The sequence below is a fragment of the Jeotgalibacillus malaysiensis genome, from assembly GCF_044789845.1.
Taxonomy (GTDB): domain Bacteria; phylum Bacillota; class Bacilli; order Bacillales; family Jeotgalibacillaceae; genus Jeotgalibacillus; species Jeotgalibacillus malaysiensis_A.
The window spans coordinates 3,416,247-3,471,113 of the sequence record NZ_CP085252.1; the positions used below are offsets into that span (position 1 = coordinate 3,416,247).

General features: G+C 43.8%; 68 protein-coding genes, 1 pseudogene, 2 riboswitches and 1 other annotated feature (1 of these 72 cut by a window edge). Of the genes and pseudogenes, 29 read left to right on the forward strand and 40 right to left on the reverse strand.

All coding sequences use genetic code 11. The annotated features are described in order from the left end of the window. Positions 1-47: 47 nt before the first annotated feature. Complete coding sequence (locus LG330_RS17660) at positions 48-419, forward strand: alpha/beta hydrolase-fold protein (RefSeq protein WP_404406209.1); 372 nt, start codon at positions 48-50, stop codon at positions 417-419. A gap of 234 nt (positions 420-653) precedes the next feature. Here LG330_RS17660 and LG330_RS17665 read toward each other — a convergent pair whose 3' ends face one another. Then, a complete protein-coding gene (locus LG330_RS17665) occupies positions 654-1,040 on the reverse strand; it encodes a VOC family protein (protein WP_404406211.1) in 387 nt (128 codons plus the stop codon). 87 nt (positions 1,041-1,127) lie between these two features. Next, on the reverse strand, positions 1,128-1,604 hold the full coding sequence (locus LG330_RS17670) for a hypothetical protein (protein WP_404406213.1): 477 nt from the start codon (positions 1,602-1,604) through the stop codon (positions 1,128-1,130). Positions 1,605-1,725: 121 nt separating this feature from the next. On the opposite strand from LG330_RS17670, the gene LG330_RS17675 reads away from it, so the two are divergent. Next, the gene (locus LG330_RS17675) at positions 1,726-2,127 is read left to right on the forward strand and encodes a (deoxy)nucleoside triphosphate pyrophosphohydrolase (protein WP_404406215.1); all 402 of its coding nucleotides are present in this window, start codon (positions 1,726-1,728) and stop codon (positions 2,125-2,127) included. Between the two features lie 24 nt (positions 2,128-2,151). On the opposite strand, the gene LG330_RS17680 is transcribed toward LG330_RS17675, so the two are convergent. Next, positions 2,152-5,025 carry a DUF3427 domain-containing protein gene (locus LG330_RS17680; protein WP_404406217.1) on the reverse strand — a complete coding sequence of 958 codons (2,874 nt, stop codon included), beginning with the start codon at positions 5,023-5,025 and terminating at the stop codon, positions 2,152-2,154. 16 nt (positions 5,026-5,041) lie between these two features. Continuing rightward, entirely contained in the window at positions 5,042-6,952 is a 1,911-nt protein-coding gene (locus LG330_RS17685) for a 3'-5' exonuclease (RefSeq protein ID WP_404406219.1), read from the reverse strand. Positions 6,953-7,125: 173 nt separating this feature from the next. Between LG330_RS17685 and LG330_RS17690 the strand changes: the two genes are divergently transcribed. Further along, positions 7,126-7,320, forward strand: a complete 195-nt coding sequence (locus LG330_RS17690) for a helix-turn-helix transcriptional regulator (RefSeq protein WP_404406221.1) — start codon at positions 7,126-7,128, stop codon at positions 7,318-7,320. A gap of 2 nt (positions 7,321-7,322) precedes the next feature. Then, positions 7,323-7,778, forward strand: a complete 456-nt coding sequence (locus LG330_RS17695) for a hypothetical protein (RefSeq protein ID WP_404406223.1) — start codon at positions 7,323-7,325, stop codon at positions 7,776-7,778. Between the two features lie 36 nt (positions 7,779-7,814). Here LG330_RS17695 and LG330_RS17700 read toward each other — a convergent pair whose 3' ends face one another. Together LG330_RS17700 and LG330_RS17705 are read right to left on the reverse strand one after the other, a co-directional pair. Next, positions 7,815-8,852 carry a P1 family peptidase gene (locus tag LG330_RS17700; RefSeq protein WP_404406225.1) on the reverse strand — a complete coding sequence of 346 codons (1,038 nt, stop codon included), beginning with the start codon at positions 8,850-8,852 and terminating at the stop codon, positions 7,815-7,817. A 290-nt stretch (positions 8,853-9,142) separates the two neighbouring features. Continuing rightward, positions 9,143-9,601 (reverse strand): DIP1984 family protein, encoded by a 459-nt coding sequence (locus tag LG330_RS17705; RefSeq protein ID WP_404406227.1) that lies wholly within the window; start codon positions 9,599-9,601, stop codon positions 9,143-9,145. A gap of 140 nt (positions 9,602-9,741) precedes the next feature. On the opposite strand from LG330_RS17705, the gene LG330_RS17710 reads away from it, so the two are divergent. Continuing rightward, positions 9,742-10,557: a GNAT family N-acetyltransferase gene (locus tag LG330_RS17710; RefSeq protein ID WP_404406229.1), complete on the forward strand. Its 816-nt coding sequence runs from the start codon at positions 9,742-9,744 to the stop codon at positions 10,555-10,557. A gap of 119 nt (positions 10,558-10,676) precedes the next feature. Here LG330_RS17710 and argS read toward each other — a convergent pair whose 3' ends face one another. The 5 genes and pseudogenes from argS to rbsK form a co-directional block, all read right to left on the reverse strand. After that, the gene (argS, locus tag LG330_RS17715; protein WP_404406231.1) at positions 10,677-12,365 is read right to left on the reverse strand and encodes an arginine--tRNA ligase; all 1,689 of its coding nucleotides are present in this window, start codon (positions 12,363-12,365) and stop codon (positions 10,677-10,679) included. A 49-nt stretch (positions 12,366-12,414) separates the two neighbouring features. Next, positions 12,415-12,626 (reverse strand) — a binding site (T-box leader). 40 nt (positions 12,627-12,666) lie between these two features. Then, positions 12,667-13,245 (reverse strand): PIN domain-containing protein, encoded by a 579-nt coding sequence (locus tag LG330_RS17720; RefSeq protein ID WP_404406233.1) that lies wholly within the window; start codon positions 13,243-13,245, stop codon positions 12,667-12,669. Beyond that, positions 13,226-13,885 carry a helix-turn-helix domain-containing protein gene (locus LG330_RS17725; protein ID WP_404406235.1) on the reverse strand — a complete coding sequence of 220 codons (660 nt, stop codon included), beginning with the start codon at positions 13,883-13,885 and terminating at the stop codon, positions 13,226-13,228. Before LG330_RS17725 ends, LG330_RS17720 begins: the two co-directional genes overlap by 20 nt. An 89-nt stretch (positions 13,886-13,974) precedes the next feature. After that, positions 13,975-14,535 carry a hypothetical protein gene (locus tag LG330_RS17730; protein ID WP_404406237.1) on the reverse strand — a complete coding sequence of 187 codons (561 nt, stop codon included), beginning with the start codon at positions 14,533-14,535 and terminating at the stop codon, positions 13,975-13,977. Between the two features lie 18 nt (positions 14,536-14,553). After that, positions 14,554-15,405: pseudogene (gene rbsK / locus LG330_RS17735) on the reverse strand (ribokinase). A 108-nt stretch (positions 15,406-15,513) separates the two neighbouring features. Here rbsK and LG330_RS17740 point away from each other — a divergent pair. Further along, a complete protein-coding gene (locus LG330_RS17740) occupies positions 15,514-15,885 on the forward strand; it encodes a VOC family protein (protein WP_404406239.1) in 372 nt (123 codons plus the stop codon). Between the two features lie 43 nt (positions 15,886-15,928). Then, entirely contained in the window at positions 15,929-16,057 is a 129-nt protein-coding gene (locus LG330_RS17745; RefSeq protein ID WP_404406241.1) for a hypothetical protein, read from the forward strand. Positions 16,058-16,130: 73 nt separating this feature from the next. Here LG330_RS17745 and LG330_RS17750 read toward each other — a convergent pair whose 3' ends face one another. From LG330_RS17750 to LG330_RS17760, 3 genes are read right to left on the reverse strand one after another with little or no spacing between them, the layout of a single operon-like run. Next, a complete protein-coding gene (locus LG330_RS17750; protein WP_404406243.1) occupies positions 16,131-16,256 on the reverse strand; it encodes a hypothetical protein in 126 nt (41 codons plus the stop codon). Continuing rightward, positions 16,253-16,672, reverse strand: coding sequence for a VOC family protein (locus tag LG330_RS17755; RefSeq protein WP_404406245.1), 420 nt, complete (start codon positions 16,670-16,672; stop codon positions 16,253-16,255). The genes LG330_RS17750 and LG330_RS17755 overlap by 4 nt, the downstream gene beginning before the upstream one ends. Then, on the reverse strand, positions 16,672-17,037 hold the full coding sequence (locus tag LG330_RS17760) for a VOC family protein (protein WP_404406247.1): 366 nt from the start codon (positions 17,035-17,037) through the stop codon (positions 16,672-16,674). The genes LG330_RS17755 and LG330_RS17760 overlap by 1 nt, the downstream gene beginning before the upstream one ends. Before the next feature lie 103 nt (positions 17,038-17,140). On the opposite strand from LG330_RS17760, the gene LG330_RS17765 reads away from it, so the two are divergent. Continuing rightward, entirely contained in the window at positions 17,141-17,311 is a 171-nt protein-coding gene (locus LG330_RS17765; RefSeq protein WP_404406249.1) for a Fe3+ hydroxamate ABC transporter substrate-binding protein, read from the forward strand. A gap of 12 nt (positions 17,312-17,323) precedes the next feature. Here the strand turns inward: LG330_RS17765 and LG330_RS17770 are convergent, their stop codons facing one another. Further along, complete coding sequence (locus tag LG330_RS17770; protein ID WP_404406251.1) at positions 17,324-17,875, reverse strand: DUF488 family protein; 552 nt, start codon at positions 17,873-17,875, stop codon at positions 17,324-17,326. Positions 17,876-18,034: 159 nt separating this feature from the next. Between LG330_RS17770 and guaC the strand changes: the two genes are divergently transcribed. Further along, positions 18,035-19,018, forward strand: coding sequence for a GMP reductase (guaC, locus tag LG330_RS17775; protein WP_404406253.1), 984 nt, complete (start codon positions 18,035-18,037; stop codon positions 19,016-19,018). 331 nt (positions 19,019-19,349) lie between these two features. Here the strand turns inward: guaC and LG330_RS17780 are convergent, their stop codons facing one another. From LG330_RS17780 to LG330_RS17810, 7 genes are all read right to left on the reverse strand, one after another. Next, positions 19,350-20,108: a glycerophosphodiester phosphodiesterase gene (locus LG330_RS17780; RefSeq protein ID WP_404406255.1), complete on the reverse strand. Its 759-nt coding sequence runs from the start codon at positions 20,106-20,108 to the stop codon at positions 19,350-19,352. An 18-nt stretch (positions 20,109-20,126) separates the two neighbouring features. Continuing rightward, entirely contained in the window at positions 20,127-21,470 is a 1,344-nt protein-coding gene (locus LG330_RS17785) for an ABC transporter substrate-binding protein (protein ID WP_404406257.1), read from the reverse strand. Between the two features lie 14 nt (positions 21,471-21,484). Next, entirely contained in the window at positions 21,485-22,291 is an 807-nt protein-coding gene (locus tag LG330_RS17790) for a carbohydrate ABC transporter permease (protein ID WP_404409662.1), read from the reverse strand. A 2-nt stretch (positions 22,292-22,293) separates the two neighbouring features. Next, positions 22,294-23,217, reverse strand: coding sequence for a carbohydrate ABC transporter permease (locus tag LG330_RS17795; protein WP_404406259.1), 924 nt, complete (start codon positions 23,215-23,217; stop codon positions 22,294-22,296). Then, positions 23,214-24,320: an ABC transporter ATP-binding protein gene (locus LG330_RS17800; RefSeq protein WP_404406261.1), complete on the reverse strand. Its 1,107-nt coding sequence runs from the start codon at positions 24,318-24,320 to the stop codon at positions 23,214-23,216. The genes LG330_RS17795 and LG330_RS17800 overlap by 4 nt, the downstream gene beginning before the upstream one ends. Then, complete coding sequence (locus tag LG330_RS17805; RefSeq protein ID WP_404406263.1) at positions 24,317-24,901, reverse strand: glycerol-3-phosphate responsive antiterminator; 585 nt, start codon at positions 24,899-24,901, stop codon at positions 24,317-24,319. Before LG330_RS17805 ends, LG330_RS17800 begins: the two co-directional genes overlap by 4 nt. Before the next feature lie 447 nt (positions 24,902-25,348). Continuing rightward, the gene (locus LG330_RS17810; protein WP_404406265.1) at positions 25,349-25,765 is read right to left on the reverse strand and encodes an organic hydroperoxide resistance protein; all 417 of its coding nucleotides are present in this window, start codon (positions 25,763-25,765) and stop codon (positions 25,349-25,351) included. Positions 25,766-25,873: 108 nt separating this feature from the next. On the opposite strand from LG330_RS17810, the gene LG330_RS17815 reads away from it, so the two are divergent. Together LG330_RS17815 and LG330_RS17820 are read left to right on the forward strand one after the other, a co-directional pair. Beyond that, positions 25,874-26,320 carry a MarR family winged helix-turn-helix transcriptional regulator gene (locus tag LG330_RS17815; RefSeq protein ID WP_404406267.1) on the forward strand — a complete coding sequence of 149 codons (447 nt, stop codon included), beginning with the start codon at positions 25,874-25,876 and terminating at the stop codon, positions 26,318-26,320. A gap of 126 nt (positions 26,321-26,446) precedes the next feature. Further along, positions 26,447-26,986 (forward strand): tyrosine-type recombinase/integrase, encoded by a 540-nt coding sequence (locus LG330_RS17820; protein WP_404406269.1) that lies wholly within the window; start codon positions 26,447-26,449, stop codon positions 26,984-26,986. A gap of 31 nt (positions 26,987-27,017) precedes the next feature. Here LG330_RS17820 and LG330_RS17825 read toward each other — a convergent pair whose 3' ends face one another. Continuing rightward, positions 27,018-27,704 (reverse strand): universal stress protein, encoded by a 687-nt coding sequence (locus tag LG330_RS17825; protein ID WP_404406271.1) that lies wholly within the window; start codon positions 27,702-27,704, stop codon positions 27,018-27,020. A 203-nt stretch (positions 27,705-27,907) separates the two neighbouring features. Here LG330_RS17825 and LG330_RS17830 point away from each other — a divergent pair, with 203 nt between their 5' ends. The 10 genes from LG330_RS17830 to LG330_RS17875 all read left to right on the forward strand — a co-directional run bounded on the left by LG330_RS17830 (position 27,908) and on the right by LG330_RS17875 (position 36,325). After that, positions 27,908-30,322: a Na+/H+ antiporter subunit A gene (locus LG330_RS17830; RefSeq protein ID WP_404406273.1), complete on the forward strand. Its 2,415-nt coding sequence runs from the start codon at positions 27,908-27,910 to the stop codon at positions 30,320-30,322. After that, on the forward strand, positions 30,309-30,731 hold the full coding sequence (locus LG330_RS17835) for a Na(+)/H(+) antiporter subunit B (RefSeq protein WP_404406275.1): 423 nt from the start codon (positions 30,309-30,311) through the stop codon (positions 30,729-30,731). The genes LG330_RS17830 and LG330_RS17835 overlap by 14 nt, the downstream gene beginning before the upstream one ends. 1 nt (position 30,732) lies before the next feature. Then, positions 30,733-31,071 carry a Na(+)/H(+) antiporter subunit C gene (locus tag LG330_RS17840; RefSeq protein ID WP_404406277.1) on the forward strand — a complete coding sequence of 113 codons (339 nt, stop codon included), beginning with the start codon at positions 30,733-30,735 and terminating at the stop codon, positions 31,069-31,071. Further along, positions 31,064-32,545 (forward strand): Na+/H+ antiporter subunit D, encoded by a 1,482-nt coding sequence (locus LG330_RS17845; RefSeq protein ID WP_404406279.1) that lies wholly within the window; start codon positions 31,064-31,066, stop codon positions 32,543-32,545. The genes LG330_RS17840 and LG330_RS17845 overlap by 8 nt, the downstream gene beginning before the upstream one ends. Before the next feature lie 27 nt (positions 32,546-32,572). Beyond that, positions 32,573-33,058 carry a Na+/H+ antiporter subunit E gene (locus LG330_RS17850; RefSeq protein WP_404406281.1) on the forward strand — a complete coding sequence of 162 codons (486 nt, stop codon included), beginning with the start codon at positions 32,573-32,575 and terminating at the stop codon, positions 33,056-33,058. Then, positions 33,055-33,330: a Na(+)/H(+) antiporter subunit F1 gene (locus tag LG330_RS17855; RefSeq protein ID WP_404406283.1), complete on the forward strand. Its 276-nt coding sequence runs from the start codon at positions 33,055-33,057 to the stop codon at positions 33,328-33,330. The genes LG330_RS17850 and LG330_RS17855 overlap by 4 nt, the downstream gene beginning before the upstream one ends. Next, positions 33,317-33,649, forward strand: a complete 333-nt coding sequence (locus LG330_RS17860; protein WP_404406285.1) for a Na+/H+ antiporter subunit G — start codon at positions 33,317-33,319, stop codon at positions 33,647-33,649. Before LG330_RS17855 ends, LG330_RS17860 begins: the two co-directional genes overlap by 14 nt. A gap of 150 nt (positions 33,650-33,799) precedes the next feature. Continuing rightward, positions 33,800-34,267, forward strand: a complete 468-nt coding sequence (locus LG330_RS17865) for a prepilin-type N-terminal cleavage/methylation domain-containing protein (RefSeq protein ID WP_404406287.1) — start codon at positions 33,800-33,802, stop codon at positions 34,265-34,267. Beyond that, on the forward strand, positions 34,257-34,685 hold the full coding sequence (locus LG330_RS17870) for a prepilin-type N-terminal cleavage/methylation domain-containing protein (protein ID WP_404406289.1): 429 nt from the start codon (positions 34,257-34,259) through the stop codon (positions 34,683-34,685). Before LG330_RS17865 ends, LG330_RS17870 begins: the two co-directional genes overlap by 11 nt. Next, positions 34,682-36,325 carry a hypothetical protein gene (locus tag LG330_RS17875; protein ID WP_404406291.1) on the forward strand — a complete coding sequence of 548 codons (1,644 nt, stop codon included), beginning with the start codon at positions 34,682-34,684 and terminating at the stop codon, positions 36,323-36,325. Before LG330_RS17870 ends, LG330_RS17875 begins: the two co-directional genes overlap by 4 nt. Before the next feature lie 289 nt (positions 36,326-36,614). On the opposite strand, the gene LG330_RS17880 is transcribed toward LG330_RS17875, so the two are convergent. Together LG330_RS17880 and LG330_RS17885 are read right to left on the reverse strand one after the other, a co-directional pair. Next, positions 36,615-36,932, reverse strand: a complete 318-nt coding sequence (locus LG330_RS17880) for a DMT family transporter (protein ID WP_404406293.1) — start codon at positions 36,930-36,932, stop codon at positions 36,615-36,617. Further along, the gene (locus tag LG330_RS17885; protein WP_404406295.1) at positions 36,929-37,264 is read right to left on the reverse strand and encodes a DMT family transporter; all 336 of its coding nucleotides are present in this window, start codon (positions 37,262-37,264) and stop codon (positions 36,929-36,931) included. The genes LG330_RS17880 and LG330_RS17885 overlap by 4 nt, the downstream gene beginning before the upstream one ends. Before the next feature lie 62 nt (positions 37,265-37,326). Then, positions 37,327-37,421: riboswitch (guanidine-I (ykkC/yxkD leader) on the reverse strand. A 204-nt stretch (positions 37,422-37,625) separates the two neighbouring features. Here LG330_RS17885 and LG330_RS17890 point away from each other — a divergent pair. Continuing rightward, on the forward strand, positions 37,626-38,660 hold the full coding sequence (locus LG330_RS17890; RefSeq protein WP_404409664.1) for an NAD(P)-dependent alcohol dehydrogenase: 1,035 nt from the start codon (positions 37,626-37,628) through the stop codon (positions 38,658-38,660). 40 nt (positions 38,661-38,700) lie between these two features. Here the strand turns inward: LG330_RS17890 and LG330_RS17895 are convergent, their stop codons facing one another. Genes LG330_RS17895 through LG330_RS17905 form a run of 3 tightly spaced genes read right to left on the reverse strand, consistent with a single transcriptional unit; the run spans position 38,701 to position 40,467 of the window. Then, positions 38,701-39,447, reverse strand: a complete 747-nt coding sequence (locus tag LG330_RS17895; protein WP_404406297.1) for a class I SAM-dependent methyltransferase — start codon at positions 39,445-39,447, stop codon at positions 38,701-38,703. Between the two features lie 18 nt (positions 39,448-39,465). Then, positions 39,466-39,951: a GNAT family N-acetyltransferase gene (locus LG330_RS17900; protein ID WP_404409666.1), complete on the reverse strand. Its 486-nt coding sequence runs from the start codon at positions 39,949-39,951 to the stop codon at positions 39,466-39,468. Between the two features lie 12 nt (positions 39,952-39,963). Then, positions 39,964-40,467, reverse strand: a complete 504-nt coding sequence (locus LG330_RS17905) for a hypothetical protein (RefSeq protein ID WP_404406299.1) — start codon at positions 40,465-40,467, stop codon at positions 39,964-39,966. 107 nt (positions 40,468-40,574) lie between these two features. On the opposite strand from LG330_RS17905, the gene LG330_RS17910 reads away from it, so the two are divergent. Then, positions 40,575-40,856, forward strand: a complete 282-nt coding sequence (locus tag LG330_RS17910; protein ID WP_404406301.1) for a hypothetical protein — start codon at positions 40,575-40,577, stop codon at positions 40,854-40,856. 78 nt (positions 40,857-40,934) lie between these two features. Here the strand turns inward: LG330_RS17910 and LG330_RS17915 are convergent, their stop codons facing one another. The 10 genes from LG330_RS17915 to LG330_RS17960 all read right to left on the reverse strand — a co-directional run bounded on the left by LG330_RS17915 (position 40,935) and on the right by LG330_RS17960 (position 47,520). Next, positions 40,935-41,717: a class I SAM-dependent methyltransferase gene (locus LG330_RS17915; RefSeq protein WP_404406303.1), complete on the reverse strand. Its 783-nt coding sequence runs from the start codon at positions 41,715-41,717 to the stop codon at positions 40,935-40,937. A gap of 131 nt (positions 41,718-41,848) precedes the next feature. Next, the gene (locus LG330_RS17920; protein WP_404406305.1) at positions 41,849-42,454 is read right to left on the reverse strand and encodes an ABC-2 transporter permease; all 606 of its coding nucleotides are present in this window, start codon (positions 42,452-42,454) and stop codon (positions 41,849-41,851) included. After that, on the reverse strand, positions 42,447-43,313 hold the full coding sequence (locus tag LG330_RS17925) for an ABC transporter ATP-binding protein (protein WP_404406307.1): 867 nt from the start codon (positions 43,311-43,313) through the stop codon (positions 42,447-42,449). Before LG330_RS17925 ends, LG330_RS17920 begins: the two co-directional genes overlap by 8 nt. Before the next feature lie 7 nt (positions 43,314-43,320). Next, the gene (locus LG330_RS17930) at positions 43,321-43,692 is read right to left on the reverse strand and encodes a GntR family transcriptional regulator (protein WP_404406309.1); all 372 of its coding nucleotides are present in this window, start codon (positions 43,690-43,692) and stop codon (positions 43,321-43,323) included. A 136-nt stretch (positions 43,693-43,828) separates the two neighbouring features. Next, the gene (locus tag LG330_RS17935) at positions 43,829-45,409 is read right to left on the reverse strand and encodes a diguanylate cyclase (protein ID WP_404409668.1); all 1,581 of its coding nucleotides are present in this window, start codon (positions 45,407-45,409) and stop codon (positions 43,829-43,831) included. Between the two features lie 125 nt (positions 45,410-45,534). Continuing rightward, on the reverse strand, positions 45,535-46,014 hold the full coding sequence (locus LG330_RS17940) for a GNAT family N-acetyltransferase (protein ID WP_404406311.1): 480 nt from the start codon (positions 46,012-46,014) through the stop codon (positions 45,535-45,537). Beyond that, entirely contained in the window at positions 46,011-46,568 is a 558-nt protein-coding gene (locus tag LG330_RS17945; RefSeq protein WP_404406313.1) for a histidine phosphatase family protein, read from the reverse strand. Before LG330_RS17945 ends, LG330_RS17940 begins: the two co-directional genes overlap by 4 nt. A gap of 21 nt (positions 46,569-46,589) precedes the next feature. After that, on the reverse strand, positions 46,590-46,823 hold the full coding sequence (locus LG330_RS17950; protein ID WP_404406315.1) for a hypothetical protein: 234 nt from the start codon (positions 46,821-46,823) through the stop codon (positions 46,590-46,592). 140 nt (positions 46,824-46,963) lie between these two features. Then, entirely contained in the window at positions 46,964-47,185 is a 222-nt protein-coding gene (locus tag LG330_RS17955; protein WP_404406317.1) for a YcxB family protein, read from the reverse strand. Positions 47,186-47,208: 23 nt separating this feature from the next. Then, complete coding sequence (locus tag LG330_RS17960; RefSeq protein WP_404406319.1) at positions 47,209-47,520, reverse strand: hypothetical protein; 312 nt, start codon at positions 47,518-47,520, stop codon at positions 47,209-47,211. A 239-nt stretch (positions 47,521-47,759) separates the two neighbouring features. Between LG330_RS17960 and LG330_RS17965 the strand changes: the two genes are divergently transcribed. Beyond that, positions 47,760-48,386, forward strand: a complete 627-nt coding sequence (locus tag LG330_RS17965; protein WP_404406321.1) for a class I SAM-dependent methyltransferase — start codon at positions 47,760-47,762, stop codon at positions 48,384-48,386. A 43-nt stretch (positions 48,387-48,429) separates the two neighbouring features. Further along, positions 48,430-48,534: riboswitch (SAM riboswitch) on the forward strand. Between the two features lie 88 nt (positions 48,535-48,622). Then, a complete protein-coding gene (locus LG330_RS17970; RefSeq protein ID WP_404406323.1) occupies positions 48,623-48,964 on the forward strand; it encodes a hypothetical protein in 342 nt (113 codons plus the stop codon). A gap of 184 nt (positions 48,965-49,148) precedes the next feature. Here the strand turns inward: LG330_RS17970 and LG330_RS17975 are convergent, their stop codons facing one another. Beyond that, positions 49,149-49,463: a hypothetical protein gene (locus LG330_RS17975; protein ID WP_404406325.1), complete on the reverse strand. Its 315-nt coding sequence runs from the start codon at positions 49,461-49,463 to the stop codon at positions 49,149-49,151. Between the two features lie 403 nt (positions 49,464-49,866). On the opposite strand from LG330_RS17975, the gene LG330_RS17980 reads away from it, so the two are divergent. Next, positions 49,867-50,868: a tRNA dihydrouridine synthase gene (locus LG330_RS17980; RefSeq protein WP_404406327.1), complete on the forward strand. Its 1,002-nt coding sequence runs from the start codon at positions 49,867-49,869 to the stop codon at positions 50,866-50,868. A gap of 51 nt (positions 50,869-50,919) precedes the next feature. Here LG330_RS17980 and hpaB read toward each other — a convergent pair whose 3' ends face one another. Next, positions 50,920-52,350, reverse strand: coding sequence for a 4-hydroxyphenylacetate 3-monooxygenase, oxygenase component (gene hpaB / locus LG330_RS17985; protein ID WP_404406329.1), 1,431 nt, complete (start codon positions 52,348-52,350; stop codon positions 50,920-50,922). 259 nt (positions 52,351-52,609) lie between these two features. Between hpaB and LG330_RS17990 the strand changes: the two genes are divergently transcribed. The 3 genes in view from LG330_RS17990 to LG330_RS18000 are tightly spaced (at most 1 nt apart) and all read left to right on the forward strand, a layout consistent with a single transcriptional unit that may run on beyond the window. Beyond that, positions 52,610-53,680: an iron-siderophore ABC transporter substrate-binding protein gene (locus tag LG330_RS17990; protein ID WP_404406331.1), complete on the forward strand. Its 1,071-nt coding sequence runs from the start codon at positions 52,610-52,612 to the stop codon at positions 53,678-53,680. A gap of 1 nt (position 53,681) precedes the next feature. Beyond that, positions 53,682-54,716, forward strand: a complete 1,035-nt coding sequence (locus tag LG330_RS17995; protein WP_404406333.1) for a FecCD family ABC transporter permease — start codon at positions 53,682-53,684, stop codon at positions 54,714-54,716. Continuing rightward, a protein-coding gene (locus tag LG330_RS18000) for a FecCD family ABC transporter permease (RefSeq protein WP_404406335.1) crosses the window boundary here: on the forward strand, positions 54,713-54,867 show its 5' portion. It continues 877 nt past the right edge of the window; the window shows 155 of its 1,032 coding nt (coding positions 1-155); its start codon is at positions 54,713-54,715; its stop codon lies off the right edge, out of view. Before LG330_RS17995 ends, LG330_RS18000 begins: the two co-directional genes overlap by 4 nt.

Below are 54,867 nucleotides of genomic sequence, written 5' to 3' on the forward strand. Positions count from 1 at the left end.
TTTCCGTTTCTACTAAACGGGAGGATACTTTTGCAGCAGGCCTTTCAATGGGCGGATATGGTGCATTCAAGCTCGCACTCCGTAAGCCTGAAAAGTTTGCGGCAGCGGCTTCCCTGTCAGGTGCGCTTGATATGGCGGACCGCGTGCGAAAAGACAGAAAGTATGACAATGCCTTTGGCGATCATGCAGTGCTTGAAGGGACTGAAAATGATTTATTGCATTTAGTGAAGACGGCTGAAGGCGAGTTACCAAGATTATTTCAGGCGTGCGGGACTGAAGATTTTCTGTATGAGGATAATATTCGTTTTAAGAAGCTTGCTGAAGAGCGCGGATTAGACCTGACATATGAAGAGGGCCCGGGTGATCATAACTGGGCTTACTGGGATATGAAGATTCAGCGTGTGCTGGAGTGGCTCTAGCACGAGCTGAGCAGCGGCGTTCAATTAACTGGAGCGGTGATTCAATGATGCGCTCTGGTGAACCAATTAAATCCATTGATGATGCAATTATGCTCAGTGAGTGCTGCGATGAATCAATAATCCACGGTGCTGATGCTATTATTGCTCCTGCTGATCCAAATATGCAGCAGGCTGATTCAATTACACACCACGAAAGCCGCTGTCCACTCCAGACAGCGGCTTTCTTTGTTTGTTTCACCGAGGCGCCACAATCTCAACCTTCATCCGATCAGGGTCCTCCATGAACACTGCATAATAATCCTCTCCACCTGCAAAAGGATGCCTGTCTTCATATAAAATTCTCACGCCTCTACCTCTTAATTTCTCCGTCAGCTCATCCACGTGTTCACGCGAGTCTGCATGAAACGCCAGATGATTTAACCCTGTGCGCTTGCGATGGTAAGGAACGCCCAGGTATGCCTCTTCAGTCTGCACAAACACCAGATACGTCTCGCCATGCTTCCAGCTCCTGCCGCTCTCCCACTCCTGAAACAATTCGTAGCCAAGCTCCTCAAGCAGCCACCCCCAGAACTCGGTGGACTTTTTTAAGTTGGATACATACAGTTCAATATGATGAATCATTGTGTCACTCCTCTTATGTATTTACAGCTTAATGCACTAGTTATATATAAGCGAAGGGTATAAGGACGGTCAATCGCCTTATACCCTTTACTTATGATCAATTCTTTTATGCACCGTCATCCGTTCCCGCTGCGCTCTGAGTTCCCTGCTGATCATCATTTCTTCTCTCATACCCTCAGTCCGGAGCTCATAGAAATGGTCGACTGTCTTCTCAAACCCAATGGCAATTTCCTCAATCGATTCCTGAATCGTTTCATTTCTGATCGACAGCCCGTCTTTTTTAGCCTGTAGCACCTGCTTCATCAGAATAGTCTCAGAATACAGCAGATTCGCTAGCAGTTCTCCCCCATCCCTCGCTCCGGAGATTTTCTGCACCTTTGACGTAATGCGAGCTGCTCTGATCATCGTCAGATAATGAGGATCAATCGGCTTATTCTGCTTTTGCGCCTTTTTGATCTTTTTTTCATTTATATTCGATAGCAATAATCCGTGAAATTCATAGAGTGTGTTAATGAAATGGTTACGGAATCTTCTTTGTTTGAAATAGGAGATTAGACTTTTCATGTATTGGGCTCCTTTACTGGAGAAATCATTGTGTTTATTATAGCAGGAATTGACTGGTAGTTAATGTGGTGTTTGCTTATGTTAAGATGAATTTATACTAACCAGATCAGGAGTTGTCGATATGAAAAAGAAAGTCAAAGTTGTAGCTGCTGTGATTGAAAATGAAAAGAATGAAATCTTATGCGCTTTGCGCGCTCAAGATATGGCAATCCCAAATATGTGGGAGTTTCCGGGTGGAAAGGTTGAAGAAGGAGAAAACCTGCAGGAGGCACTTGAAAGAGAAATCGCTGAAGAGCTTGAATGTGAGATCAAAGCTTATCATGTAATTAATGAAAATATACATGAATACGATTCATTTATTATTGAACTGATTTCTTTAAAAGCAGAATTAGTTAAAGGAACACCCATCGCAACAGAGCATGCTAAGTTGATCTGGATGCCTCGCGAGAATCTCGAATCATTAGTTTGGGCACCTGCTGACATTCCCGCTGTTAAAGATGTAATGAACCGAATAAAAGTATAAAAGCAAAGGGCAGCCCCTTTGCTTTTATACTTGCTCATGCAGATAATCATAGATTTGACGGTCTATGCTTTCTTCTAGCATCAGATTCATCGTTACAACCGGCAAGCTTTCATCGCCACTTTGCATCACAGTTTCTTCCACTGAATCAGAATCAGGCGTCACTTCACCAGCGTAATAAAAGTCTCCACCCTCATCATCGTCTTTTTTCACAAATAGATGAAGTGTATTTCCTCTTTGCTGAGACTCCGTAATCTCTAAAACTTCGCTTGATGTCATTCTTCTTCGACTTCTTGTATACCAGTGAAAAACTTCCGGATTAATAAATGTATCTCCGTAATTAACACTTGCTTCAACATCATCCTGCTTATGATAGGTTACAAAGATTGGGCACGTTTTATGCTTGGTTTTATATCCATAAATCGTTGACTGCTCATCCTTATCCCAATTCAGCAGCCAGCATGCATCTTTACGCGAGTATTTCTGAAGTCTGGTTAAAGGAACGCTCTGATCATAAAGTTTTCCTCTTTTTAATGAAACTGCGAGAACATCTTTTACAAGTTTTGCAAACCACTGATTTTCTAATAGTTCTTTTAATTTTCCAGAAAGAGTATACTGATCGTCTTTTAATACGATCAATGGCTCGCTACCGTATTTCATTTGGTCAGCAGTCTTAAAGAAAGTAAGATTCAATACCCGATCCATTGATTTTAACGTGTTAATATCAGACCTCGCACCTTCATGTTCTAAGATCTCTTTGAAGCTCGCAACGTTCATTTTATCTGATTCTATCAAATTCCATAATAACAATGCCTCATGAATTCTTTTACCAGATAGTATTTCTTTTGATAGAAAAGTCAGCACCTGATGATGATGTTGTGATAACTCAGGGGTTTCTTCCTTCATTGCCTTTAAAAACGCTCCGTAATGATCTTTTTTATCAGCAATTACCACGGGATCAATTGAATGATGGTCATAAAAGTCCTCCATCATCGGGATCCGGCCAATTCTATTTTTCAGCTCCTGATAAGCATCCTTCATAACAGAAATATGAGTCAATTTAGCCTGCTGAATAGAAGCATAGACTCTTTCTTTCGCAATTGCTTCAAAATTTATGGTTGATGTTCCTTTAATGTAACTTCGATCAATCATTTTTCTTCTGACAGCATCTTTATTTTGAGAGCGGTCACCGGAAAGCGCAATTGGAATCAGGTAATTATTTTGATAATTGCCGATAAAGTCAATAACTGTTACAAAATCCTTTGTATCGTGTTTTCTTAACCCCCGCCCAAGCTGCTGAATGAAAATAATGCTGGATTCCGTTTGCCTTAACATCACTACCTGATTCACACTCGGGATATCAATCCCCTCATTGAAAATATCAACTGTCAGAATGTAATCCAGCTGTCCCTCTTCAAGTTTGGTCACTTCTTCAGAACGCTTCTCTTGTGAATCATCTCCTGTAAGTGCAATCGTTCTGTAACCTCTCTTATTCAGTTCAAGTGATAACGCATACGCTTCTCGCTTTGAACTGCAGAACATCAACCCGCATACCCTTTCACCTGAATGGCCATAGTAATCTGTTTTTTCTATAATCTGATTGACCCGTTCTTCTGATAACAGATGACGAAACACCTCTGCCTCGCGCTCTGTTCCATCAATCTCTAAGTCAGTTACCCCAAAATAATGAAACGGACAAAGCATATCTTCTTCAAGCGCTTCCTGAAGCCTGATCTCGTAAGCAATATTGTAATGAAAAAGTTTGAACAGGTCATATCCATCTGTTCTTTCAGGGGTGGCCGTCATGCCAAGCATAAAATCAGGCTCAAAGTAATCAATCATTCGCTGATAGGTTTGTGATCCTGCTCTATGACTCTCGTCAATTAATATGTAATCAAACGCACCAGGATCAAATTGCGCCATTGTTTCAGGCTTTGACATGGTTTGTACGGTAGCAAATAAATATTTTGCATTCGTATCGCGGCTTGTACCTGACAGAATGCCAAATTCCGCTTCATTTCCACCAAGTACCTGCTGAAAATCCGCTTTTGCTTTTTTCAGAATCTGCTCTCTGTGAACTACAAAAAGCATTCGTTTCGGCCGTACCCTCCTGACGTCAAATGCAGCCAAATACGTCTTCCCCGTTCCCGTTGCTGAGACAATCAGCGCCCGCTTCTCCTCTGCCTTCCTGATTTCCACAATTCCCTGGAGCGCTGCATCCTGCATTTTGTTAGGCTCAATCTCAAGAGAATCTTTTAATCTATTGACTGTATAAGTGCCAGGAAAATCCGCAACACGGTCAGGCAGATTTTCCCGGAAAGCTTTTTCATACCTGTCAATCCACTGATCATTTAAGGAAACTGCCTGATCCCACATGTCTTGAAACTGATCTCTGAAATGGTGAACAATATCTCCATTCTCATGAGAAGTCATTTTCACATTCCACTCATAGTTTACTTTTAGGGCATTAGCTGTGAGGTTAGAGCTCCCGACAATTAATGAATAATACTCATCATGCTGAAAGATATAACCTTTTGAATGAAAGCCCTCTACCTCAGCTATTCTCACTTCTACATTTTTCAGTTTCAGTAGCTCTCTAAAAACTTTTGGCTGATTAAAATATTGATAAGTGGATGTAAGGATTTTTCCCTTTATGCCTTTTTCGTGGAGATCCAGCAGATAAGACTTTAAAGTTGCCAGCCCACTTTCTGTTATAAATGCAACAGAGAACAAAAACGACTGGCAGGCCTTGAGCTCATCAGTCAAAGAAGTCAAAACATCCTGACGCTTTCCTGGCTGATTCACAAGAAGCTCAGGTTTAAAACGGCTGAACTGCGTATGGTTTCTATTAATAAACCCTTTTTCAAGTGAATGTTGTAATTGCTTAATCATCTCATTCATACTAGCTCAACCCTCCTTAATTTATGACATCATTTCTCTCAGCTTTCTCAAAGGATACTCGCTCAGCCAATACCGCATCAAAATACTCCGTAAACACCGACTCCCCGGAGTAAGACAAACACAAATACTCTTTCGCTCTGGTCATCCCAATATAGAGAAGTGAAGCCTCCCGCTCAACGTCATCTTGCAGCACAAATGGCATGTTATCAACATTTACAATAAATACTGCCTGAAAATCGAGTCCTTTACTGCTTTCAATTGTGCTGATCTTAACCATTTGATCATCTTTTAGAAAGTTGCGTTTGGATTCGCTATTTTCAGTAAGCCAGTAGTAGCTGATACCTGCTTTTTTCAGTTCGCGTTTTAGAACATCAATATAGTTCATCTCATACGTTTTCTTTACGCGGTATAACACCAGCATTTCAGAATAAGGAATCTTCTTTTGTTCATGCAGCTTCTTCATCTGTCTAGCTACAATATTTGCTTCTTTTTGGAAAGAATCAGTTTTTAAAATGGCAGGCTCAAAGCCTTTTCGTTTCGTGCTTTGCGGCGCTATAATTTCACCATCGAGCTCCTTCGCCACGACTTTATTTTTTAAGGCTGACTGCGACTGATAAAAATCCCAGGCGAACTTTACGATCTGAGCAGTATTGCGATAGTTGATACTCAGAATTTTTGAACGACCACGAAAGTCCAGTCCGGTATCCTGGACATAACTGCGCTTCCTTTTATAGATGGACTGGGCACGATCTTCCACTAGCAGAAGTGATTTGGTTTCAGGATTCAACAGTTCACTGACAAGCTCAAACCACTCAGATTCAAAGTCCTGACCTTCATCAATCAAAATCGCATCGTACTTTGGTAAGATTGCTTCTTTGTTTCGTAACTTTTTAATTAACTCAGGAATATCCTGCTCTTTACACTTCACGTCATGCTTCAGCCAGGCATGAAAATTCCTCACTTCAATCTGATGCTTTGTCAGACCTGCTTCTTCATCAAAATCAAACAAGTTATCCGGCTCAGTCATCATCTGAGAGACCATTTGTTCAATAAAGCGTGACAGAGAAATGTTGTAGCACAGGATGAGAATCTTCCAGTCAGGATGATCCTTCGTCAGCAGCTTGGCACGACTTGCGAGCACCAGCGTTTTACCGCTTCCCGCTACACCGCGGATTAATCTGTTCTGATCCCCGATCTGCTTTGCCATATTTTCCTGATGCAGATCCATCGCTTTCACATTATGTAAAGATAACAGCAGCTGGTCCTGATACGGCGAAGCTGGCTTAAACTCAGCACTGATCCGAACCTCAGGAAACAAATGATAGCGAATCGCATCAATATCTTCTTTGGATAAAGGCTCACGCAGACGATAAGGAACTGTAAACATATTTAAAATCTTTTCTATCAGATTTTCTTCTGAAAATGACTCATCATCTGGATTGATTTCATCTCTAGTTAACGAAAGAGATGGATCTACAATGCGATACAGATCATTTTGAATAAAATCTTTTTGGGTTAGACGTGTAAATACAGCACCGGATCCATATGGAAACTTTAAATAAGATGCAAATTTCCCTTCAAGCTGAAGCAGATTTTTGTCTTTTTTCAACGCATTAACCAGGTGAAACATATTCTCCCGTGCCTGCAGCAATGGGCTTTTTGTTTTAACCTGTTCTCCTGAAGAAGAAACAATGATCCACTCATCCTGATTCAGCTGAAACAGCGTGCCTTTTGTGTAATCTTTTACTTCAAGTACGACCAGACCCAGATCTGGACCAACAATTACAAAATCAGGCCGGCGTCCAAGCACGTTCGGTTCGTAGTACACAATATAATCATCAGGCAGGTATTCTTTTAACGTTCTAAACAGAAGCCGTTCTCCTGCAGTAGCTGTTGATCTGATCGTTTCCGGTACTGTATATGCCATTTGAAACCCTCCGCTTTTCGACATTTGTGTCTATTATACTATATAAAGTGAGGTTTTTTTACATATTATTGGATTTCAGCTAATTCATATATATTTTATTGACATTATATTGAAGGATATGTAATATATAAATTACATATGTAAACTATATCTTACATCACGTGGGTGAAAATGTGAAAAACAATGTGAAAATCACGAGAATCCAGGCTTCTATTACGCAGGAACAGCTGGCAAAGCGCACCGGTGTGACCAGACAGACGATCGGACTGATTGAAAAAGGTGAATATAATCCGAGCCTTCAGTTGTGTGTCTCAATCGCAAAGGAATTAAATAAAACGCTGGATGATTTATTTTGGGAGGTGGAGTAGAAATGAAAACGTGGATTCATTTTTTATTGCCTGATGATGAGTATAAAGAAAAGAAGATCATGGCTTTTCTTGCTGAAGGTGCAATTATCCTTCTGCTTTCTTTAATCGGTATGACTTTTTTAAATCAGTTTTTAAATTTAGATGCTGAGACCGTTTTGTTAATCTCTATCGGGGTGTTTGTATTATATGTTTCCGGCAGGTATATCACTTCCGGGATTGAATATACAGAAGTCGCTTCAAAAGAGGCTTATAGAAAAGAACGAAAACTCCTTTTGATCAGAACATTTTCTTTTGTGACGATCTTTATCGCATTTTACATACCGCTGGTTCACTTCCCGAATAATACTGCAGAGTGGTTCGAGATCATCGGCTTACTGACGACTGCAGGGCTATTTATGTTTTTATCAAGCTATATATCATTAAAACGCTCGTACAGAAAAAATAAAGAACTTTTATAAGAAAATACCGATCTCACATAATGAGACCGGCTCATTTTAATTAAACGGATATGCTTCAACAAGCCGCCCATCTCTCCCCCTCGTCGTCTCGGCCTGGGAAAGTGAATTCAAAATCGCTTCTTCGGTCGCTTCTGCAGCCGCGGTAAATAAGTGATTTATCAACGGATGATCTTCCCTCAACTGATGTCTTGTTTCCACGATCGAATCTGATTCATGCGGAATTTTATGAGCGGTTGAAAAGGCGATTACGATATCACCGCTGCCGTGACTGAAGTGGCTGCCTGTTCTTCCAAGACCGATGCCACAGCGCTTAGCCACCCTTTGAAGCTGCCTGTCGCTAAGCAGGGCATCTGTTGCAAGCACAATCATGATCGAGCCGTCAGCTGTTTCAGCAATGCCTTCTCCATTTGATGTAATGCCGTACTTTTCACGCAGAAATTCTTCTTTTTGACCAAAGTTACTCAGCACGAGCACGCCGACCGTATATGGGCCATCCGCTGTCTTAACAACTCTCGAAGAAGTTCCGATCCCACCTTTATAGCCAAAACAGACCATTCCTTTACCCGCACCAACTGCACCTTCTTCAGCAGACTCTGTGGATGCGCGCCCGATCGCTTCAAGTGCGTGCCTGGGTTTTACCGGAAACTGACGAATCGAATTTAAATAACTGTCGTTACATTCCCCGACTACGACATTTACCGTACCGGTTGTCTCACCGATTTCAGGGTTCTGATCAAGCATGTATTCAAGTGTACCCTGCGTCACTGCAGGCACGCCGAATGTATTGGTCAGCATGATTGGTGACTCTAACACGCCAAGTTCATTGAGCTGCACAAGTCCGGTTGTTTTACCAAAGCCGTTCAGCACATAGCTTGCAGCCGTTACTTTTTTGCGGAACAGGTTGCCTTCGTGTGGCAGTATTGCAGTCACTCCTGTACAGGAACGATCATGACCTTCACCTATTTTATGGTCAATAGTGACATGCCCTACCTTTACACCGCTGACGTCTGTAATACAGTTTTTCTCACCGACCGGCAAACGGCCGATGCTGATTCCTCTTTTTCTGATTTTCAAACGTAACACCTCTTTATGATGTATTTTCAATAAATACGATTTCTCCCATGAAAAAACTCCCGGCAAATGCCGGAAGTTAAATGCCCCATACCCACCCTCACGATATGAAAATCAGTACCTGGTTGTGAATCGTAAAATCGCAATTGTCATCATGTACATTGTACTGGGCTTCAATTGTCATACAGGACTCGAACCATTAGGGCTGCCCCTGAACCCGTACCATTGTAATAGATTCCAATTTGCCCATTGGTGGGTTGGTACTCGCCTTTTCAATCGCTACCTGCTTACATTTATTTCACACATTCAGTCAGCCAGTTCAGCTCCTGAATTTTCGTATCAAGCTTTCTGTACTCCTGCGAAAGATCATCAACACGCTTTTGCGTTTCCTTCACACTGATGGTAGAAACCGACTTAATTTCTGACCGTGAGTACCGGTCGTGACGCATGTAAGCCTGCTCTGCAAGCTCGCTGAAAATACGACGCTCCTGTCCAATCAGCTCACGTTCCGTTAACGCATCGGCCAGTGAACGTTTTTCGTCAAATGCCGTTTCTAAATTGGTCCGGTTAATGTCCTGAATCAGTGTTTTCAGCTGACTCAAAATCTGCTCAAGCTCTTCCTGCAATTCTTTCGGATCTTCATTCGGCTGCTCCCCTTCCTGCACTCTTGCATTCTGGATCAGCCGGTGCCTTAACTGCTCAATTCTCTTTTGATAATCCGCACGTGTAATCAGCGCTTCTGCCAGTTTCATCAGAATCTCTCCTTCAGCATCGATTATGTATTACCTTATTTTAGCATTAAGATAGTTATATTTCCAAAAACACACCAAAACTTTAGAAAATATAATAAAGTAATCTTATACAATATCTTTTAAAGAAAAGAAGTGATCACATGTCAGAAACAATGAAAAAAATCACAGCACTCAAAACAATCTGCGAGCAACACGACCGTTGCCAGCTGAAATTGAATGAAAATATGCTTGAAAGCGGACAGGGTGCAAAGGTATTCCAGCATACTGAAAACGGGCAGCTCGTTGGATTCCTTGGCGTATATGATTTTGGAGCGACTGCTGAAGTCTGCGGGATGGTTCATCCTGATTTCAGAAGGCAGGGAATTTTCTCAGCACTTTTCAAAGAAGCGCTCACATTTATGAAGGAGGCAGGATATAAGACGGTTCTGCTTAATTCACCCGCTTCATCGAGTGCCGGACAAGCATTTATTCAAAAAACCGGCGCTGCTTATAAAATGACTGAATACCAGATGAAGTGGAACCAGAAAACTGTGGCGACCTCTTCTGAAAAGCTAACTTTACGTAAAGCACAGCCAGCCGACCGGGCATTTCAGATCGACCTTGATGCGGACGGTTTTTCAATTCCGCGAGAAGAAGTGGAACAGTTTTTCGATGCAGAGACTGAAGACGTCTCTACCGTTTCATATATTATTGAATGGGATGGTCAATCTGCCGGTAAGCTCCGAATCCATCTGATGAATGAACAGTACTGGATTTACGGATTCGTGGTACCCGGTGAATTAAGGGGAAAAGGAATTGGCAGGAATGCGCTTTTGAGCGTGCTTAATCAGCTGCAGGCGGACGGACGTGATGTGCACCTTGAAGTTGAGGCTGAGAATAAAGGTCCTTTAAAGCTTTATGAATCATGCGGGTTTGAAGTATATCACGCACAGGATTATTATACGTACAAATCATAAAGGTTTTCTTTTGTGAAAGAAACCGATCGTCAGAGGATTGTGCAGACTGATGGATCGAATTTGTTTAATGATGAATACATGGGAGACGGAGCTGACATGACTCCGCCTCCTTTTTACTTTTACATCTCCTCAGGCGCCTCAACCCCAAGCAAATACAACCCTTCCTTCAACACAACCTGTACCGCATGAACCAGCGCCAGCTTTTCCTGTCTGCCTTCCGCAGCATCCAAAATCCGCACATTACCGTAATACTGATTAAATGATTTTGCTAAATCAAGTACATATTTAGCCACCTGAGAAGGGTCATTCCCATCAAATGAACGCTTAACTGCCTCTGGGAAATCCATCAGACTCTTAACCACGCGCCAGACCTGATCATTTTCAAAAACCAGTGGTTCAGTGCTTTCCTGATAATCTGCTTTTCTCAAAATAGAAGAAGCGCGTGCATGTGTATATTGAACGTAAGGCCCGGTCTCCCCTTCAAATTTCAGCATTGCATCAAGCGAGAACTCGACATCATTCAAACGGTGATTTTTTAAATCATGAAACATCACAGCGCCTGTCCCTACCTGGTACGCAACCCGCTCCTTTTCAGCAAGAGAGGGGTTCTTATCTGCAATGTTCTGGCGCGCAAGTTCTACTGCTTCCTTCAGCACTTCCTCAAGCAGCACGACTTTCCCTTTTCGCGTAGACATCTTCTTTCCGTCTTTCAGCATCATGCCAAATGGAACGTGTTTCAGCCCACGACTCCACTCATAGCCCACCTTTCCAAGCACATCAAACAGCTGCTTGAAATGCAGCGTCTGTTCATTGCCAACAACATAGAGCGACCGCGATGACCCGTAAGTTTCGTGACGATAGATCGCAGCTGCCAGATCACGCGTTGCATAAAGCGTGGTGCCATCCTTCTTTTTAATCAGACAGGGCGGCATCCCTTCAGCCGTCTCCACTACAAGGGCACCGTCAGATTCCTCTAAAAGCTGTTTCTCTTCAAGCAGCTTCACAACCCGCTCCATTTTGTCATTGTAAAAAGCCTCTCCCTGCGTTGAGTCAAACGTAACGCCGAGCAGCTCATAAATACTGTTAAACTCCTTCAGTGACTCCTCTCTGAACCACTTCCACAGATCGCGCGCTTTCTGATCTCCGTCTTCAAGACGCTTAAACCACAGCCGTCCCTCGTCAATCAGAGACTCGTCATGCTCCGCTTCATCATGAAATTTTACATAAAGCGTCAGAAGCTCCTTAATCGGATTTTCACGGATCTTCTCTTCATTCCCCCAAAGTTTATACGCCGCAATCAATTTTCCAAACTGCGTACCCCAGTCACCTAGGTGATTAATGCGTACAACATCAAAGCCGTTTTTTTCAGCAATCCGCGCAAGAGAATGACCAATTACAGTTGAGCGCAGGTGTCCCATTGAAAAGGGCTTCGCGATATTCGGAGAGGAAAAGTCGATCGTGATGACTTCTCTGTTGCCATGATTTAACATGCCGTATCCTGCTTTCGACTGAATTACTTCTGCAACCACCGAAGCTGATACTTCCGCTTGATCTAAAAAGACATTTACATAGCCGCCGACCGCTTCTACCTTTTTAAAAAGGGAAGGCAGTTCAAGCCGCTGAGCGAGGTTCCCGGCAATCTGGTTCGGTGCTTTCCGAAAAACTTTTGCCAGTTCAAAGCATGGAAAAGCATAGTCGCCCATGTCATCATATTTCGGCTTTTCGATCAGTTGCAGGATTTTCTCCTGATCCAGCTGGTCCTTTAACTGTTTGTATAACGCTTCTGCAAATAACGATTGATAGTCCACCAAAACCCCTCCTTCAAAATAAAAAACGCCCATCTCTTCTCCATACAGGAAAAGAGACGGGCGTTTGATTCGTCCGCGGTACCACTCTCATTGTTTTCACAACCACTCAAATTGATAACGGGGTTCTCCCCGGCAGCTCCTACTTTGTTTCAGACCTGCATCTCCAAAGTGCGCTTCACTCCCTGCTTCACAACCGGGCTCCCACCATCCCCGGCTCGCTCCACATCCACAGCAAGCTACTCTCTTTGTCATTGACGTTTGTTTTTACCTATTATAGCCATATGATAGGGGAATACAAGCATTATTTTAATGAGTCTTCTATGATTAACCTGTAAAAATCTGAAGGGTGAATCCTTTTAATATTGCCTATATGCTTAGGAAATCGCTTTGTATTAGAGGTTACAATTAAATCACACTCTGTCTGAACAGCTGTGATCCAGACATGAAAATCATTTTGATCAAATTGATGAAGCGGTTCTTCAAGCTCACTTGATGCGGCAAAATCATCTGCTTCTTCAATTGTGTAACCTGATAATAATTCCAGCACTTCTTTCAGGGGCCGATGTTCTCGTATAACCGTTTCAATGGAGTAACGACCTACAGCGGAATTAACGGGTGGATGAAGTTCAAGTATTGGGGAAATCATGTAGTGGATATAAGTTTCAATTTCTTTCGGGGTAAACGTAACCAGTCCCAGGCCTTCGGTTGCTTTACGGTAAAATTCAAGCAGACACAACTTAGAAATGACAGGCCTGTAAAGGAGATCGGTACGACCAAGCTTCAGGATTTTTTCGTTGACGCCTCCAGGACGCCTGATCGCACCGCAAAGCACAGTAGTGTCTATTAATACTTTAGGAGGATCACGATACATCAAACTCATCCACCAGCCCTCCTGACAATGCTTTTGAATGAACCTTTTTTAATTTCTGCTCAGCATGCAATACTTCTTGTGGAGATACTTTAAAATATTTCGCAGGAATTCTCCAGTGCCCCCCATCAGTCCGGTTCGCCTCAGGAAACTTCCCATTGTCACACATTCTTCTGACAGTCTGATCAGACACTCCGAGAATCAGCGCAGTTTCAGAAGAAGTATAGAATTCCTTTGAAATTTCCCTGGAAGGACTTTCTTCTAAGCTGACCTGTTGATCGGAATTTGCTGCTACCCGGATAAGTGGACTGAAATAATACTTCCGCAACTGAGCGGCATGAGCATGATCAACACTTAAAAAATCAACAATTCCATCAAGGTACTCAACAAGTTTTTCTTGAAAACGATCAGGTTGATTGACTTTTTTTAAATCTGAAACCTCTACAGAAAGTCTCTTAAGACGGTCTAACTGCTCTAAATCAAAATGCTTTTTATTTTTCATTGGAACTTTTGATTGATTTAAAATTGATGTTTGATTGCCTGTAATATAGGACGAAATTGTATCAATCACTGAGATTGCCTCTTCAATTTTGTTGGCATGAATCAGTGCTTCTGCCGCCTCCCAAAGTGCCACATCTCTGTTATGAATCATCAGAACACCTCCGTTTTTTATATTATATTTTATTTTTAATAAATTATAAACAAAATCAACATATCCAACAATGATTACATAGAAATGCTTTAAGAAAATTTTCTATCAGCTATACGCTGTATCAATTTACAAAACTTATCCCACTCCTCAGGAAACGCATTGCTTCCATACCTGTTCAGGTTTCTGCCATCCCTTACGATCTCCACACTCCAGCTTGTGCCGTCCAGGATACCTTCCATCATGTACTTCGATTTCCAGTCCAAAAGATTCAACATTTTCAATTCTTCTTTAAACTGCTTCAGTTCAGACTGTGTCAAAGATTTTTCATACCGTTTGTCAATATGCCTCCAGGCTATATTGCCGGATTCAAAATGAATATTCACTTCGTAAAACCCTCCAAAAAAGCCGCCCACTGAAGCATTTAACCCGATGATTCTATCGTATGCTGCGCCCACTGCTTCTTCCCACGTCCATTCGTGATCACAGCTTTTGCAGTGATATTCGGGAGAATCAGGCGACACACAGCAACCGCCAAGCTTGAGATCGCCGTTTTCCGATTCAAGGTAGGCTTCATAAGTTGGTTCACCGTATAAAATTTTCACTGCATTCTTTGCACCGCATGAAGGGCACTGCTTTCGGTTAATGGCCATCTACATTCATCCTTTTGCTCATTTTAGATCCTTCAAATAAGGCATACCGCCCTGAGCACCTGCTGATGTAACGGATAAACTTGCTGCTTGCACGGCTTTTTCTACAGCCTGCTTCAACTCATACCCTTTATCTAAAAACACTGCGAGTGCACCGTTAAATGTATCACCGGCTCCCGTTGTATCAATCGCTTCAACTTCCGGAGCCGGAATCAGTATTTCCACTCCATTTTCAACGAAGCCTGCTCCTTTACTGCCATAGGTTACAATCAATTTTTCTTTGTAGCTCTCTTTAAAATATTTGTCCGCTTTTAAAGCAGCTGCTTCATGTTCATTCGGGATAATATAATCCGCGAGTGACCATCATTCAGCAGGGATCTGTTTAAATGGGGCTGGATTAAAAATAACTGTAACCCCCTGCTCTTTCGCTATTGTCATGGCCTCTTCCACAGCCTCATCAGGAACTTCGAGCTGCACGAGTAAAACGCCCTTTTCAAGATCCTTCAGACTTTCATTCACATAGGTTTTGCTTACAGTTCCATTCGCACCGGAAACAATAATAATCTGGTTATCTCCTTCAGCCACTGTGATTGCAGCCGTACCTGTAGGGTGAGCTGACTCCCTGCTGACCCTTGTAACATCTATGTTTTCTGCTTTTAAATACTGTATGTAGCTTTCACCATACAGATCATCGCCAACCTTACCGGCCATTTTCACATTGCCACCCAGTCTCGCTGCTGCAACTGCCTGATTGGCACCTTTGCCTCCAAATACTGTGGAAAAACCTGCCCCCCTAATGGTCTCTCCAGGTGCTGGAAATCTGTCTGCTGTTGTCACTAAATCTATATTTAAACTGCCAACCACTGTAATCATCTCATCACTCCCATAACCATTATAAATCTGATCACTAAAGGACTTCCAGATCCTGTTGTCGAAACTTTTTAAGCAGGATCAAAATTCATTTAAAGTGGAGGCTATCAAATGCAATTAGGTGCTTTTTCTATCAGTTTGGCTGTAAAGGATATTCAGGCATCAAAGGCGTTTTATGAAAAATTGGGATTTCAGACACTTGGTGGGAATATTGATCAGAAGTGGCTCATTTTAAAAAACGGGCAGACAGTGATTGGATTGTTTGAAGGAATGTTTGAGAAAAACCTGTTAACTTTCAACCCCGGGTGGGATCAAAATGCGGAAAATCTGGATTCATTTACAGATATTCGCGAGCTGCAAAAGCATCTCAAATCTTCAGGAATCAATTTAACGAGCGAAGCGGATGAAACAGGATCCGGGCCTGCAAGTATTACACTGGAAGATCCGGATGGTAATCCGATCTTAATTGATCAGCACCGGTGAGAATGTTTTTGACACTTGTTTCTGAGGGGATGAGTAAACATGTGTGGCGCTTTATATGGAGGCAGTTAATCATTGGGCATTGTCCCGCTCAGAGCTGAAGGCTTTTGCTGAGGAAAGCGGCTTTGCAGAAAGGCTGCACGTACTTGAAGATGGAGACTTTTATACGTGTTAAAATGGAGTCCGTATAACATCTCAATTGGGATGTTATACGGACTTTTTGTAATACACTAAAGTTGCATCGTCGTTTAACCATTTCCAGGATTAGTAGAAGCGTCCTGATAACGTTCAAGCAATTCAGCAAAAGACTCAACCTGGATATTTAATATGTCTTCTGCGTCTGCCTCTATAGCTTTTACCAGTTCAATGTTCATCGTGAACCGCCCCACCTCTCTTTAAACGCAGGGCTCAGCTCACTCCACACATCAAACAGATTACCGTCCGGGTCGGAAAATACAAAATTTCTGCCGGCATGTCCCCTGTTTTCAATATCACCAGTCTGAACGCCCAGGTCTTTTAATGTGTGTTGCAACGCCTGAAGCGAAGCCTCTCCATCCACTTCAAACGTGAGAGAAAAACGTTCATTCCCCTCAAAATCCAAATAGTTTGCTGTCTGATTCCCTTCCGTTTTCATAAGAAAAAAGCTCTGATTCGCAAGGTCCAAAATGGCTTTTTGATCATCCTCGTAGTTAATAACAGCACCAAGCTTTTCCTGATACCATGTAGCAGACTTACCTGGATCGGACACAGGAATATAAGACGTTCCGACTCTGATGAGCTGATTTTTCATCAGACCTTCACCTCACTCATCAAAGCATGCGTATTTCCTTCACTGTCCTTAAAAAACGCCATCCACGTTTCAGTATCTCCCATCTTTGCAACGACATGGGGCTGGTCCAATAGCGAAACACCTTGATCCTCTAAACGCTGATACGCTTCCTCAATATCAGATACGTTAAAATAAATAACTGAACCCGGATGATCAAACGACTCATTTTCAGGCAGCGTCAGCATCAGCCGCACACCCTCACAATCAAAAAATGCCATATTTTCAGTTTCAAATAACTGCTGCAGCTCCAAAGTATCCCTGTAAAAGGCTGTCGCCCGCTTCACATCTTTAACCGGTACCCCAATTTGTCCGATCTGCTGTATCATCTTTATTTCTCCCTTCCTGCTCCCTAATAAATTGTAAGGCCACTTTATTTCAGCTACACTTATTTTACCTTACAGAAAACGGAAAGAACAGGAGGCTTTCAACATGTTATTTGACCCACCAAAATGTACGAATTGCGGCAGGGAAATTGAGGGAGACGAGCAGGTGTATGCAAAACTGCGCTATCCGAAAAGAAAAGGCTTCACTGAAATTAAAGCGTATTTAAGAAATGAAGCATCGTTTTTGTGTGAAGCATGTTTTGAAAAGAGGGCTTAAGCTGGTGCCCTCTTATTTCACTTGGGGATAGACAACCTCACCACTGTCCTCAATAACAGGTACCGCTCCCCATTTACCAAGCTCATGCGCTACAAGCTCCGGTTCACCTTTTGCCCCCGGAACAATGTGATGCACCTCCCAGCCGTTTGCCTGCAGCCAATTACTGATAATCAGCCGGTGACACCTGGTCGGATGGCGCTCCGAGCACATATAAGCGACATTTTCCTGCTCAGCAAGGCTAACGAGCTCACCAACACCAAGCTTGAATTCATCCGTGAGCGAATAATCCGCATAATTATGAAATGACCTGTTTTCCCATCCTGCATTCAGATCCTCCCCAACCTCACCTGAGATTTTTCTTCTGCCGCCAAGCTCCCGAAAATGCCGGTAGCCTATCCCTGATTGCTGAAGCCACTCCTGCAAATTCTCCTTTTTAAATTGAGGGCTTCTCCGACTCGCCGGAAAAGCACGTACATCTGCTATAAAATTGATATCTGCAACGTTCAGCATATGGAGGAATTCTTCTTCGGTGTGATTGTAATGACCGATTGTGTAGATTTTCATCGCTGATCTCCTTTCAAAACGCTTTATATTTCCTCTACCCTTATTTGCAAAGGAATGACAGAAAACTTTGACAGGAGAAACAATATGATGTAAATTATGATATGTACGAACAATTTTATTATAAAAATAAAAAATCATTCGCTTTTAGGGGTGTTTTATATGGATAACGTATTTGATTATGAAGATATTCAATTAATTCCCGCAAAATGTGTCGTTAACAGCCGTTCAGAGTGCGATACATCAGTCAAGTTTGGTAAGCACACATTTAAGCTGCCGGTCGTTCCGGCAAACATGCAGACAATTATTGATGAAAAGATTGCAGTGCATTTAGCTGAAAACGGTTACTTTTATATCATGCACCGCTTCGAACCGGAAGCACGTATTTCATTTATCAAAGAGATGCAGGCAAAAAACCTGATTACGTCGATCAGTGTCGGTGTGAAATCAGAAGAATACGGATTTATCGAAGAGCTTGCTTCTGCTAATCTCGTACCGGACTATATCACAATCGATATCGCGCACGGTCACTCGAACGCCGTTATTGAAATGATCAAACATATCAAGAAGCATCTGCCGGAAAGCTTCGTGATCGCCGGAAACGTCGGTACACCTGAAGCAGTCAGAGAGCTTGAAAACGCCGGCGCTGACGCAACAAAAGTGGGCATCGGGCCTGGTAAAGTATGCATCACGAAAATCAAAACCGGATTTGGCACAGGCGGCTGGCAATTAGCAGCACTTCGCTGGTGTGGAAAAGCAGCAACGAAGCCAATCATCGCTGACGGCGGCATCCGTACCCACGGCGATATCGCAAAATCAGTCCGCTTCGGCGCATCAATGGTGATGATCGGCTCTCTATTTGCAGGTCACGAAGAATCACCGGGCGAAACAACTGAAGTAGACGGCAAACGCGTGAAAGAATACTTCGGCTCAGCTTCAGAATTCCAAAAAGGCGAAAAGAAAAACGTTGAAGGTAAGAAAATGTTCGTTGAGCATAAAGGTTCCCTTCAAGACACGCTGACTGAAATGGAACAGGATCTGCAGTCATCGATTTCATATGCAGGCGGTAAAACACTTGAGTCGATTAAGCATGTGGATTATGTTGTGGTGAAGAATTCGATTTTTAATGGGGATAAGGTTTATTGAGTTTGGTGGTTCGTGAACGTTCGGAGAATTTTGCGCGATGTTCGAGGGAAAACATGTGGTGTTCGGCGGAAAACAGCTGATGTTCGACGTATCATAAGTCATGTTCGACACTCAGCCGCCCACCTTCGACACTTCATCCCATTTGACCTACCCCATAAACATGCAAAAAAGCGGCTGGCGCGCATACCAGCCGCTTTTTCTATGCTGCCCGGCAGCAGGGGTTCCGCCGGGCAGCGGGCGGCACAGTGGGGACGGAGTTGAGTGTTCCGTTTTTGTAATCATTACAAAAATGAATCACTTAACTCCGTCCCGGCCTGCACCACTTTTAGAATCATTCCAAAATCGATACAGCAACCTCCGTCCCCGCTGTATCACCAAGCGCCTTCCTCAACCGCACCGGCGAATCAGTAAACACTGCATCGATAAACCCAGGCGCAATGCCTTTCAAATCTTCAGGCTCATTGATCGTGTAAAGCCTGATTGGCAGACCGGCTGCTTCTGCGCGCAGTGATTCTGCTGTGTGCATGAACCCGGGTCGCGCATGGATGGCATCTGCACCGAGGTGGCGCGCACATTTTACGATACCGTTAACGTTATCCCATACGAGGACTGCGATCGAGACAGACTGACTGATCTCACGCACGCGCCTCAATGTCTCGAGGTTAAAAGAAGAGAGAACGACTCTCTCCTTTAACTCATGGCGTTTAACTGCATCGATAACAACCTGCTCAATTCCCGGATATGACTCACGGTCGGTTTTCAGCTCAATATTCAGCTTGAGGTCTGTCCGGGAGATCCATTTCAGCACTTCTTCTAAAAGGGGAATGGTTTCGTCCTTACATGCCTGGTTGTACCAGCTGCCTGCATCAAGCTGTTTGAGTTCAAGCACGGTCAGATCTTTGACAGCGCCTGTTCCGTCAGTTGTGCGGTCTACGGTTTCATCATGAATGACAACTGCTTCTCCGTCCTTTGAAAGCTGTACATCAATTTCGATTCCGTCGGCTTTTTCACGCAGTGCCTGTCTGAAAGCGGCCATTGTATTTTCAGGACACATCGTGCTTGCCCCGCGATGAGCATAATAGGTTGTCATACGCGTGCCTCCCTCTGTTCAGTTTCCGTTCTTTGCTGCCTCTACTTCAAGTGCACGATTTGTTTCTTCTGCTGCCTGATCCAGCGCTTCCTGAGGATCTGCTCCCTGATATAGGCTTTCCATTGCGTTTACAACGCGCTGTCTTGCTTCAGGGAATACAGAGATCAGTGCGCCGCCTGTTGCTGCGTTTGCCTGCGTTTCTTTCAGCTGATCAACCGTTACTTTCAGCTGCGGATACTGCTCCCACTGGTCCACTACCACCTGCTCATCGTATGCTGCAGGGTTGATCGCAAAGTAGCCTGTATCAACGTGCCACTGCGCCTGTGCTTCAGCTGATGACGCGTACTTCATGAATTCCCACGCACCTTGTTTCTGCTCAGCGTCGATTGCTTCAGCCATCCAAAGTGACGCACCACCAATGATCACACCGTTGCGCTCTGCATCGTCTGGTACTGGCAGGTAACCAACACCTACTTCAAACGGTGCGTTATCAATCATCCCTTTTACACCGGCAGATGAATCAAGAATCATTGCCGTTGCGCCTGACTGGAACGCAGCACGCATGTCATCCCAGTTCTGACCTGAGTTATAGAATGTCCCTTCATCATGCATATCCTTAATGAGGTTGAATACATTCAGCCCTTCTTCTCCGTTAAATACAGCTTCAGTCGCCTGACCTTCACGTCCATTTTCAGCATCGACGAACAGTCCGCCCTGCGCTGCCACAAGCTCTTCAAAGAACCAGCCATAGTTTAAAATCGAGAAGCCTTTCTGATCGCCTTCAGTCAATGCTGTTGCCGCTTCCTGAAGCTCACTGTACGTCATTGGTGCCTGTTCAGGGTCAAGTCCAGCCGCTTCAAATGCATCCTTGTTGTACATAAGGACCGGCGTTGACGAGTTAAATGGCATTGAGTACTGAACGCCGTCTACGCTGTAATAGTTTGTGATATTCTCTTCCCAGACAGATGTATCAAAGCCTTCTTCATCAATAAAATCCTGAACCGGCCGGATATGCCCTGAGTCGATCATGAATTTCGTACCGACTTCAAACACCTGCATCATCGCTGGCGATTCCTCTGTACCGGCAACAGTGTTCAGTTTCGTCAGTGCCTCTTCATATGTTCCCTGGAAAACCGGCTCAACCTCATATTCCTCCTGTGAAGCGTTGAAATCATCCACTAAAGTATTGAGTGCAGTCTCAAGCTCACCGCTCATTGCATGCCAGAATACAACTTCCGTTTTGCCTTTCTCTTCAGCCGGAGCTGCTGTTGCATCTGTTGTCTGAACTGCTTCGTCTGTCTCACTTGAACATGCTGCTAAAAGTAGTGCCATTGCCGTTGAACCGATCCAAAGCTTTTTCATTGAGTGTTTCCTCCTTATTTTAGCGCCCCTTGTGTGAGGCCTTCCTGAAGTCGTTTTTGTCCTGCGAATAATAGAATCAATGTCGGTAAAATCACCATGACCACGCCAGCCATTACAACGCCCCAGTCACTTGCAATCTCCTGGGTCTGCATCTGCTTCAAACCGATTTGAACAGTGCGGTTCGCTTCATTATTTGTTACAAGAAGCGGCCATAGATACATATTCCATGCCGTTAAAAAGCTGTAAATCGCAAGTGTTGTCATCGTCGTTTTTGCAACCGGCAGCACGACACCTGTAAAAAATCTCAGCTTGCTGATCCCTGCAATCTGGGATGCTTCATATAATTCTTTTGGAATCGTCTTGAACTGCTGCCTGAGTAAAAACGTGCCAAATGCCATTGCGAAAAACGGAATGGTCAATCCTGCATAGCTGTTCAGCCAGCCAAGCGACTGCACCGTCTGAAAGTTCGGCACCATCGTCGCTTCCCACGGGATCATCATCGTGGAAATAAACAAATAGAAGATCCACTCACGACCCTTGAACTCAATAAATACAAATGCGAACGCCGCCAGACTGCAAAGCACCAGCTGCCCAGCCATAATCAGCACAGACACGAGCAGACTGTTCCATAAATACGTTAAAAGCGGCACACGCTCAAACGCAGAAAAATAGTTTGCAAGCGAGAAGGTTTCCGGCCACAAGGAACCCTGCAGCACCTCCCCACCCTGCATAAAGCTTATGAGAAAAGCGTAAAGAATCGGGAACACCATCACAAGTCCTGAGACGGTGAGCGTCATATAAAGTAAAACCTTTTTCCCCATGCTCACTGATAGTGCACCTTCCTTTCGCCGATTTTGAACTGAAGCACCGTCACCACAAGCACTGCCACAAACAACATCACAGCCTGGGCACTCGCAGAACCGACGTTATAATTGATAAACGCATCCTTGTAAATGGAATACACAATCACATTCGTAGACTCCATCGGTCCTCCTTTTGTTAAAAGGTCAACCTGTCCAAACGTCTGAAATGCATTGATCAGCGAAACGGTTGTCACGAAAAAGAGTGTCGGCGAAAGCATCGGCAGCGTAATTTTCCGCAGCTTATAGGACTCACTCACCCCTGCAATCCGCGCACTTTCATACAGCGACTGATCAATATTCTGCAACCCGCCAAGCAGGATCAAAAAGGCAAAGCCCGTATTCATCCAGATCGTCGCAACCGATACTGACAGCAGCGCATACTGCGGATCAAGCAGCCACTGCACGCCCGGGATATTCAGTGCTCCCAATATGCGGTTGAACAACCCAATCGACGGATTAAACAGAAACATCCAGATCACAGAAGACGCTGCCACACTCATGCCCATTGTTGCCGAGAACATCGTGCGGAAAAGTCCAATGCCCCTCAGCTTCTGGTTCGCGAGCACTGCAAGCGCAGTCGCAAGCACAATCCCTGCAGGCACTGTATAAAGCACAAACAGCCCAGTTGCCTTCGCACTCAGCTGAAAGCTCGTTGACTGAAAAAGATTCAAAAAGTTCTCCCATCCGACAAATACAACCGGCACACCCTGCGAATCCGTTAAAAACAGACTTAAGTACACCGTACGTACCATCGGGTAAAAAAGAAATACACCAAACAGAATCAATGAAGGCAGTAAAAACAGCATCCCGGTCATCCAGTTTGACCAGGCGCGCTTCCTCTCCACCTGACGATCTGAAGACAATTCAGGCTGGATCGTTGTCATGATGACACCTTCTTAACAGGTGCCGGCTCACACGAAATCCGCTCACCCGTTTCAGCTGAAAATAACGCTAAGTGACGGTCATCCACACAGATTCTGATCTGCTCGCCAGGCTGCACACCGCTTTGCCCCGGCCATTTCGCGATCCATTGTGTATCCTCACCAAAGTCGAATGTCACAAGCGTTTCCGTGCCGAGCACTTCCACATTTGCCACCTGAACCAAAAAGCCAGGCTCCGTATCCTTAGCAAGTGCAATATGTTCAGGCCTTACACCAAGCGTGACACGCCCTGAACCGATTTTCTGCTTCGTATCTGCAGTGACCGGCGTCATCCAGTGGCCATCTGCAACAAGGACAGAATCCTTCATTTCTGCATCGATCAGATTCATCGGAGGCGAGCCGATAAAGGATGCAACAAATGTATTTGCCGGATTGTTATATACATCAAGCGGCCGCCCGATCTGCTGCACGTCCCCGTCTGATAAAATCATCATCCGGTCCGCCATCGTCATCGCTTCTGTCTGGTCATGCGTCACATAAATCATCGTCAGCCCAAGCTTTCTCTGAAGCTGTCTGATCTCTGAACGCATTTTTGCACGGAGCTTTGCATCAAGGTTAGAAAGCGGCTCATCCATCAGGCAAAGCGGTGCCCGGGTAACAACTGCACGTGCTAACGCCACACGCTGACGCTGCCCGCCAGAGAGCTCACGCGGCTTCCGCTTCATATAATCACTCAGCCCAAGCATCTCGCACACTTCCTTACAGCGCTCTTTCTGCTCTCTTTTCGAAACCTTTTTCACATGCAGACCAAACGTGATATTCTGCTCTACGGTTAAATGCGGATAAAGCGCATAATTCTGAAACACCATCGACAGATCACGCTCACTCGGACTTAACGCATTCGCCCGCTTTCCATCTAACGCAAGCTCTCCTGACGTAATCGACTCAAGCCCTGCAATCATGCGGAGCATCGTACTCTTCCCGCATCCTGATGGACCAACGAGTACAAAAAACTCACCCGGCTCAATCATCACATCAATCGCTTTTAACACATCCTGCTTACCATCATAGGATTTCGTAATCCCTTTTAACTCCACTTTCCTCATTGAACCACCTCCACCAGCGGCTTCCAAAGGTGCGTCCTCCCTGTAGAAACAGCTGTCGCACCACGTTCAATCGCCTTCTCCATTTGTCTGCGGTTCTGAATCAGGCCGCCCGTAATAATCGGAATATCCGTTTTCTTCTTCACATGCTCAATTAAATGCGGTACCACACCAGGCATCAGTTCCAGAAAATCAGGCTGGACCTGCTCTGCACTCTCAAGTCCATTTTTCAACGCATCTGAATCTATTAAAAACAGACGCTTAATCGCAATTAATCCCTCTTTTTTCGCAGCCGCAACAAGCGATGGCTTCGTCGTCACAATCCCCGTCGGCTGCACATGCCTCGCGATAAACTTTAATCCTTCACGGTCATAGCTGATCCCCGGAATCTTCTCAATATGTAAAAACACATCCCGGTCATGTTCCTTCAAAAAGTCCACATACCGCTTAATCACCGTAAGATTTCCCAGCAATAAAAATGCCGCCTGAATGTCTGTCTCAATAAATGCCTCAAGCTGTTTCGGTTCTTTGATTGATGCAATCACCTGAGATTCTTTCAATCTTTCTAAAAACAAAACGCTCACTCCTTTTCCCCGGCAGGCATAAAAAAATCCATGAAAATACAAAGAGGCCTTCTCTCGTTTTCATGGTTCTCATCAAGTCATACCGGACTGCTATTCACTTGTCTATCACAGATTCGATGTTACAGCTGGAATGTTAAGGAAGTTTTAATGGGTTGTGAGGAAATTGATAAGGTTTTGTAAAGAGAGTTCGTGTGCATGGTGGGGACGGAGGTTACAGGGCTATGAAATGTGCACGTCCGGGACAGAGGCTGGCGTATGGAGGTTCGTGGAATTATGAGTGGGGTTCAAAGAATAACCGGTGGTGTTCGAAGAAAAACCCCCTGGCCAGATCACTGGCCAGGGGGTTACAGGCAGCACATTGGGGACGGAGGTTGCCGATCACTTTTAGAATCATTCCAAAAACGACTCACTCAACTCCGTCCCCACCGTGCCGGGTATATTCACCTATTAAGCAGTACGCACATTAAAGCTAACTTCAACATTCCCACGCGTCGCATTTGAATAAGGGCATACCTGGTGGCCTTCTTCAACCAGCTGGCGTGCTGTTTCTTCGTCAACGCCTTTGATCAGTACGTCCATTTCAACTGACAGTGCGTAGCCTTTATCACCTTTGTTAAGTGATACGTCTGCTTTGATTTCAGAATCGTCATGCTTAATGCCTTTTTGCATCGCAACGATGTTCATAGCTGAGTCAAAGCATGCTGCATAGCCTGCTGCGAACAATTCTTCAGGGTTACTTTTGCCTGCAGTGTCTGCACCTGGCATTGGCATTGCAAGTCCAAGATCAAATGAGCCGCTTTCTGCTGTTACGCGTCCTTCACGTCCGCCTACTGCTGTTGCTGATGAAGTAAATAGCTTTCTCATGAATGATTCCTCCTGTTAAATGTGATATATTAAAGTTGTGTACAATTTAATTTTATACAACTCAAATAATTTTGCAAACAATATGATTCATGAAGGGAGGAGATCGTGATGAATTCTTTACAATTATCCAATCAGCTATGCTTTCCTTTTTATGCGATTTCCAAAGAGATCATTAAGCGCTATCGTCCCTTTTTATCCCCTTTAAATCTGACCTACCCGCAATATCTGGTCATGCTTGTCTTGTGGGAAAAGGATCTGGTTACGCTGAAGTTTGTCGGTGAAAGACTGCAGCTGGATTCAGGCACATTGACCCCAGTGATAAAAAAGCTTATTCAGGCAGGGTTTATTGAAAAGACCCGTAATCCTGATGATGAGCGGCAGCTGCTCATCCAGTGCACGGAGGAAGGTCGCCTGCTTGAGCAGGAGGCAAAAGATGTGCCGGCAAAAATCAATGAGGTACTAGGAATGACGCCGGAAGAATACACTCATTATAAAGAAATGCTTGATGCATTTTCCTCAAAACTCGGGATCGCAACTGAAGCAGATAAATGCTGATATCAGTGGTATAACATCAGATCGAGCAATCTGGTGTTATACCTTTTTTATTGGGCCGTATCTTTTGCATGTTACATAAATAACTGATACTATATCATTATGTAACATGCAAAGGAGCTTATTATAATGGAAATTGTAGATCCTATACGCAATATACGTCATATCAGGCTCTTAAAAAAAGAACTTAAAAAGACTTCAAGCCGTGATTATTGTTTCTTTGTATTAGGGATTAATACCGGGCTGAAAATTAATACAATGCTGCAGCTCCGTACTGACCAGTTGATGGATGATGCGGGGAAAATGAATGTGTTTATTGAAGTTAATGGACAACGGATTTATTTGAACGAAAAGGTGCGGACGGCGCTTACTCATCATTTAATTCACGAGGGACATGCAGCGGATGAGTTTTTATTTCATTCTCCTAAAAGCGGCGGCCCGATTTCAAGACAGCAGGCTTACCGGGTTATTCACAATGCAGCGCGGCAGATTGGTATCGATGATCAGATCGGCACTCATACAATCCGCAAAACGTTTGGCTATCACGCTTATATAAAAGGCATTGCAATTTCACTGATTCAAAAGCGCTATAATCACTCATCGCCTTCTGAAACGCTGCGTTATATCGGATTTGATCAGGCTGAATTAAAGCTGGATGTGAACTTATAAAAAAAGACCTGCAGCAGATCTGCAAGTCGAGTTAATCTTCTATTGATTCTTCTTTAATGGCACCGTGGATTTTTGTCGGCTTAGTGATTTTATCGTCTGTTACGTGAAGCTGACACGTTTTGCCTTCACGGACGAATTTGAATACACCGTTATTAAAGTCTGTACCTGTTTCTTTATAAAAGATACCTTCGTAGACAACTTTTTCATTATGCGTAAAACTTAAGTAATGGCCGTCTTCACGCTTTTCGATATAGGCACGTGTACCACTGTCAAAGAGGTTATCGTCGTCTTCAACGGAGCGGTCAATGGATACGATATGAAAATCGACGAATGTGATTTCACGAAGAAGTGTATTTACAAACGATCCCTTTTTAATTTCTTCCCATCTGCTTTGTGGAGACTGACCAATGATGATTTGTGTGATATCCAGGTCTCTTGCCACTTCTGCGATGACTTTAACGGCAGGGCGCTTTTCGTTATCACGAATATAGAATTCTTCTGCACCATGCGCACTTGCGATTTCTTTCCATTGTTCAATATATGCCTGCTTGTCTGCGCTGATCTCTTCATATGGATTCGGGTCGACTGTCAGAACGTAGAGAGGGCATCCCAGCATGCTGGCAATTTTACAGCCTCTGCGGATCAGACGTTCACCGTTCGGACCGAAATAAACACAGACCAGAATGCTCTCATCCATGCGAGCTCGGGGTTGTTGCATGTTTACACCTCCATGATGGTTTTATTTATATGGACATACTTTTAATCTATCTATTTTGTCACGCATATAAGGATATAGTTCGGAAACATAAATTTCAACCCTAAATTGGAATAAATCCTGTAAGCTTTTATTTTACAGAGTTCAATCACATGCTGTTTGTCCCGTGCGGCATTCAGTCATTCACAATAAAGAGGAGGTCAATGATGACAGCGCTGCACATGATGATTTTACTGCCCATTTTTTCAGTTGTACTGATTGCGCTATTTGCACGGTTTGTTCCGCGTATACATACCGGGTGGGCTGCTTTAATTGTACCAGTTATTTTATTTTCCGGCTTCATTTCCTATGCGCCGGAAATTATAAACGGCGGCACAATCACGGCATCTGTTCCATGGAGCCCTGGTTTGGATCTGTATTTTGATATTCATCTGGATGGTCTGAGCCTGTTGTTTGCATTCTTAATTACAGGTGTCGGGATACTTGTATTCTTCTATTCTATTTTCTACTTATCTAAAGAACGAGAGTCCCTTGGTCATTTTTATTCGTACCTCTTAATGTTTATGGGTGCGATGCTCGGGATTGTTCTGACTGACCATTTAATGGTGCTTTATTTATTCTGGGAACTGACAAGTATTTCGTCGTTCCTGTTAATTTCATTCTGGTACAGACGCAGAAAATCTCAATACGGGGCGCAGAAATCTTTTTTGATTACTGTATTTGGCGGGGTTGCCATGCTGGTCGGCTTCATCATGCTTTATGTGATGAGCGGGACTTATTCCATTCAGGAAATTATTGCGATGCGCAGCTCACTGGTTGAGCATGATCTTTTTATTGCTGCGCTTATACTGGTCCTGCTTGGTGCTTTTACTAAGTCTGCCCAGTTTCCTTTTCATATTTGGCTGCCGGATGCGATGGAAGCGCCGACGCCTGTCAGTGCATACCTCCATTCAGCTACGATGGTAAAAGCGGGTTTGTTTCTGGTTGCCAGGTTCACCCCTCTTTTTGGCGGGGAAGCCGTGTGGTTCTGGCTTGTTACGGGTGTTGGGCTGTTCACAATGTTCTGGGGGGCATTTACCGCCGTCAGACATAATGACCTGAAGGCGCTGCTTGCTTACTCTACAATCAGTCAGCTCGGCCTGATTATGTCACTCCTTGGCATAGGCTCTGCTGCCCTTTATATAGGGGATGGCGTAGATTCGATGCTGTATACGACAGCGATTTTTGTCGCATTGTTCCATTTGTTTAATCACTCTACCTTTAAAGGCGCGTTATTTATGGTCGTCGGGATTGTCGATCATAAAGTCGGGACGCGTGATATTAGAAAGCTTGGCGGGCTGATCGCATTTATGCCGGTTACTTTTACCTTGGCATTGATCAGCAGCTTTTCAATGGCAGGGCTGCCGCCTTTTAACGGATTTTTGAGTAAGGAGATGTTCTTTACTGCCACCCTTAATGCAAATGAGATGACTTTCTTTTCAATGGAGACATGGGGGCTTCTGTTCCCGATTGTTGCTGTGGTCGGCAGTATCTTTACGTTCACTTACTCTGCGATTATCGTGTTCCGTACATTCTTTGGCAAATACAGACCGGAGCGTCTTGAAAAGACACCTCGTGAAGCGTCGATCGGCTTACTGCTGCCACCGGCTATTCTTTGTACACTGGTCGTCGGAATTTTCTTCTTCCCGAACGTGTTAAGTGAGTATATTCTGACGCCTGCTATGAATGCAGTACTGCCAAGCTTTGCGGGTGTTGAAGGGTTAATCCCTGAAGTATATGCATGGCATGGCTTTAATACAGAGCTGCTCATGACTGCCATTGTGGTTGGAATGGGACTTCTGCTTGTAAAGGCTACTCCGCTTTGGCGGGAAGTATACAGCTTCTTCCCTCCGCGTCTCAGCCTTGATGCTGCGTATCAGCGCGCTTTAGCAGGAACAGAAATTCGTTCGAGACAGATCACTGACAGTTATATGACCGGGTTTTTGCGACACTACCTTTACTATATTTACGGATTTCTCATCCTTACTGTAGGAGGAGCGCTGATCTGGTCAGACAGCATCTCAGTTAATATAGCGGATGATGCACCTGCAGGAACTTATGAAATCATTTTAACGGTGATTATGGCTGTGTCTGCAGTAAGTATTTTATTTGTAAATTCCCGTAAGACAGCTACTTTGTTAAACGGTGTACTTGGCTACTGTATTGCGATCTTTTTTGTATTATTCAGAGCACCTGACCTTGCACTCACGCAGCTGGTTGTAGAGACAGTAACAACTGTGCTGTTCCTGCTTTGTTTCTACTATCTGCCTGACTGGAAGCCGGAGGATCGCAATTTAAAAGTGAAAATCCCTAAAGTCATCATTTCTATTTCAATGGGTGCATTGACTGTGCTGATTGCTCTGGCTGTGCAGAACCAGAAGATGTTTGAGACGATTTCAACCTATTACGAGGATGCGTATGAACTTGCAGGCGGGCGGAACATTGTTAACGCCATTCTTGGTGATTTCCGTGCGCTTGATACGATGCTTGAGGTTGTTGTGCTGTTTATTGCCGGAATCGGTGTGTATACGATGATCAAGCTGAAAGGAAAGGAGGCAGACAAAACAGATGAGAGAAAATGATGTGATTTTGCAAACCGTATCAAAGGTGGCTGTCTTTATCATTTTGACATTTGGTCTGTACCTATTCTTCTCAGGACACCATAATCCGGGTGGCGGCTTCATTGGCGGACTGACACTTTCTTCAGCAATCGTGCTACTGTATGTGTCGTTTGATATGGAAACCGTTAATAGAGGATTACCGGTCGACTTTAAAATGGTGGCAGCTGCCGGTGTGCTGCTTGCTGTGTTTAGCGGAATGGGGTCACTGCTGTTCGGTGCACCATTTTTATCACAGGCCTTTGCCTATTTTGATCTGCCGCTGCTTGGTGAGACGGAGCTTGCCACAGTTGTACTGTTTGAAGCAGGGATTGCGCTTGGTGTAGTCGGCGTGGTCATGATGATACTAGTATCGATTGGAGGGGACGTCTAGCATGGAAACGATTATTACACTCTTAGTCGGTGTACTGGTTTCAGTCGCTACCTATCTCCTTTTGTCTAAAAATATGATTCGTGTTGTACTTGGTACAGCTATTTTATCTCATGCAGTTCATTTATTGCTGATGACAATGGGCGGCTTAAAGATCGGAAGCGTACCCCTTCTTGGAAATGACGCTGACACATACACTGATGCATTACCACAGGCCCTTATTCTGACTGCCATTGTCATCAGCTTTGCTGTGACAGCATTCTTCCTTGTGCTGGTATACCGGGCTTATCAGGTGACAGGCGTGGATAATCTGAAGAAAATGGGAGGGCCTACAGATGAATAACCTGCTTGCATTCCCTATGATTCTCCCGGTTGTAGTTGGCGTTTTACTGATTTTCGTACGCAATTATCCAACGATTCAGCGCTTGGCAAGCGTTGTTACTGCAGGGGTTGTCCTGATCATCAGCGGATTTGTATTATCTGATATACAGCAAAATGGTATCCAGACGCTTCATTACGGAGGCTGGACTGCACCATTTGGCATCACTTTTGTAGCAGATTCCTTTGCCATGCTGCTTGTCGCAACAGCTTCTTTTATCTCGATGATTTGTATACTCTACGCTTCATTTATAAAAGATGGAAACAGGGAGCATTATTACCTTTATACGTTTATGCTTCTGCTGCTTGCAGGCGTCAATGGTTCTTTTATGACCGGAGATCTTTTCAATCTGTTTGTCTGTTTCGAAGTAATGCTGCTTGCGTCATATGCATTGATGACATTAGGTGGAGAGAAGCGTCAGCTAAGGGAAGGCCTGACATATGTATTAGTGAATATCCTGTCTTCCTGGTTATTCCTGCTTGGGATTGCTTATGTTTATGGAACACTTGGAACGTTAAATTTCGCACACTTATCAGAGCGGATTGCAGAAGTTGGCCAGCCTCCTCTATTAACTGTGATCGGTATTTTATTTTTAGTCGTATTTTCAATTAAGTCTGGACTTGTTCTTTATTTCTGGCTGCCTGGTTCTTACAGTGCTGTACCAACTGCTGTATCTGCAATGTTTGCTGCCCTTCTGACAAAGGTCGGCGTATATGCGTTATTCAGAACTTTTACACTGCTGTTTTATCACGAACCGCAAGTGACGCATACGCTGATCACCTGGATGGCGATTGCAACACTGATCGGTGGCAGTGTCGGCGCTCTTGCCTATAAGGATATCCGCCAGATTGCTGCTTATAATGTCATTATTGCAATCGGCTTTATTCTAGCGGGACTTGCTGCGAACACAACTGCAGGGATTGAAGGAGCAATTTATTACCTCGTTCATGACATTGCGGTAAAAGGTCTGCTGTTTTTACTGGTTGGCACCATCATCTACCTGACTGGACAGCATGCTTTAAATAAGGTCAGCGGTCTGATGACGACTTACCCGTTGCTCGGATGGATCTTCTTCATAACTGTTCTCTCTCTGGGAGGCATTCCTCCACTGAGCGGCTTTCCAGGAAAGTTTCTGATCGGTCAGGGAGCTGTGTCAGCCGGAGAGTACGTGCTGGTATTTGCAGCCTTTGCATCAAGTCTTGCTGTTGTTTATTCTTTGCTGCGTATTTTCATTAACATGTTCTTCGGTGAGATCACCATTCAGAAAGCTAATCAGAAACCGCTGTCTAAAAGATTGATGATCCCATGTATGATCCTTGGGGTTTTCACAGTCGGTCTCGGTCTCGGAATGGAAGGAATTTCTCCTTACGTATCAAGTGCTGCTGAAGTATTAATGAATCCTGAAATTTATATTGAAGGAGTGCTGACCAATGACTGATACGCTGCACACTGGAGGTGTCCAAGCATGCTTGCTCAATTCCTGTTAAATCTCGTTATCGCATTTTTATGGGTATTCCTGAATGATGAAACAACGTTTGAGATCCCTACCTTTATAGCCGGTTACCTGATTGGGATTGTGGTGATCTTCCTGCTTCACCGCTTTTTCGAAACACCATTTTATTTGAAAAGGGTCATCTCTATTATCAAGCTGATGGGCATTTTCAACTATGAGCTGATTACCTCGAGTTTCTTGATTATGAAGCAGATTATTGTACCAAAAGGGCGTATTAATCCTGGTACATTTGAATATAAAACGAGACTTGAAAATGATTGGCAGATCACCTCTCTGGTCCTGCTGTTAATGCTGACACCCGGTTCCGCGATTTTGCGCGTCGGGCAGGATAACCAGACGTTCACCATTCACACCATGGATCTTCACGTAAATAAACCAATGGTGATTAAATCAATTAAAATTTATGAAAATATGATTCTGGAGGTGACCAGACCATGATCGATCTCATATTCACAACCGCAATCGTAATTTTCTGTGTAGCAATTGCAATGGCGCTGGTTCGGATCATTCAGGGGCCCACCCTGCCAGACCGCGTCGTCTCCTTTGATGTTGTTGGTGTAAATCTGATTTCTATCGTAGCAGTGCTTAGCGTTTTGCTTGATACAGCTGCCTACCTCGAAGTCATCCTGATTATTGCGATTCTCGCATTTATCAGCACCATCGCATTTTCAAAGCATATTGAAAGAGGTGTGATTATTGACCGTAAATGAAATCATTGAATTATTCGCCGCCATCATGGTCCTGCTTGGCAGTATTATGGCGCTGATCAGTGCTTATGGCGTAGTCACACTTCCTGACGTCTATACCCGAAGTCACGCCGGTACAAAAAGCTCAACACTTGCTGTTTTACTTACGCTCACAGGCGTTTTTATTTACTTTTGGTCTACTGAGCACTATATCAGTATCCGCCTCGTACTCGGGATTGTCTTTCTTTATCTGACAGCACCTGTTGCAGGCCATCTGATTTCAAGAGCCGCTTATGTAACCGGCATTAGAGTCGAAGAAGAAATTCAAAAGAGAAAAAACTAGAGTGAATAACCGTCTCTTCTAAACGTGTATCTGTTTTCAGGTACACGTTTTTTTGTTGACTCTTTAACTGAGATGTATACAAGGCGCCTGTGCTATGATAGACACATAGTACTATTTCAACCAATTTTTATTCCTGACAGGGGTGTATATATGGTAAAGGACGAACGGGGCGTAACGTTAGTAGAAGTGCTTGCGTCTGTAGTGATTATCGTGCTTTTGGCAATGGTATTTATGGATTTATTCTTAACATCTGCCAGATCAAATGTGGTGTCTGAGGAAGTGGTGGATCATACTTTCGTTGCACAGCGTCAGATGGAGGATTTATATGAAGCAGGACAGCAATATGCCGCTGAAGATCTGGAAACCGTGCTGACCAGCTTTTACGAGCTTTCACTTGAGCAGTCTTTACCTGACGAAAAGATCTTTTCTAAAATGGAGGGAGATGCACGCGTGGAAGTAACGCTGACGCCCTATACCCCGGATGAAGAGACGTTTACAGATCTGACAGATGTGCTGACAAAAGCGATCGTGGTAGTGAGTTCAGCCGCAGATCCTGGCGATCCTTTTACAAAAATTGAAGGTCTGATTGAATGGAGGAAGGCTGCTGATGCGGAATGAACGCGGATTTACACTGACAGAATTACTTGCGGTTCTGGCGCTGGTTTCATTAATTTCCGTCTTTGCAATCGGAATTATTACGCAGGCTGGCAGCAATGCCGAGCAGCAGCAGGAAGACAGCCTCAGCACCCGTAAAGTAACGTTTGCGCTTCAATCAATCACAACTGATATCAGAAAGCACCCAAGAGATATTGAAGTGCAGGCCGCAGTGCTGACGATTCCAACAGGAGACGCTCCCATTGTTTACTCATATGATGAAGAATCGCAGGAGCTGCTGAGAAACGGCCGTTCTATTTTAAATAAGGTTGGCGAATTCAGCGTGATCCTTGATGAAGATACGCTCAATATTTTGATCACTGACACGGCATCAAAAGAGTGGGAAACACAAATCGTCCTCAGGAAAGGAACTGACCTATGATGAAACGATACATAGATAATCAACGCGGTTACTCCTTACTGCTGACGATTTTTGCAGTGATGTTCATTTCAATTGTCGGCGTCAGCATCCTCTCTTTCACACTGAATACGACCCGTGTCACTGTCAACGAACAGGTTAACCAGTCTTCCTATTATATTGCTGAAGCGGGACTGGTTGAAAAGCGGTCAGAGCTCAACGTCCTTGCCGGCGCTGCATATGAGGAAGTATTGAATGCGTATAATGGACTGCCGGCTGAAGAACAGGCGGGCTTCGACTTAGAAAACGCCTTTTACAACCGAGTGCAAAGTATGGTTGATGAAAAGCTGACGTTTGAATCGACAAGTACTTATGACGAGCAGCAGTCCGTTACTCCTTTTTCAAATGCAAAAGTAAACCAGATCAGCACCTCACCCCTCATCTATGAAATTGTATCCGCAGGCACCATACCGGCAGAAAAAACGCCTGAACTGACAAAAGAATTGAAACAGCGCGTGCAGATCCAGATGAACGTGGACACAGAAACAGAAGTTGTAACAATTCCCGGGGGCGGTGGGACGACGAAGTTTCGGGCGTGTTTTTCGGTTTATGCTGGTGGGGATTTTGAGCATAACGGAGGGCCTTTAAAAGGGCCTATTTATTCAAATGGAAATACGACTCTGAGCGGGGGAGATGCTTCTATTACTGGGAATGTTTATTCCAAAGGTGAGGTGCTCCTGCAGGGCGGCAGTACCCGGGTAAATGGGAATGTGTATACTGGTCAAAAAGTCACAGTTAGAGGCGGCAACGCTCGGGTAAACGGACAAATTTTTGAGAACTATAATCTTGAAGCTGCACAAATAGAATGTGTACAGAAAGCGCCTGAATTACCTTCTTTACAGGCTTCTTTTCCAGAAACCAATGTTGCGACGCTGCCTGACGAAAAAATTCACTTGCACTCCAATACCCACGATGTAATTAAAAACGGAGAACTAAACATCGATAATTATATGGTTCGCGATAGTAATTACATTCTTAAACTGGACAGAGATGTTTATTTTAAAAAAATTAACATTAAAAGTGATTACCAGCTCACAATCGATTTACAAGGTCAAAATAGACGTATTTTTGTTGATGAATTTGATTTTGAGCAGGGCCGTGTCGAATTCATTAATCCCGGTAAATTGGAGATTGTCATTCAGGACGATTTTAAGCTGACTGGTGGCAGTTCTATTAATAAAAATAATGAAAGCGATCTGTTAACGATTCGTTATGCAGGCAATAAAAAGCTGACTTTTGCAGGTGGAACCGCACTCAATGCCTCGCTGCATGTAAAAGAAGCTGACTTAACTTTAGCCGGCGGTAATAACGTAGATGGAGATATTTTTGCATATGGATCATCAGACATCAAAATCACTGGTGGCTCAAATGCAGCTAACAAATTGATTATTGCTCCAAATAGTAATTTGTCTATCAGTGGAGGTGGCAGCGCTAACGGAAATATCATCGTGAAAGACTTCTCCATCACAGGCGGTGGAACAGTCAACCCACCCGACAGCGACTACGGTGAATGGGACGGCCCCGGCGGTGAAGAACAGGTTGAAGTGATCCGGTATTCGGAAGACGGCAACTTTTTGAGGTCGGATGTGCTGGTGGAGGAATAGGAATGAGGTTCGTTCATGGAATATTAGGTGATGTTCGGAGAAAAACATGACTTGTACGGAGAAAAGACGTGTATGTTCGAAGAAAAACCCGGGTGGTTCGCAACTAAATGCACCACCTTCGCAGAATAGTGTAAATAGACCTATGACCCAAACCACGTTAAACCCCCGGCTGACCCGCAGCAGGGGGTAAATGTTTGATGCGGCTCACCCGGGACGGAGTTAGCCGGTTCACTTTTAGAATCATTATAAAAATGAATCACTGAACTCCGTCCCCGCTGCGCCGCTTCATTTAACTCGCCACTACCCGCAACCCGACAACCGCCACCACAATCAGCGACAAAAAGAAAATCCGCTTGCGGTCTGCAGGATCTCCGTAAAAGATCATCCCAACAACAACCCCGCCGATCGTACCCATACCGGTCCAGACAGCGTAAGCCACACCAAGCGGAATGGTTGTCATGGCAAATGAAAGAAGGTTCAGGCTCGCTACAAAGCCGCCAATCAGAAAGATAAATCCGCTGATCTTTTTACCTGTTGCGATCCGCTGCATGCCGTTTACACCAAGCACTTCACAGAACCCTGCAATAATTAATGCAATCCAGCTCATGTTTCCTGTGCCTCCTTCCCGTTTTCATCTGTGACAAATTTCAGGCCAATCACTCCTGCCAGCAGCATGATGACAAAGAATATGACGCCTGCGTTGATGCCTGCCCCGAAAAAGATCATATCCACAACAACAGTACCCAATGTGCCAAGCCCGACAAAAACTGCGTAAACCGTCGCTGTGGGAAGGCGTGTTGAAGCCATCAGAAGTCCAGTAAAACTCACAATAATTGCTGCAATTGTCAGCGTCCACGTCAATCCGTCATACGCATATTTCAGACCGGTCGCCCAGCCGATTTCAAACAGTGCCGCAACTGCTACGACAAACCACCACATAAAAATCGCTCCTTTTCTATCTAAAAAATAAAAAACCCGGGACATATCACTGTAAAAGTGGTATCTCCCGGGCTTTTCTCCCTCCGTGTACAAAGATCGCTCTTTGCGCTTTCTCTCGGACCAGACCCGTAATGGCGGAACCCTAGAAAGTCTTTATGTCTATGGAGTTTTCGGTTCCTATCTTAGTATGGGCGGGGCGGGAAGTCAAGGGAGGAGGGTTGTACATCCAAACAAAAGTTTCATATAGTAAATGTTTAATTTCTCCCCCCCCCCCCCCGCGTGAACTATAAAGGTTAAGAAGGTTTGCAGGAGAAGTATACCCGTTGCCTTGAAAAGATGATGGAGGTTTTATAGATGGTAACTGCTAAAAGCAAGAGCTGTAGATGGACCGGATCAGTCGTTTCGCGAGGCTGAGATTGAGCGTCGTGAGCTTGATAAAAAGGATATTTTAATAGAAATTAAATTCGCAGGTATTTGTCACTCTGACCTTCATACTGCGCACGGTGACTGGGGCGAGGTGGATTATCCACTGGTTCCTGGGCATGAGATTGCCGGTATTGTGACGGATGTTGGTGAAGGTGTCACGAAATATAAAGTCGGTGACCGCGTGGGCGTTGGCTGTATGGTGGATTCATGCGGTGAGTGTGAAAACTGTAAAGCTGGCGAAGAGCAATACTGTCTGAAAGGGAATGTACCTACTTATGCTGGTGTGGATAAATACGGTGAGCCGACGCAGGGTGGTTATTCTACACATATCGTTGTCGTTGAGGATTTCGTACTCGGTATTCCGGACAGCATTCCGCTCGATAAAGCTGCACCACTTTTATGTGCAGGGATTACAACATTTTCGCCGTTAAATCACTGGGATGCAGGCCCGGGTAAAAAGGTAGCGGTTGTCGGTATGGGCGGCCTTGGACATATGGCGGTTAAAATTGCACATGCGATGGGTGCTGACGTAACGGTTCTTTCCCAGACACTGAACAAAAAAGAAGACGGACTGGCATTTGGCGCGAGCAGTTATTATGCGACAAGTGATGAGGAAACGTTTGAAAAGCTTGCAGGCACATTCGATCTGATTATTAATACGGTCAGCGCAAAGCTTGATATGAATGCATACTTATCGCTGCTGACATTGAACGGGACGCTTGTAAATGTCGGAGCGCCTGCTGAGCCGCTTGATATCAACTTGTTCTCACTCATTCCACATAGACGTTCATTTGCAGGTTCTATGATTGGCGGTATCCGTGAGACGCAGGAGATGCTTGATTTCTGTGCAGAACACGATATTGCACCAAGCATTGAAGTGATTTCTGCTGATGAGATTGATGAAGCGTATAAACGCGTGATGGATTCTGACGTGAAGTACCGTTTTGTGATTGATATCAGTACGATGTAAAAACATTTACGGCTCTCGGACTGGTTCCGGGAGCCGCCTTTTATTTAATTACTGCCAGATAAGACATCGCTTTATGTAAAGGCGCCTTCTCGATGTACTGCCCCTCAGCATAATCCATTGTACCACCCGGCTCAATGTGAACTGTTTCAAGGTCTAGTCTATTCATTAAAAGCTGGAGATCTGCCGGCGAATAACACCTGAGTGACTGCATCACTTGATCCTGTTCTCTACCCTTCTCCCACCAGGAATCAAGCATACGGCAACCTTCAGCATCAAAACCATACTCGCGTTGAATGCCGTTTCTGAATGACATACTTTGCCCTGCTGCACCTGCCCAGAACCACGGTGTATATATGTCAATAAAGGCTGTGGCACCAGACTTGAGCCACTGACGAATTCTTATTAATAAACGTTGCTGATCAGTATCCGTGCCAATGCCAAAGCTGTCCCAATAGCAGACAACGTCAAACTGATCAGGCAAATCTGCTTGATAAAAGTCACCCTGGATGACGGTGATTTTTTCTGCTACATGATAATGTTGTGCCAACTTGTGAATATGATCGACTGCATTTTCTGTAAGCTCAATGACGGTTACTTCATATCCTTTTAAAGCCGCAGCTACTGCGAAATATCCTTTTCCACCGCCGAGCTCCAGAATCGACTGTGTCGGTCTATGAGAAAATTTTTCAAGATGCTGAAGCCTTTCGTTTTCAGCCTCCAGCATATGTTCATCGTTTAAATCCATCCAGTCGTATTGCTTCGTGTAAAAACCTTTAACCCAGTTCATTAAAAAACTCCTTTTCCACTACTCTTTTAAAAGCTCATATTGAACCAGCCGGCTATTCTTACCCTCATAGTCTTCATACCCGACTCTGCTAACTTCCTGAAACCCGAGTTTCGCAAGCATTTTCCCAGACCGGATATTGGCTTCATGCGTTTCTGCAAAAAACGTGGTAAGGTTATACGCTTCAGTACCATGCGCCATCACCAGGTCCACTGCCTGAGCGCCAATTCCCTTTCCCCATAACTCACTCTTGCCAATTGCGATGCCAATCTCAGCAGCATGTTCATTGATTAATACCAGATCTGTATAGCCGATTAATTCTTCATCCAAAACAATTCCCATTCGGATTAGGTTTTCCGGTGGGCATTTAACATATTTCATCCACCAGCGCTGTAGTTCTTCAGGATCCCTGTCTATAGACCAGCTATTTGCCTGACAAAAGGTTTTATCACGGCTCCATTCCATAACAGCCCTAATATCACTCTCATAAATGACTCTTAATTTCATATTCAACGATTATCACTCTTTCTCTGTCGTTACAAGGAGTTCATCAAATGGATGAACTACAGGAAACTTGTCCAACACTTTATACTCCATTGCAGGAGATGCCTGGATATGAATAAATGAATCTTCAAGCTCAATAATAATCACCCGCATCCAGACCACCTCTTCTTCTGTAAAACCATAGCCCCACACATTGTTTATTTTATTTTTAAAAGTTGAGAAACTTGCGGAATGGATCAGGTACTTTTGTGACCCCATCTCTGTTTCTTCAAACTTTAGTGGTACGGGAGTATCCTGTTTTGTAACGATTAATGCGTCATCCCCTGAACGAAGCTCCTGCCACTTAATATGCCAGAACTTCTCATTGCGGTTACCATTGATCTGCCAGAAACAAAGAATGGCCGGGTCTGCAATGACGGTCATGTACTGATCATTTTTGTAAGTATGAAGCATGTCACCATAGATCCCGGAGAATGTCATTCCTTTTACTTTTTTCAGAAAATCGAATTGGTTCATCATGATCACCTCTACCTCCACACTTCTTTACAACCTATACAATCCCCTTTATTTTCCTGTAAAATAGAGTAAGTATCTAAATAGATTATACATACACGGAGGTCTTTATCATGTGGGTCATCTTAGGGGTTATCGCAATCGCAGTAACTTTTCTCAACCTTTATCTGTATTCAGCAGGAAAGGATTATAAGCTTGTGATGGCAATGGGATTATCATTTACTGCATTAACACTTTGTGCAGAATACAGTATGGTATCAGAGTGGGTAGACTCTGAAGACTGGGCGGCGTTAATGGATGTCGTGCCTACGATGGAATGGGCTTTATGGTTTTTAACAATCGTATCAATCCTGCTAAATATCACACCGATCATTTTAGAAAAAAGAAGTAAGTAAGAAATATATAGTAAAGGATAGAATAAGCATTGTTTAGTCCGCTCATTCTATCCTAACTTGTTGCATTGTCATCAAGTTCTAACGTATTTTCCTGCAGACATAGATCATCTCATAACTCTCATTTTTCACCGGTGTTTCTTTCCAATCTTCATATACATTCAGCACTTTAAAACCATGTAAATCCAACAGTCTTTCCATTTCTTTCGGGTACACATATCTCAGACTGATATTGGTACGTTTTTCATCAACAAGCTCGGCTTGACGATCTTTGTATTTTCTAATCGTCGTATAGTGCTGAATCTGCTCCAGTGCATCATAGCGACTGATCGTAGAGACGTCTACTGTGAGTTCACCGTCCTGATAAGATCTCCAGTATTCTTCCACAGGTGGCTGTAATAACTCTTCCGCGCCTGGAAACCTTGTGTTGAAAATCAATATCCCCTCATCTTCTAAATGACGGTTCACTGAACGCAGTAACTCATCCTGTGCTTCATTCGTTAAAAAGTGTTGAAATGAGTTTCCGACTGTATAGATGAGCGGACTTTTCATGCCAAGATTCAGATCTGTACAATCCTCCGCAAGCCACTCGATGTCAACGCCCGCAGAAGATGATTTCTTTTGAGCTGCCTCAAGCATTCCTTTATGTACATCTACTCCCACGACTTGAAAACCCTCTTCAGCTAACGGAATCGTCACTCTGCCAGTTCCGCAGGCCAGATCAATAATTGTACCGGGCTTTTCAGATACCCACTTTATTAAAAGGGGCAGCTCTGGCAGGTAGCTTTCGTTTTCTTTATCGTAAAGCTCCGGGTCATCGTATTCTTCAAAGTTATTCACTAGTAAGTACCCCTTTTTGGTCATTGTTTCACGTGAAACAGGTTATTAAAGCTAAAGAATCCTCATGTTCTCATAACCTTATTTTAACAAAAAATGAGTGTTGACTGGGCATAAATAAAACCCTGCCACGTTAAATGACAGAGTGGACAATTAATCTAAAATGCTTTTTTCTGATAAATGATTGTTGTGAAAGTCCAGGAAGCGGCGTATATCAACAGGATAATAATTGCTGCCCCTGAATATAATGACGTGTCGGGAGTTTCAATAAAAAAGGTCGTAATGGCTGTTAAATGATTAGATAGAAATCTGATAACAGGCTGGCTCATTATCCCTCCGACGATTACAACAAACATCAGAACTAATGTGATATAGCCCTGCTTAAGAATATAAAAGAGTGGAAAAGCGATTGCTCCGAATAACAGGAAGGCTAATGCGCCAATTGCAGCATCTGTTAATGAGAAGCTTCGATTAAAGATCATCATAGATAAAGCGACAAGTACACTTGCGACGAACATAAAGACAAGCGCACCAACGTATCTCGCTGCAACAATCTGCTTCCTAGTATAAGGAAGGGAATTCAGCAGAATATTAGCATCTGTCTTTTCATCATATGCATAAGCATTGAATGGAATAAAAAAACTAGCAACAAAAAAGGTCAGGATGGGCGGAACACCTGTTAATACGAAAAATAAAATAAAAGGTATAAAAATAATCATTTGTCTTTTCTGTAAAATGATATCTCGCCTGATCAGATTAAGCATAGCTTTTACTCCCCTTTGTGTAATACATAATATCCTCAAGCGTTGCCCGTTCAATGACGACTGACTCCCCAAACGTTTCTCTGACAGCATTCACATTGTCAGTCAAGGCTTCAAACCCAGTAGAAGCTCTGTTCACATGGACAAATGATTTTTCTGTATCCCGGTCAAGGAGGTCAGTTCCTCCTTTTACAAGCGCATAGCTTTCTTCTACTTCAGGAGCAGTCTGATTAAATATCAACTCTCCTTTATTAATAAAAGCAATGTAATCGGCAATCCGCTCAAGATCAGTCGTAATATGGGTCGAAAATAGAATTGTCCGCTTACCATCAAGCATAAGCTCCTGCAACAGGTCTAGCAGCTCACGCCTAAATACCGGATCAAGTCCTGCGGTCGGTTCATCCATGATGATCAGTTCAGCATCATGTGAGAGCGCAATCGCTAACGAAGCTTTCATTTGCATCCCTTTTGAAAATGTTTTAACTGATTTTTTTAGCGGAAGTTCAAATCTCTCCACATATTCATGAAAGAGCCGGTTATCCCAGTGTTTGTAAGCCGGACCCACAATCCGCCTGATATCAGTCAGGTTCATCCCTTCATAAAAAACGTTGCCATCGTACACAAAACCGATGCGTTCCTTAATCGCTTTTTCATGTGTGCTGTAATCCTGACCAAAGACTTTAACTTCTCCTGCCTCTGGTTTAATCAGATTCATCATCATTTTAATCGTCGTCGATTTTCCTGCTCCGTTTGCCCCAATTAATCCTGTAATATAGCCCTTTCTAATCTGTAAATTCATTTTATCAATTGAAAAACCTTTATAAATTTTCGTTGCATTTTTTAACTCAACTACGCACTCCATCCCTTTCTCACTCCCTGTATAAAATATCTAAAAGTTCCTTCATTTCTTCTAAAGTCAGGCCAATCTCCCTGCTGTTAGTGATCACAGCACTAAGCTGTTCCTCGATTACTTTCAATTTCTTTTCTCTCATCACTTCCAGGTTCTGTTCAGCAACAAACGATCCTTTGCCGACGACTGAATAAATAAATCCAGCCTTTTCAAGCTCCTCATAGGCTCGCTTCGTGGTAATTACACTGATGTGCAGATCTTTTGCTAGTTGTCGAATTGAAGGCAGTGATTCACCTTCTGAAAGATCACCCGACAGGATCAGTGATTTCACCTGATGTGTAATTTGCTCATAGATTGGATCCTTTGAGCTGTTTGAAATGATAATCTGCATGTATATCCCTCGTTTTTTCATCATTAATGATATATTGTATATATACTTTATATACACTATATACAGATGACTTATTAAATGCAAGCTTTTTCAAAATAAAAAACAGCGATTAAACCTGAAGTCTAATCGCTGTTCTTCATCCGTGCTTTCTATCTAAATGATTTGTTTCTCTGGAGTATACCGACACCCTGTTACGCCCATCCTCTTTCGCCACATACAAAGCATGATCCGCCTGATTCAAAAGCTGGAATAAGGTTTCTTCAGGCTCATGGTTTGCAGACGCGACACCAAGACTCAATGTAACAGGGAGCACTCCCTCTTTCATGTGAAAAGGATGGTCTTCAACATGCTGACGCAGCTGCTCCGCTACCTTTTCACCTGCAGGCAGATCCGTATTTCGCAGCGCCAGCACGAATTCTTCACCGCCATAACGGTCGAATAGCTGATCAGCGTTCAACTGTTCCTGACACAATTTCACGACATGCTTCAATACCTGATCACCGACTGCATGTCCATATGTATCATTCACTTTTTTAAAATGGTCAATATCCATCAGGATGACAGTCAGCGGACGCTTCTCTTCTGTCGCCTCTGCAATATACTGATCACACATTTGAAAAAAGGCGCGCCTGTTATAAATTTGCGTAAGGTCATCGTAAAAAGCCTGTTGTTCGAGCTGCAGCTGCAGTCTTTTCACTTCAGTGATGTCAGTAAAAATGAGCAGCTGACCTTTATGGTAAAGTCCATGGAGAAGCGGCGTTGTACGAATTTGATAGGTGTACGGCTGATGATCTTCACCGGTAAATTGAAGATCTTTCTGAATAGCTTTCTTTTCAATTTCAAAAGGGAAATTTTCAACTGAAAAGTCTTTCCACATTTCATCAAAATGTCTGCCGAACATTGCTTTACTTAAGCCGGGAAACATTTTTTCAGCTGCAGCATTATATTCAATGAGACGGCCATATTCATCAAGTACGAGTACGCCATCATTAATATTGTTAAAGATCGTATTTTTAGCAATCGGCATAATTCTGAACAGACGTGAGGAACCGATAGCCCAAAGGTAAAGCATTGACGAGATCCATAGCACCATTGGAACCGGGTCGATCCCGGGCGGTGTGAATCCGATCAGGTAGACAAACGCTGTCACCATTGGCAGCAGCTGTCCAAATAAAAGAGCGACCAGCTGAGGTTTATATTCCCGTGACGTTTCTCTCCATTGTGAAAGCAGCAAATAAAAGGCGACAAACATGCTTGCAAACGTCACGATCCCATGAATGATGTACCATGCTCCTATTTCCTGACGTGCATACGGTGCACCGAGTTCAGGGTCAAGTTCAAATACGCGGTAATGTAAGTGGTGAAAATCATTCGTAGCCACCATGAAGAGACTGATGACAGGCACAAGGAGAATCAGCAGATACCGTTTACGAAAAATATTAATTCCAAGATACTGCATGATAAATAATAACCCGAGCGGCGCTGAGATCGGCATCCCTATGTAAAGAATCGTATTCCAGAATTTCAGTTCTTCAAGAGAAGTCGAAAGCAGACTGAATGCTGTCCCGAAGCAGTAAATACTGATGAGTAAGGTGTATAACACGAATATATAAGCGATATTTGTATATTGATGACGTTTAAAAAAGACGTAAAAGCTTAAAAATAGATTCAGTACACCGGAAGTGCAGGCAAGGGTAATATAAGCAGACAATTCCATCGTCACAGTCTGGCACCTTCTTTACAGGAGACTTTTAAATTCACTTTAGCATATGGGATGTGAGATAGGGGGCTTTTGAACTATTTTTATTCACCTGATAAATGTAAGATGTATGATTGCAGCTGCTAGGTCTGCCCATTTAATTGAACATCCTCACTTGTAGTCATGTCGATGACAAATCCATTTTTCAACAAGACCTTTTGCGAAGCAATATGCTGATCAGTCGTTTGTGCAGTCAGTTTTTTCAATCCTCTTTTGCGCATGTCATGGATCAGCAGTTCCAAAGCTTTACTAGCCACTTCTTTTCCGGCGTAAGCTTGAGCAATCCTGTACCCAACACTTCCTGAGTGCTCTTCATAAGTGAGGTCTGTTACATTAATTCTGCCCACAATATTATTCCCTTCACCTTTGATCAAAAAGAATAACCCATCACCAGCCGCCTGTTCATCAAGCAATGCCTGATGATGCTGCGCAAAAATCTCTGGCCTGAAATAATGATCTCCACGATCTGGCACCATACTGCTGAAATATGCGCGGTTTTCCTTTTCAAATTGAAGAAGACTTAACGTATCTGATGCCTGCAAAGGTTCAATGCTGATATTCATGTAAATGCTCCTATTCCCTTCACTCGTTTCAACAAATCTTCTTCAAAACGCAGCTGATAAATATCAGGCATGGCGAGTTGTCTCCAGAAGGCGAAATCATAGTGAGGATCGAAATACTGCATGATCAGCACCATGATGTTCCCGTGCGTCCCAATCGCAACATGCTGTCCTGCATACTCCTTCAGCACATGCTTCATTGCCTTCACACCTCTTTGCTGCGCAGCCAGATTCGATTCCCCTCCTTCCCAGGAAAATGAAGGATTCTCCCACACTTTTGTGATCGCTTTGTTAAAATCTTCAGCGGGCTGAGCCGTTAGTGTTCGTTCTTTGAACCCTTCAACTATTTCAATCTCACTTCCTATATAACCAGCAATTCCTTCAACTGTTTGAACCGCCCGTTTGTAAGGACTTGATAAGACTGCATGAATGTTTTCGTATGTTAAGCACCCCGTCACTGCTGCAGCGTCCTTCACTCCTTTTTCGGACAAGGGACGATGCATTTCATCCGGTGTGTAGTGTGAGTGGGCGTGCCTGATCAGATAGATCGTTGTCAATGTTATTCAACTCCAATATCGTCATTGAAAAAATGATAAAAATAAAAGTAAAATACCTAATGAAACAATAACTTTGCCGCCATTTTTTTGACCTTTTTCAATCAATCTGAATCCTGACATGGTGATCCATCCAGCAAGCGAGATCATTGCAATCAATGATAGCCACGTAATTTCATTGAAGATCAGGCTTGGAATTGTTGTGAAGATAAAAAGCCCCAGAAAGATAGTTTCTGTTATGTTGATCAACTTTTTCATAGTTACCCTCCACCTGAAATATCGCAATCAGTCATTTATTATTATTCTGACACGATAGGGTATAAATGTATATTTATTTTTCTATATTATGGTATACAAAAACGCCTGGTTACAATGTTCCAGACGTTTGATCATGTATGTTATTTAGCCGCTTCACTACTAGCCCGATACTCTTCTCTGATCCGTTTCCTCACCCGGCCAATCAGATTTTCAAATCGCAGCTGATCAGTTTCTGATAAGCCGTCAGGATGTTTGGGAAGGAATAAGATCTGTGCTCTAGACATAAAGAGGTAGTAATTTCTCTGGTCCTCACCGATCCGGATGATACCATCCCAGTCAAATGCAATCGTTGAGTATTGCATCTTTCGAATGACTCCTTCTGCGTCTAGTTCAAATTCGACAGGGCCAACAGCATTGTCCATATTTTTCCCTCAAACTGTTTCCTGACACTTTTAATCGTTGTTTTTTCAAGCGCTGGCGGCACGAAGACACCGGTAAGAATAATCAGCAGAATCCCGACAATTGCACCTGGAAAAGAGCTGAATAAGTTAAGAGTAAGAGAGAGGATAAGGACCGTCAGCAGCATGATCAGCGTGGCTCTTTTTTTATAGCTGTTCAGCTCATCAGTAAGTGCAAGCCGCTTGATCTGCATATCTATATAGTCCTGAGTCGTATAATTTGCCTGAAATTTCATCATTCGTTTGTTGAATCACCTTTCTTCGTTGTGTCAGTGTCACCGTAACATAGGTGTGCAGTGCTGTGACAGGGGTATGTTGTGAAACTTAGAATATGTTCTTTTACATATGGTACAATCAATACAAATAATTGGAAGGTGTGGTTACATATGAAAAACGTTAATATGACAGAGGTTAACGGACGCTAATACGGGCAGCTTTTTGAATGCCCGACATATTGAAACATATAGGAGGAGCATTCTTGTTAAATAACACTGGATTTAATTTATGGGCAAATAGCTATGATCAGACGGTAAAGGTGAGTGAAGAAAGTAATCTGTACCCTTTTGCCGGCTACAAAGAAATTCTGAATACGATTTTTAACACTGTGATGAACCAAGAAAACGCTGAGGTCCTTGATATCGGTTTTGGGACAGGCGTGTTGACGAATAAGCTGTATGAGAATGGACATCTGATCGACGGGATCGACTTTTCATCTGAAATGATTTCGATTGCGAAGAAAAAGATGCCTGAGGCCAACCTGATTGAGTGGGATATCTCAAATGGTCTGCCACCTGCACTTCAGGAGAAAAAATACGATTTTATTGTGAGTACGTATACACTGCACCACCTGAATGATGAAGAAAAGGTCACGTTTATCCGTGAGCTGTTATCTCATTTAAAAACAGGCGGTCAGCTGCTGATTGGTGATATTGCTTTTGGTAAAAGGGATCAGCTTGAGAATTGTCGTAAGGCGCATCTTAAGCATTGGGATGAAGATGAGTTCTACTTTGTCGCTGATGAATTAAAGGCGGCATTGGACGGCGTTTGCAAATGCGATTTTCACGAACTTTCGCATTGTGGCGGCGTGATGGTGATCACTGCTTAAAGACATTTCACCCTGAAAATGGTACAATATAATCAATTAAATAAGGTTATCAAGAGTGAACGAGAGTACTGGCTCAGTGACTTCACAGCAACCTGCCCATAAGGTAAGGTGCTCCCACCAGCAAAGCGCAGGCTTTGGATGATAACGAACGGACCATGGTCCCTGTTGCATTCATTGCAGCAGGGATTTTTTCGTTTCTCTTGATTCTTATTTAAAAATTTGGAGGAGAGATGAAGATGAATGCTTCAGGAATGTTGAGAGGGTACGCTTCAAAGGCTATGCCGAATGATGCGTACTTCGCGCACGTCACAAAGACCATGGAGAAGCAATTGAAGCAGTGGGATTCGGATTATGAGCTATTTGTAAATACCACAGATGGTTACCAAATCGCAGTTTTACTTGGGGAAAAGCGTTACGCATCAGCATTGAGTGTTGAAGAATGGGATACCCTTCAGCAAAACGCTCCCTTTTCAGTAGACCGGGCAATTTGGCAGCAGCTGCAGGAACAGGGTCTTGAGGTGAAGACTGGGTTTGGGGACTATATTGAGAAGGTGTTCGGGGGTTTTATGAGTAACTAAGTTAGCGTCTGCACTTTGGGGCGGAGGTTAACGGGCCACCCGTCTCCAAAGTGTTTTATTTTTTACCCCAGTTCCTCATCCCGCTCTCACTCCCATTTAGCATCATCTGATAATAAACCCATCACATATTTCTCATAAACTTCTGCCAGCCGTGCCTCAAGCATTGAGCCCTATCTAAAGACTCTCACGCCACATCCGGTTCTTCATCTAAAGCTGATTTCATTGCTAAAAGCACTTCTTTATCAAATGTTTTCTGAGCAATTTCAGGATAGGACAGAGCACTGATAATAAAATTGTAAACTTCTGAATGTCTCTGCGCCTCATCCAGCAGGTTCACCACGTTACACCCTAAAGCAACGAGCGCACCCTGCCTTAATACTTCCGCTTCCTTTTCATGCAAAAACATCGTCTCAGCATCCACTTCAGTAAAAAGAAAACGTTCAAAATCAACCGGTTCATAGTCAATGTTATGAGCGAACCCACCATAGCTTCTGGTCATGTCATGGTACATCCAGAGAATGTGGCCGATTGTTTCCCGACACTCTTTAAAATTGTCTGGGGTTAGTTTAAATGGCTTCCTCATGGAGTTTCCTGCTTTCATATGAATGTGTACTGCCGGGACGGAGGTTAAAGGGTCATCTCATGACCATCTCACCTCCGTCCCTAAATCACACGAAACATTTTTACCATTATACACCAGCGTATAGAACGTGTAATGATTAAGGTTGATGAATGATTACATATCAATTCAGTAGATAGTTGGAAAACAGCCTCCTCCCCTTGCACTTTCATCCAAATCCTATTAAAGTATATAAAGACCAAAGTCAAGCGAAACTAGTCATTGATGATTTTATATAATATGTTGGGAACGTGTTTCCTCTATAGAAAGGGTTCAGATAGATATGAAAGATAATTTCTGGCATGAGTTGCCGCGCCCATTTTTTGTGCTTGCACCGATGGAAGCAGTGACAGATGTCGTGTTTCGTCATGTTGTCAGTGAAGCAGCGAGACCTGATGTGTTTTTTACGGAGTTTACGAATTCAGAAAGCTATTGCCATCCGCGCGGAAAAGACAGCGTGAAGGGTCGTCTCACTTTTACAGAGGATGAGCAGCCGATTGTTGCGCATATCTGGGGTGACAAGCCTGAATATTTCCGCCAGATGAGTATCGGGATGGCTGAGATGGGCTATCGCGGCGTGGATATTAATATGGGCTGTCCTGTACAAAACGTTGCAGCAAACGGAAAAGGATCAGGACTGATCCGTCATCCGGAGACTGCGGCTGCTATTATTCAGGCGGCAAAAGCAGGCGGTCTGCCTGTCAGCGTGAAGACACGTCTCGGCTATACGAATGTAGATGAGTGGCATGACTGGCTGAAGCATATTCTTGAACAGGATATCGCCAACCTGTCGATCCACCTTCGGACGAAAAAAGAGATGAGCAGTGTGCCGGCGCACTGGGAGCTGATCCCTGAGATCAAAAAGCTGCGCGATGAGATTGCACCACATACGCTTCTAACAATCAACGGTGATATCGAGGACCGTCAGATGGGCCTTGAGCTTGCTGAGAAGTACGGAATTGACGGCGTGATGATCGGGCGCGGGATTTTCCATAATCCTTTTGCGTTTGAAACGGAGAAGAAAGAGCATACGAGCGAGGAGCTGCTTGATCTGCTTCGTCTGCAGCTTGATCTGCATGATAAGTATTCAAGAGAGCTTGAGCCACGTGCATTCAAACCACTTCGCAGATTCTTCAAGATCTATGTACGTGGATTCCGCGGGGCAAGTGAACTGAGAAATCGTCTGATGGAAACGGAGACAACGGATGAGGTTCGTGATCTATTGAATGAATTCACAGAGAAAAATGGCGTGAATGAAGAACAGGGATTTTCGGTTATTAAATAAAGAATGAAGAGAAAAGCTGATTTGGCTTTTCTCTTTTTTTATGATCTGAAATTACTTTCCCGCAAGAAAACCCTTCACCATCTCAACTGAATCCCCTCTGTCATACCTGCCATATAACTGATCTGCCAGCCTCACAGGATCGCCGAAAAAGAATCGTTCATATAATTTCTGCCTCGAACCAAAGGCGCTCATCGACAAATCCCATGCAAGACGGAACAGCTTTACTCTTTCATAGCCATCCTGATTTGCCGACTGTAAATGATCACTGAGGACCTCTTTCATGTCTCCTCCAAAATCCTCTTCAGAAGGAATTGCCACAAGCCCGCTCGCACTAATCAGCTGTATGATTTCAATGAAGCGTGGATAGATCCGCGGGTAGTAGTTTACTGCAGCAAGCAGCGGGTTGGGGTCAGGTGTCATCGTACCCCACTGATTTATTTTGGCGTTATGCTCTGACTGAACCAAAAAGCTTTTCATTGCTTCAAGCGCAATTGCCACTTCAGAAAATTTCTCCCGGATATGCTGGTATTCACTAATATTGATGCTATCAATAATAGACTGAATAACGCCGAGAATAAACGTTGTTTTAATCACATTTTTAGATACAACCTGATGGGCAGTATGTTCAAAAATATGACTCTGGCTGTACAGAAGGTTTTTCACAATCGGACTGCCATGCAAAAACACCCGATCCCACGGAACGAGAACATTGTCAAAGAGGACAATCGCATCCATTTCATCAAACTGACAACCAAGTGGATGATCATAAGGTGAATCCTTATAAGCAAAGGATTCACGGCCTATAAACGTCAATCCCTGGGTGTCACAGGGAATTGCAAATGCGTAGGAAAAAGCTTCGTCATCTGTGTTTGAAGGAACCGGATAAACAAGAATTTCATCAGTCATCCCTGCTTGAGTGGCTAAAATGCGGGAGCCGTTGATCACAATCCCATCTGCTGTTTTCTTGACCATCCGTGCAGCAACACCTGCTCCGTCCGCCATTTTAGAACGGTCTTTTTGCGGACTGACGAATACATGTGTTAAGTATAGGTCGTTCTTACTCACGTATTCATAATAGTTCCTGATATTTTCCGCGCACTTTTCATCTTCGGCTGTAAAAAGCTCAGCTGATGCGTTTAGCACCATCAGAATCGTATTCATATAATCCGGGGATCTTCCCATCATCCCCAGGTGGCTCTTTGCCCACTCCTGGATCATCAGCCTTCTTTTCTCTAAATCCTCTTTTGTCTTCGGCTCTAAAAAGGATGTTCCTGTGATGCCAGACTTTCCGGAAATAAACGTCATGGTGCTTTTCAAGTCGGGTTGGTGCTGAAGGTCATATAGCTTTGCCTGGCTCGCCATGACACCTTTAAAAGCAAGGTGATCGGAGATGTTACCGGTGATGCGGCTGCCATCCAGCAGTAGATTCGTCTTAAGCTGGTTAATCCGGTTGAGGTACTGCTCCCCTGTTGAGATACCCATCGTTACAAGCTCCTTCTTTGAATAGGTCTGTAACTTATAGTTATGAGGGGAATTGGATTGTGTGACTGTCATATTCATTGATGCAGTTTGACCACCGAGCCTTTTAAATTCATTCAGTCGTGAACATTGTAGTCGTTTGAATTGCATGAAATATTGCAATCGTTTCAAATATATAATTGACAAGTTACAATATCCAGTCTAAAGTAATGATAATGATAATTGTTATCAATTAATTTAAAAGAAGGTAGGAATAGAGATCATGGCATTTAAAGTAAAGTCTCCACTGTTTACATTTTCAATTTCAGCATTGCTGATGCTTGCACTTGCAGGTTGTTCAGATGATTCAGCTTCTGAAGATACAGAAACAACAGAAGATACGGGTACGGAAACGACTGAAACTGAAGCATCTTCAGATGAATACCCGATTGTGATTGAACATGCTCTAGGAGAAACAACGATTGAAGAAAAGCCTGAGCGTGTGGCAGCGATCGCATGGTCAAACCATGATGTACCGCTTGCACTCGGTGTGATGCCGGTTGGCTTATCGGCTGCAAACTATGGCGTACAGGATGACAGCGGTATTCTTCCATGGACTGCTGAAGCAATTGAAGAGCTTGATGGAGAAGCTCCGGTTCTTTTCCAGGATACAGATGGCCTTGACTTTGAAGCAGTGGCAGATGTGGCTCCGGATGTGATTCTTGCTGCATACTCAGGACTGACGCAGGAAGAGTACGATACATTAAGCCAGATTGCACCTGTAGTTGCTTATCAGGATGCTCCATGGGTTTCTTCATGGCGCGAGCAGGTAACGTACAACTCAATGGCGATGGGAATGGCTGAAGAAGGTGAACAGCTGATTGCTGATACAGAGCAGTTAATCGCTGATAAAGTTGCAGAATATCCTGAATTCGAGGGGAAAAAAGCAGCATTCTTAAGTATTAACGCAGCTGACCTTTCTTCATTCTTTGTCTATTCAGCTACAGATCCACGCGGCGCGTTCCTAGAAGAGATTGGAATGGAATATCCTGAAAGCATCACAAGCGAATTTTCTGATCCTGATGCCTTCTATATTGAAGCAAGCGCAGAAAATGCAGATATACTGAATGATGCGGATGTACTTGTTTCTTATGGTGATGAGAATACATTAGAGACGCTGCAAAATGATCCTATCTTTGGACAGATACCGGCGATTGAAAGAGGTTCTGTTGTCATCATCGGCGATAACACACCGCTTGCAGCATCAGGTACGCCAAGTACGCTGTCAATTGAATACACGATTGATGAGTACCTCACACTGATGTCAGAAGCTGTAAGCAACCTAGAGCAATAAAATGAATAATCTTTCCGTTACAGCACACAAGCAGTGGCATATGCCAAAGCACTTCATTAAGCTGCTGGTTATATCGATTGTACTGTTAGCGGTATGCATATTTGCTTCACTTGTATTCGGGTCACGGGCACTGGCAATGAATGATATCATTTCCGGTTTGTTCAACGCTGATGTCCAGACCCACGAAGCAAATGTTGTACGGCAGAGAATTGCGAGAACGATCTTCGGTTTCATGTGCGGCGCAGCACTTGGTGTGTCCGGGGCCCTGCTTCAATCAGTTACCCGAAACCCGATTGCTGACCCGAGTATACTCGGTGTGAATACCGGGGCAGCACTATTTGTCGTTTGTGGTATCGCTTTTTTCAATATCAACAGTTCAGCGCAGTTTATTGTCTTTGCTCTTGCAGGCGCGATACTCACTGCTATATTTGTATACGGAATTGGTGCAATGGGTCGTGGCGGTGCCACGCCCCTTAAGCTCGTTTTAGCGGGCGCTGCAACAAGTGCCGCTCTATCCTCACTTGTAATGGCAGTGATGATCCCCCGTTCGAGCGTAATGGACCAGTTCAGATTCTGGCAGGTTGGCAGTGTTGGTGCCGGCACCTGGGATTCAGTAAAAATTTTTATTCCTTTTCTCGTCATCGGTCTGATCATTGCTGTTGTCACAGCACCTGCGCTTAATGCGCTGGCCTTAGGTGATGAAGCTGCCAAAGGGCTTGGTGTGAAGACAGGAACACTCAGACTGATTGCAGCGCTTGGCGGTGTCATGTTATGCGGTGTAACAACTGCGCTTGCAGGACCGATTGGCTTTATCGGTCTTCTTGCCCCTCACCTGATTCGCCTGATAATTGGACATGATCTGCGCTTTATGATTCCGATGTCTGCTATCTCAGGCGCGATTGTTCTGAGCATTTCTGACGTTGCCGGCCGGGTGCTTGGAAGTCCGGGTGAACTTGAAGTTGGTGTTGTTACAGCATTTGTTGGCGCACCTGTATTAATTTTAATTACAATGAAAGCGAAAATGCGTGCATTATGATGAATGAAATGATTCAGCCTATAAAATCAGGAAGAATAAAAAGGCAACGCAGGTTTCTGGCTGTCACAGCTATCCTTACCGTACTGGCATTGGCGCTCAGTGGCGCTATGCTGATGCTTGGTAATACCATTTATCCGATCAGAGAAGTAAT

Excerpts from the sequence above, each read along its gene's own strand:
- LG330_RS17660 (WP_404406209.1), top strand. The coding sequence starts at position 48 with ATGGGCGGATATGGTGCATTCAAGCTCGCACTCCGTAAGCCTGAAAAG.
- LG330_RS17665 (WP_404406211.1), bottom strand. The coding sequence starts at position 1,040 with ATGATTCATCATATTGAACTGTATGTATCCAACTTAAAAAAGTCCACC.
- LG330_RS17670 (WP_404406213.1), bottom strand. The coding sequence starts at position 1,604 with ATGAAAAGTCTAATCTCCTATTTCAAACAAAGAAGATTCCGTAACCAT.
- LG330_RS17675 (WP_404406215.1), top strand. The coding sequence starts at position 1,726 with ATGAAAAAGAAAGTCAAAGTTGTAGCTGCTGTGATTGAAAATGAAAAG.
- LG330_RS17680 (WP_404406217.1), bottom strand. The coding sequence starts at position 5,025 with ATGAATGAGATGATTAAGCAATTACAACATTCACTTGAAAAAGGGTTT.
- LG330_RS17685 (WP_404406219.1), bottom strand. The coding sequence starts at position 6,952 with ATGGCATATACAGTACCGGAAACGATCAGATCAACAGCTACTGCAGGA.
- LG330_RS17695 (WP_404406223.1), top strand. The coding sequence starts at position 7,323 with ATGAAAACGTGGATTCATTTTTTATTGCCTGATGATGAGTATAAAGAA.
- LG330_RS17705 (WP_404406227.1), bottom strand. The coding sequence starts at position 9,601 with ATGAAACTGGCAGAAGCGCTGATTACACGTGCGGATTATCAAAAGAGA.
- LG330_RS17710 (WP_404406229.1), top strand. The coding sequence starts at position 9,742 with ATGTCAGAAACAATGAAAAAAATCACAGCACTCAAAACAATCTGCGAG.
- LG330_RS17720 (WP_404406233.1), bottom strand. The coding sequence starts at position 13,245 with ATGAGTTTGATGTATCGTGATCCTCCTAAAGTATTAATAGACACTACT.
- LG330_RS17725 (WP_404406235.1), bottom strand. The coding sequence starts at position 13,885 with ATGATTCATAACAGAGATGTGGCACTTTGGGAGGCGGCAGAAGCACTG.
- LG330_RS17730 (WP_404406237.1), bottom strand. The coding sequence starts at position 14,535 with ATGGCCATTAACCGAAAGCAGTGCCCTTCATGCGGTGCAAAGAATGCA.
- LG330_RS17740 (WP_404406239.1), top strand. The coding sequence starts at position 15,514 with ATGCAATTAGGTGCTTTTTCTATCAGTTTGGCTGTAAAGGATATTCAG.
- LG330_RS17750 (WP_404406243.1), bottom strand. The coding sequence starts at position 16,256 with ATGAACATTGAACTGGTAAAAGCTATAGAGGCAGACGCAGAAGACATA.
- LG330_RS17755 (WP_404406245.1), bottom strand. The coding sequence starts at position 16,672 with ATGAAAAATCAGCTCATCAGAGTCGGAACGTCTTATATTCCTGTGTCC.
- LG330_RS17760 (WP_404406247.1), bottom strand. The coding sequence starts at position 17,037 with ATGATACAGCAGATCGGACAAATTGGGGTACCGGTTAAAGATGTGAAG.
- LG330_RS17765 (WP_404406249.1), top strand. The coding sequence starts at position 17,141 with ATGTTATTTGACCCACCAAAATGTACGAATTGCGGCAGGGAAATTGAG.
- LG330_RS17770 (WP_404406251.1), bottom strand. The coding sequence starts at position 17,875 with ATGAAAATCTACACAATCGGTCATTACAATCACACCGAAGAAGAATTC.
- guaC (WP_404406253.1), top strand. The coding sequence starts at position 18,035 with ATGGATAACGTATTTGATTATGAAGATATTCAATTAATTCCCGCAAAA.
- LG330_RS17780 (WP_404406255.1), bottom strand. The coding sequence starts at position 20,108 with ATGACAACCTATTATGCTCATCGCGGGGCAAGCACGATGTGTCCTGAA.
- LG330_RS17785 (WP_404406257.1), bottom strand. The coding sequence starts at position 21,470 with ATGAAAAAGCTTTGGATCGGTTCAACGGCAATGGCACTACTTTTAGCA.
- LG330_RS17790 (WP_404409662.1), bottom strand. The coding sequence starts at position 22,291 with ATGGGGAAAAAGGTTTTACTTTATATGACGCTCACCGTCTCAGGACTT.
- LG330_RS17795 (WP_404406259.1), bottom strand. The coding sequence starts at position 23,217 with ATGACAACGATCCAGCCTGAATTGTCTTCAGATCGTCAGGTGGAGAGG.
- LG330_RS17800 (WP_404406261.1), bottom strand. The coding sequence starts at position 24,320 with ATGAGGAAAGTGGAGTTAAAAGGGATTACGAAATCCTATGATGGTAAG.
- LG330_RS17810 (WP_404406265.1), bottom strand. The coding sequence starts at position 25,765 with ATGAGAAAGCTATTTACTTCATCAGCAACAGCAGTAGGCGGACGTGAA.
- LG330_RS17815 (WP_404406267.1), top strand. The coding sequence starts at position 25,874 with ATGAATTCTTTACAATTATCCAATCAGCTATGCTTTCCTTTTTATGCG.
- LG330_RS17820 (WP_404406269.1), top strand. The coding sequence starts at position 26,447 with ATGGAAATTGTAGATCCTATACGCAATATACGTCATATCAGGCTCTTA.
- LG330_RS17825 (WP_404406271.1), bottom strand. The coding sequence starts at position 27,704 with ATGCAACAACCCCGAGCTCGCATGGATGAGAGCATTCTGGTCTGTGTT.
- LG330_RS17830 (WP_404406273.1), top strand. The coding sequence starts at position 27,908 with ATGACAGCGCTGCACATGATGATTTTACTGCCCATTTTTTCAGTTGTA.
- LG330_RS17835 (WP_404406275.1), top strand. The coding sequence starts at position 30,309 with ATGAGAGAAAATGATGTGATTTTGCAAACCGTATCAAAGGTGGCTGTC.
- LG330_RS17840 (WP_404406277.1), top strand. The coding sequence starts at position 30,733 with ATGGAAACGATTATTACACTCTTAGTCGGTGTACTGGTTTCAGTCGCT.
- LG330_RS17845 (WP_404406279.1), top strand. The coding sequence starts at position 31,064 with ATGAATAACCTGCTTGCATTCCCTATGATTCTCCCGGTTGTAGTTGGC.
- LG330_RS17850 (WP_404406281.1), top strand. The coding sequence starts at position 32,573 with ATGCTTGCTCAATTCCTGTTAAATCTCGTTATCGCATTTTTATGGGTA.
- LG330_RS17855 (WP_404406283.1), top strand. The coding sequence starts at position 33,055 with ATGATCGATCTCATATTCACAACCGCAATCGTAATTTTCTGTGTAGCA.
- LG330_RS17865 (WP_404406287.1), top strand. The coding sequence starts at position 33,800 with ATGGTAAAGGACGAACGGGGCGTAACGTTAGTAGAAGTGCTTGCGTCT.
- LG330_RS17870 (WP_404406289.1), top strand. The coding sequence starts at position 34,257 with ATGCGGAATGAACGCGGATTTACACTGACAGAATTACTTGCGGTTCTG.
- LG330_RS17875 (WP_404406291.1), top strand. The coding sequence starts at position 34,682 with ATGATGAAACGATACATAGATAATCAACGCGGTTACTCCTTACTGCTG.
- LG330_RS17880 (WP_404406293.1), bottom strand. The coding sequence starts at position 36,932 with ATGAGCTGGATTGCATTAATTATTGCAGGGTTCTGTGAAGTGCTTGGT.
- LG330_RS17885 (WP_404406295.1), bottom strand. The coding sequence starts at position 37,264 with ATGTGGTGGTTTGTCGTAGCAGTTGCGGCACTGTTTGAAATCGGCTGG.
- LG330_RS17895 (WP_404406297.1), bottom strand. The coding sequence starts at position 39,447 with ATGAACTGGGTTAAAGGTTTTTACACGAAGCAATACGACTGGATGGAT.
- LG330_RS17900 (WP_404409666.1), bottom strand. The coding sequence starts at position 39,951 with ATGAAATTAAGAGTCATTTATGAGAGTGATATTAGGGCTGTTATGGAA.
- LG330_RS17905 (WP_404406299.1), bottom strand. The coding sequence starts at position 40,467 with ATGATGAACCAATTCGATTTTCTGAAAAAAGTAAAAGGAATGACATTC.
- LG330_RS17910 (WP_404406301.1), top strand. The coding sequence starts at position 40,575 with ATGTGGGTCATCTTAGGGGTTATCGCAATCGCAGTAACTTTTCTCAAC.
- LG330_RS17915 (WP_404406303.1), bottom strand. The coding sequence starts at position 41,717 with ATGACCAAAAAGGGGTACTTACTAGTGAATAACTTTGAAGAATACGAT.
- LG330_RS17920 (WP_404406305.1), bottom strand. The coding sequence starts at position 42,454 with ATGCTTAATCTGATCAGGCGAGATATCATTTTACAGAAAAGACAAATG.
- LG330_RS17925 (WP_404406307.1), bottom strand. The coding sequence starts at position 43,313 with ATGGAGTGCGTAGTTGAGTTAAAAAATGCAACGAAAATTTATAAAGGT.
- LG330_RS17930 (WP_404406309.1), bottom strand. The coding sequence starts at position 43,692 with ATGCAGATTATCATTTCAAACAGCTCAAAGGATCCAATCTATGAGCAA.
- LG330_RS17935 (WP_404409668.1), bottom strand. The coding sequence starts at position 45,409 with ATGGAATTGTCTGCTTATATTACCCTTGCCTGCACTTCCGGTGTACTG.
- LG330_RS17940 (WP_404406311.1), bottom strand. The coding sequence starts at position 46,014 with ATGAATATCAGCATTGAACCTTTGCAGGCATCAGATACGTTAAGTCTT.
- LG330_RS17950 (WP_404406315.1), bottom strand. The coding sequence starts at position 46,823 with ATGAAAAAGTTGATCAACATAACAGAAACTATCTTTCTGGGGCTTTTT.
- LG330_RS17955 (WP_404406317.1), bottom strand. The coding sequence starts at position 47,185 with ATGCAATACTCAACGATTGCATTTGACTGGGATGGTATCATCCGGATC.
- LG330_RS17960 (WP_404406319.1), bottom strand. The coding sequence starts at position 47,520 with ATGATGAAATTTCAGGCAAATTATACGACTCAGGACTATATAGATATG.
- LG330_RS17970 (WP_404406323.1), top strand. The coding sequence starts at position 48,623 with ATGAATGCTTCAGGAATGTTGAGAGGGTACGCTTCAAAGGCTATGCCG.
- LG330_RS17975 (WP_404406325.1), bottom strand. The coding sequence starts at position 49,463 with ATGACCAGAAGCTATGGTGGGTTCGCTCATAACATTGACTATGAACCG.
- LG330_RS17980 (WP_404406327.1), top strand. The coding sequence starts at position 49,867 with ATGAAAGATAATTTCTGGCATGAGTTGCCGCGCCCATTTTTTGTGCTT.
- hpaB (WP_404406329.1), bottom strand. The coding sequence starts at position 52,350 with ATGGGTATCTCAACAGGGGAGCAGTACCTCAACCGGATTAACCAGCTT.
- LG330_RS17990 (WP_404406331.1), top strand. The coding sequence starts at position 52,610 with ATGGCATTTAAAGTAAAGTCTCCACTGTTTACATTTTCAATTTCAGCA.
- LG330_RS17995 (WP_404406333.1), top strand. The coding sequence starts at position 53,682 with ATGAATAATCTTTCCGTTACAGCACACAAGCAGTGGCATATGCCAAAG.